The following is a 47,010-nucleotide window of genomic DNA, read 5'->3' as shown; positions in this document are numbered from 1 at the left end:
TGCTTGATCATCTCGTCGGTCTCCTGTTGCGAGCTCTAATCGCTCAGGTGACCGGCGCAAAACCGTTACAAGTCCATACAGGCTCCACCTTCTCAGGAGTTGGAGCCTCCGGCAAACCCGGCGCGGTTCAGTGAACCATCGCTACTTGAGCGGAGCGTCCCGATCTACTGAGCGGTCGATAGGATATCGATGCCCCTTCATGCAAAGGCTTTGCCATGCTGATGAACGAGTAGGGAGGCAGTGGCGTTTGTCGACGGCAACAGATTTCCCCAACCACATGGGTTTTTTCTTGCAGCCGGACATCAATGTCCGCTAACAGTTCAGGCATGCACATGGTTTTCGCTGCACCGCTCGTCTGGACGTCGGGAAATTGGTGGAGATCGGGAAACCGCCCGAAGCTGACTTAGGGGATAATTTCCTCGATTACAGGAGGCGAGAGCATGAAAAGCCAGGCGGCACAAACTTTGCCAAAGACGGGCCAGGCGTGCATCCACAATCGTACTGCCCGAGCATGGCGCTTCGCGTTGATCCGTGCGATCAAACCCTTGTTTACGGCGATCGTCCGTGCGGCCGATCGCTAAGTTGGTAATTCGGTGAGCGAGCGCCGTGGCGCCTCTTCTGAGATGTTACTTGGGGATCCGTCATGCGTGACAGGATCGGACTTCACGAATGCACTGCAAGCGGTGCTTCCCGCGCTACAGCGGCGTGCGCGATATCTCAGCAAGGATGCCGCCGCGGCTGAAGACCTTGTGCAAGATACGCTGGTTCGCGCGTGGGCGGCGTGGGACCGCTTCCAGCCGGGAACGAACTTCAAGGCATGGCTTTTTACCATCCTTCGCAACGTATTCCTGAATGATTTGCGTCGGCGACGCTTCCGCGGTGAGTGGAAGGATTTCTTCTTGCAAAGGCTCGCCATCGATACCGCGAGTCAGGAGACGGCTATTTTCCTTAAGGAATGCCGCGAAGCGATCGACCTCATGTCGCAGAAGTATCGTGAACCATTCCTCGCGATTGTGAGCGATGGAGCAAGCTATGAGGAAACCGCGCACTGCCTCGGGCTCCCGCTTGGAACGGTCAAGAGTCGTGTCTTCAGAGCGCGGGCTATCATTCTCAACCACCTGGCGAACGGCCACAAAACTGCCCCCGCTTCTGACGAATTAGGAGGGGGGCGGCTCGTTTATCGCGGCTTTGCGCATGAAGTTGAGCACTGCTTTCGCAGCGAAACGAGAGGTCAGTCATCCAGAGCGGAAGCTGCTTCATGATGTCCGCTGGGGGACAGGTCAAGCAGCAGCCGGCGGGTTTCAGGCTGTTCCATGATTCGCACGGGGTGGAGCTCATTCTTTGGGGAGACTGGACAGTCCTGACTCTTGGAAGGACCGCAGCTCGCCTCGGATCGGAAATCAAGGCGCATCAGCATCCTGTGCGGGTCGATGTCTCAAGCCTTGGCAAAGTGGACAGCGCGGGCGTCTTTGCAATCATCAAAGCCGTTGGCGACGAGAGCGCACTTCGCGACAGCGGGCGCGAAGATCTTCGCCGCTTGAGCGATTTGGTGAAAGGGTCTTCAGACACTACCCCAGTGGATACCCCTCGAATGTGGCTGCAGGGGTTATTCGTTCGCATCGGCCAGGCCGTCGTTGCCATCGGCGAAGAGGCCTACCGCACGATGGACTTCTCCGGGCGACTCATGGTTGCTCTTGGGCGCATCGCCCTTCATCCGCGTCGCTTGCGGCTGACCCCCTTGTTCGCCGTGATGGAAGAGGCAGGTATCAACGCCGTACCCATCGTCATGGTCATGACCTTCTTCATCGGTGCGGTAATCGCGCTGGTTGGCGCCAACCTCCTCACGACGCTCGGCGTTTCTGTGTTTACCGTGCAACTGGTGGGCGTTGCCGTGCTTCGCGAATTCGGTGTCGTTATTGCCGCAATCTTGCTCGCCGGTCGCTCAGCTTCCGCCTTTGCAGCCCAACTCGGCTCGATGCGGATGAACCAGGAGGTGGACGCCATGCAGGTAATGGGCGTCGACCGTTTCGAGGCGCTGGTGGTGCCGCGTGTCCTGGCAGCTCTATTGATGACTCCATTGCTGACCTTCTGCGCCGACATCGGGGGAATGTTGGGCGGCATGATCGTCAGTTGGGCGATGATCGATATCGATCCCACGTTTTTTATTCAGCGCACGCTTGAGACAGTGGACATCGATCATTTCTGGATCGGCATGAGCAAGGCGCCCTTTCTCGCGCTCGTGATCTCGGCAGCTGGCTGTCGTCATGGCCTTCTTGTGGGCGGCGATACTGAGAGTCTCGGTCGGCACGTCACCGCAGCTGTCGTTCAATCGATCTTCCTGATCATCATGTTCGACGCGATCTTCGCGCTGATCTTCATGGTGTTGGACCTTTGACCGAGGCGAACCCGACCATGGCACAGGAGGCGCCGCCGATCCTCGTGAGGGGGCTGCGCACCGCATTCGGGGCGAACGTCATCCATGACGGGCTGGATCTAGAGGTGCGAGCCGGCGAAATCCTTGGTGTCGTAGGTGGCTCGGGATCCGGCAAGTCAGTACTGCTCAACACGATCCTGGGCCTGAAGGGGCCTGACGGTGGAAGAGTGGAAATCTTCGGCTATGATGTGACCGATCCGGCTGGCCGTGCAGAAATCGAGCGACGGACGGGGGTCATGTTCCAGAGCGGCGCGCTGTTCTCCTCACTTACCATCCAGGAGAATGTCGAGGCCCCTTTTCTGGAGCACGCAGCACTTCCGATGGAGCTTGTCCGTGATCTCGCTGCATTGAAGATCAAGCTTGCAGGCCTGCCTGAGCATGCCGGCGCCCTACGGCCTTCAGAGCTGTCAGGCGGCATGCGGAAACGCGCCGGAATCGCGCGGGCGATCGCACTTGATCCCGAGCTCTTGTTCCTCGACGAACCTACAGCCGGACTCGATCCGATCGGAGCCAATGAGTTCGACGGCCTGGTTCGCGCGTTGCGCGACGCGCTCGGTTTCACGGTGTTCATCATTACACATGACCTCGATACACTTTACGCGATCTGCGACCGTGTTGCCGTGCTTGCCGAGAAAAAGGTGATTGCCGTCGCGCCGGTCGCCGAGCTCGAAAAGTCCGAGCACCCATGGATCAAAGAATATTTTCAAGGGCCTCGCGGACGAGCCGTCCAGGAGAAACACAGCTGATGGAACGTCATGCCCATTTCGCTCTGGTCGGCGTGATAGCGACCGCGATTCTGATCGCGGCCCTTGTATTCGTCGTGTGGCTTGGACGCGCCCAGTTCAATCAACACTATGATGAATACCGTATCGTCTTTCGCGGCCCGGTGCGCGGCCTTAGCCAGGGGGGCGAGGTTCAGTTCAATGGCATCAAGGTAGGTCAGATCCAGCGTATAGCGCTCGACCAGAGGGATCCGAACCGTGTGGTAACCGACGTTCAGCTGGACGGAGGAACGCCTGTTCGCGTTGATTCGCTCGCCTCCACCGAAACTCAGGGCATCTCCGGCGTCAGCGTCATCCAGATCAGCGCCGGTTCTGCCACGCGCGCGCTGCTGAAGGAGTCGTCTCGGAACAAGCGTCCTGTTATCCGCAGCAAGGCGAACGCGCTATCTTCGCTGCTGCAAGGTGGCGGGCAGATGATCGAAAATGCGACCGAAGCGCTAAGTCGGGTTAATCGGCTGCTGTCGGATCGGAACCTTGCCAATCTTACGGCGGCTGTCGAAGATGTCCGTGCGACTACCAGCGAAATCGCTGCGAACCGCGCGATGTTTGTCAACGCATCCTCGGCGATCGCAAAGCTCGATCGAGCGGCAACCGATATCCAGGGCGCGGCGGCAACCGTGCGCGACATTGCCGCTGGAGACGGCCGGAGGACGTTCGCTGACGTCTCGTCTGCGGCCAGGGATCTTAAGCTTGCGATCGGCGATGCTCGCGGAATGATTGCCAATCTCGAGGCCCAGAGCAGCGCTGTCGGATCGACAACGCTGCCGAATATCAACGCGACGATGCTGAGCCTCCAGGAAACAGCAGAGTCCCTCGACGCACTCATCCGTCAGGTGCGGCAGAACCCACGCGCGGCCCTCAGCAGGGGCAGCGGCAAGGAACTGGAGTTGCCAAGATGATCCTACGACCGCTCGCTGCGCTCGCCTTCCTTCTCACCCTCAGCGCCTGCGTCGGAGCGCTTTTGGGCGGCGGGAAACCTGACGATCTTTATCGTCTTGATGTCACCTCACTCGCGATCGACCCGCCGACGGGCCAACCTCATGCCGCGCGACGTCCAATCGTTCTCCTGCGGACACGCTTCGCTCCCGAAGTCGACGGCGATCGCCTGCTCACTACCCAGGGTCACAGAGCAATGTATATAAAAGACGCACGGTGGGTTACCTCGGCATCTGATCTGTTCACGCAGTCGTTGCGGGACGTATTCGCTGCGCGCGCGCCTGACATTCTGCTTGCCACGCCGCGCCAACCGGCTGGCGCGGACTATGCGCTCCAGCTGAACATCGAACGCTTCGAGGCTGTCTATGCGCCCGATGGCGCGAAGGATGCAGCGCCAACTGTCCGCATCGAGGGCGAGGTCAGGCTGATTCGCATCAGGGACGGTAAAGCGGCAGCAACCCAGGCGATCGCGACCTTGTCTCCGGCCGCGCAGAATCGGACTGGGGCGATCGTCCCCGCCTTCGGTGCTGCCGCTAGCGAGTATATGGTGAAGGTGGTCGACTGGTCCGCCTCATTGGCCGTTCAATCCGCTGGTTTTGAGCGCCGATAGAGCGCACGCGCCCGCGTGTGTGCGCCCACCAGCCCTGGGCGTGCCGGCGGCTCCAGCGCCCCGGCGGCTGTGGGCTGGACAGGGAGGTATCAAGCGGTGTCGAACGCGTTGTTCCTTGCCGTCACTGGGGCTGAGCCAGTCACTGCGCTCTCAAGCCGCCGCCAAGCGCGGTGTAGAGAGAAACGCCATTTTGCAATGCCGTCGCGCGAAGCTGAATGAGCTGCTGCTCTGCGGAAAACAGGTTTCGTTCGGCGTCGAGGACCTCAAGGTATATCGATATGCCGTTGTCATACCGGTCCCGGGCGGTCTGCGCGAGGCGACGATAGGCGGCTACGGCTTCTTCCTGCGCGCGTATCTGTTCGCGATAACGCTGACGGCCGACCAGAGCGTCCGAGACCTCGCGGAATGCATTCTGAACCGTGCGCTGGTAGGTGGCGACGAGTTCTTCCTGCCGCGCTCTCGCCTGGCCAAGTTGCGCTTCGCGTCGCCCCCCGTCAAAGATCGGCAGGTTGAGGAGGGCGCCAAATGTCCAGCTCTGCGCCGACCGTTTTAGTAAATCTCCAAGGTCCGGGGAAGCAAAGCCGTAATTTCCGGTAAGCGAAATCGTAGGGAAGAAGGCGGCGCGCGCGGCGCCTATATCGGCGTTGGCTGCGCGCAGCTCCTGTTCCGCTTGGAGAACGTCCGGCCGATTTATGAGGAGCAATGAGGGTAGCCCCGCATCGAGCGGCTCAAACTGGCCGGGATCTTCGATTCGCCGTCCGCGGGGCAATTCACCGGTCATCGGTCCGCCGATGAGGACCAGCAATGCATTTCGCTGCTGCTCCGTGGAGCGGCGCAAGTCCGCAAGTTCCGTCTTTGCCTGTGTTACAAGCACTGCCGCCTGATCATAATCCACGGAGGAGGTCACCCCAGCGTCGAGCCGCAGCCTGGCGATCTCGAGAGCCTCGCGCCGAGTGAGGACTGTACGCTCGGCAAGGGAGATTCCTTCCTCACCTGCCCGGATCGCGTAATATGAGGCGGCGACATCGCTTATCAACGACAGCCGGAACGCCCGCTCCGCCTCAACTGTTGCGAGATATCGTCCGCGCGCTGCCGCGCTGAGGTTGCGAACCCGACCCCAGAAATCGAGTTCGAAGGATGTGACGGCGACTTGCACATTGTACTGGCTTGCCGTGAAAGCGTCCGGGACTTCGGTATCGCCCTGATTGAGCGTGTCACCCAGACCTAACGATCCTATGGGCGTGCGCGTGCGCGTGCCCGAGGCGCCTACGCCGACCTGCGGTAGACGCTCTGAATTCTGGATCCGATATTGCGCGCGCGCTTGAGCGATGCGGGCGACAGAAGCCGCCAAATCCCGATTGTTCGCGAGCGCGGCGGCTATGTAGGCCTTTAGCTGCGCGTCTCCGAAGAAGCTCTGCCAGCCGATCTCTGTCGCTACTCGTGTACCACCGCTGGTGGCGACCGGATAGGCGTCATAGACCGGCGGCGCGGGCTGGCGGTAGGGCGGGGCCAGATTGCATCCGGAGAGAGTGGCGAGCCCGATGAGCGCAAAACTGAACTTACGCATGCGATGGAGCCTCGTTAGGCGAACCCGTGTTGTTCGCGATCTCGGCCTCGGCTTCTCGACGGTCCTCTTCCTCGTGATTGTTATTGCGCGCGAGCCATTTGCGCACGGCGTAGTAGAAGAGGGGGGTAAAGAAGATCCCGAAGGCCGTCGCGGTGATCATGCCGCCGACCACGCCTGTTCCGACTGCTCTCCGGCTCGCGGCGCCAGCGCCGCTCGCGATCACGAGCGGGACCATGCCCAGGATGAAGGCAAGGCTGGTCATGAGGATCGGCCTCAAGCGCTGGTGCGCGGCATTCGTCGTCGCCGCCCGCAGATCGCGTCCGTTCGCCTGATCTTCAAGCGCGAATTCGACGATCAAGATCGCATTCTTGGCGGCAAGGCCAATGATAGTGATCAGCCCGACGTTGAAATATACGTCGGCCGAGAACCCGCGAAGCATCGTGAAAAGCACCGCGCCGAGGATCCCGAACGGAACCACGAGCAAGACGGCGAGAGGGACCGGCCAACTTTCGTACAGCGCGGACAGGAGCAGGAACACGACGATCACGGAGAGCCCCAGGAGCAGCCCAATCTGGCCGCCCGCCTGCTTCTCCTCATAGGCAGTGCCCGTCCATTCATATGCGAGATTGCCCGTCAGCACCTTGTCTGCGATCCGTTCCATCTCGTCGAGTGCGGCGCCGCTCGATTGGTCCGGAGCTGCCTGCCCGGAAAGCGTCACGGAAGGATAGCCGTTGTATCGCTCCAGCTGTTGGGGACCGGCCGTCCAACGCGCGCTGGTAAAGGATGCGAATGGCACCATCCGATTTTCGTTGTTGCGCACCATGAGCCGGGCGATGTCCTCTGCCCGCATGCGCTGCGCGGCCTCCGCCTGAAGATACACGCGCAGAACATTGCCCTCGTAGACGAAGTCATTGGCGTAAGCCGAGCCGAAGGCGGTTGCGAGCGTCTGGTTGACGTCGCCGATTTGCAGGCCCAGCGCGCGTGCCTTGATCCTGTCGATATCGACATAGAGCTGTGGCGCCGGCGGCAACCCCTCGGGGCGCACGCCTCCGAAGATCTTGCTCTTGGATGCCTCGACGAGAATCTGCTGGCTGGCCTGTTGCAGCAGCGGGCCGCCCGTACCGCTGCGGTCCTCGATTTTCATCGAAAAGCCGGTGGCGTTACCAAGGGCCTGAATGGGAGGAGGGTCCAGGGAAAAAACCATCGCCTCCGGAATTCCGCCAAGAGCAACGTTCGCCCGCTGGACAAGGGCGCTGGCCGATTGATCGCCTCCCGGCCTGTCCTCCCAAGGTTTGAGATCGACAAAAGAGAGGGCGGCCGACTGGCCTTGCCCGAAGAAGCTGAAGCCGATCACCGACGCGACGTTGCGGACCTCCGGTTGCTTGTGCAGGTAGGCTTCGGCTTGGGCCACAGCCTCCTGGGTCCTGCCGATCGTCGCGCCCGGCGCCGCTGTGTAGGAGACGAAGGCATAGCCCTGGTCCTCGGTGGGAAGGAAGCCGCCCGGTAGCCGCATGAACAGCAGTATGGTGAGAACGCAGACGACGGCGAATACGGCGAGCCACCGCATGGGCGCAACCAGCATCCTGTCGACGCCGCGCACATATTTGGTGGTGGCTTTGCCGAACTTATCGTTGAACCAGGCGAAGAAGCGCTGAAGCAGTCCTTGTATGCCGCGCCTGCTCACGGTCGTTGTTTCGGTGTTGTGGCTGCCATGGTTCTTGAGCAGGGTCGCGCACAGCGCCGGCGTCAGCGTCAGCGCGAGCACAGCCGAGAAGAAGATCGAAATCGAAAGCGTAACGGAGAACTGCCGGTATATCCCGCCTGTAGAGCCCGGAAAGAAGGCCATCGGGATGAATACGGCGACAAGAACCAGCGTTATGCCGACGATGGCGCCGGTGATCTGGCCCATCGCCTTGACGGTCGCACGTCGGGCATTGAGGCCTTCTTCCCGCATGATCCGCTCTACATTCTCCACGACGACGATCGCGTCATCGACGAGGATGCCGATTGCCACCACCATCGCAAACAGCGACAATACGTTGATCGAGAAGCCGAACAGATAAAGGCCGAGGCACGCGCCCGCGAGCGCAACCGGCACGACCACGGCCGGTATCAGGGTTGCCCGCCAGTTCTGGAGGAAGATGAACATGACGAGGAATACCAGCACCATCGCCTCGATCAACGTGTGGACCACGCTGTCAACCGAGGCGGTGATGAAGGGTGTGACGTCGAACGGCACGGTCCAGCTGAGATCCTGGGGGAAACTGGCCTGGAGTTCCTTCATCCGAGCCCGGACGGCCTCGGCGGTTCCCAGCGCGTTCGCGCCGCTGGCGAGCTGGATCGCCATGCCGGCAGTTTCCTTGCCGTTCAACGTCAACCTGAACCCGTAATTTTCCTTGCCGAGTTCCACCCGTGCAATGTCGCCAAGCCTGACCGTAGATCCATCTGGGTTGGACCGGACGATGATCTGACGAAACTGCGTGGCCGTGGAGAACCGATTTTGCGTGACGATCTTGGCATAGAACTCGGCGCCCGAAGCTACCGGCTGTTCGCCAAGTCCACCGCCCGCTGTCTGGCTATTCTGCTCCTGAACCGCTGCGAGCGCTTCAGTAACCGAGATGCCGTAGCTGGCGAGCTTCCGCGGATCGAGCCAGACCCGCATGGCGTAGGGCGAGCCGAATAGTTGCACGTCGCCCACCCCTGGGACGCGACGGATTTCGTCGATGATGGTGTTGCTGGCGAAGTTGCCCATCTCCAGCGCGCTGGTGGATCCGCTCTTGGAGACCAGCGTGATCAGCATCAGGAAGCCCGATGAGGACTTCGTAACGGTCACGCCGAGCTGGCGGACTTCCTGCGGCAGGCGCGGCTCGACACGGCTGAGGCGGTCCTGCACCTGGGTCCGCGCGATATCGAGGTTCGTGCCAGGCCTGAATGTCACGGTAATCTGCGCAGTGCCATTCGATCGACTGACGGCGGACATGTAGAGGAAGTTCTCAACCCCGTTCATCTCCTTCTCGATGATCGAAGTCACGGTACGATCCAGCGTCTCGGCATCGGCCCCGCTATATGTCATCTGCAGGTTGAGCGAGGGCGGCGCGACGTCAGGATATTGCTCGATGGGCAAGCCGCGCAGCGCGATCACACCGAACAGCAGGATAAAAATGGCTATGACCCAGGCGAACACCGGATGGTAGACGAAGAAGCGATTCATCCTTCTACCCCCTGTCAGCGTGATGCCGGCGTCGATCCGGAGATCCGGGCCCGCTTCGCAGTCACCTTTTGCCCGGGTTGAACCTTCTGCCATCCTTCGACGATGACGCGCTCACCCGTCTTCAGGCCAGCACGGATGATCCAGTCCGTTCCCATCTGTCCGCCAAGCTCGACCGTACGTTTGGCAACGATCCCTTCCGAATTCACCGTCGAAACCGTCGCTTCTTCATTGCTGATCTGAACCGCGCGCGAGGGAACACGAATGCCGTTTCCGATCGTTCCGGCTTCAATGCGCCCCCGAACGAACTGCCCGGGCAGCAATGTTCGATTGGGATTGGGAAATTGGGCGCGGACGGCCTGGCTTCCGGTGGACGGCTCCACCGAAAGATCGGCAAAATTCAAGTGGCCGACGATCCCATAATCCTGCCCATTCTCCAGGATCAGTCTTACTTGGACGGCGGACAGGCTCGGGACCTTGAGCGCGCCCGATCGAATCTGCTGCTGGAAATCGAGAAGTTCGCTGCTGGATTGGGCGAAAGTGGCGTAGATCGGCGATAGCTGATTGACAGTCGTCATCATTGTCGCGGACGCGGCACTGACGAGCGCGCCCTCAGTGACCTCTGCCCGGCCCACTCTCCCGGAGATCGGCGCGCGAACGGTGGTATATTCAAGCTCCAGCCGAGCGCGATCGACCGCTGCCCGAGCATCGAGGACACTGGCTTCGGCCTGGCGCAGGTCCGACAAGGCGGCGTCATATTCCTGCGCGCTCACCGCTTTACGGCTTACCAGCGGGCCATATCGATTGACAACAGAGCTCGCGTTCATTCGGGCCGCCTGCGCTCTGTTGAGCGCGGCGGTTGCCTGTTGAAGTTGCGCGCGCTTGTCGCGAGGGTCGATCAGGAACAGTGCCGATCCCGCCTTTACATCGGTGCCTTCATTGTAAAGCCTTCGCTCGACGATCCCGTCTACGCGCGCGCGCACTTCGGCGGTACGAACCGCCTCGATCCGCCCCGGCAGCTCTATGATGTTTGCCACTCTTGTCGTTGTGACCGGAATGACGAGCACGGTCGGCGGCGGCGCTGCAGCGGTCTGTTGAGCAGATTGATCGCTGCCACAGGCGGATGTGAAGGCAAGCGCCGACGAGAGGAGCGCCAGCGTCCGGCAACGCCGAAGAGAGCAGAATGTCATGATTAGCTGCTCCCTCGGCAATTCAGGATGGATCGCTCTTGCCGCAATCGACACATCGTCATCATTATCATATGCTTAAGACGGCCCGCGACGCGCCTCTGCCCATAATCATAACCGAATCCCAGCTGGGAGTACGACGAGTCAGCTTCCGGGCAATCGTCCCCGGATGAAGTTTTTCCCTGTCTGAGACAGATGAGCATCTCAAAGGTTCCTGCCGGAGAGGTCGGCCCCTCCCGACAAGATGGATGCCTTTTCCCGATTTTATCACGCCGGCCGGGCTCCATCTGCTCATTTGCATTGCACTGCAGACTCCATTGGCAGTCAGGATGCGATTGGCATGCCCGCTGCACGGATTTATACCTGATCTAAAATTCCTATGCCGGACATCGGCGTCCGCTTCAACCCAAACTTGTAGAGGATGATTTATTGCGAAAAGATGCCCAGGAGCGGCGCGAGAGGCTCGTAATGGCGGCGACGGAACTCTTTACAGAGCGCGGGTACGAAGTGCCGCTTGAGGAAATCGCCGCTCGTGCCGGTCTGGGAAGAGGTACCCTGTACCGTAACTTCCGCGACCGGGCGGATCTGGCCGTCGCCGTGCTCGAGAAGCGGCTCGACGAAATCGCGGCCTTTGTTGACGAACATCGGGATGACCCAGGCGCCTTTTTCCCGTTCCTGAAAGATCTGGCGTTCGTTGCCTTCGTCCATACGCCGCTGCTTGAAGGCCTGGAGGCGGACCAGAGTGGCAAAGGCCCCGCGTCAGCCCTCCGGTCTCGGGCTGAACAAATCTTTGCGATCCCGCTCGACCTGGCCCAGCGGGCCCGGCTCGTCCGCGAAGACCTCACGGCAGGGGATCTGCTGTTAGCTGCCAATATGCTCGCAAGCGGTCATGGGCCAAGGGTCGATGATAGGGGAGCTGTGATCGATGCGGCGATGAAGCTTCTTACCGAGGGATTGAGGCCGCGAGAGTAAGGATTGCCGCCACCAAGTCGCGCGCACCGAAGCGGTTGCTCCGCCCTAGCTGTTAGTCCTGGCAGGTCCCGTCATAGGTGATTGGACGAGGGTAGGACTAGATGGGCGGCAGGGACACTTCAGCCGGAGCCATGGGTTTTGTACTTATAGGCATGATGAAGAGCAGGGCGAAAGTTCCAGCGACGGGCAAACATCTTCCTTTCAGTCGGTCTGCCCGCTCGACCTGGAAGCTCCCTCACTCCCGATGCTCGCCTTCTTCAGCGGCGCCACCGACGATGGAGACCGTAGGGGGCGCCAAATGCAGGCCCATCTCGGCGACAAGATCGAGAATGAGGATCGTCACCTCCTCCTGCACCTTGAGAAACTCGTCATTGTCGGCGGTCGTGACATAAGCGAAAACCTCGACCGGAAATCGATCGCTCCCGAGCCCAAGCAGGCGCACGCGCGGAGGGTCACGAAACTCAGTTTGGCTAGCAAGCAAGGCCCGCAGACGCTCAAGGAAGCTGCGGAGATCGGTGGGCGAGGTTCGATAATCGAGGTTGATGATCGGATGAAACCAGAATTGATGACGCCGCGCGAAGTTCTCGATCTGCTTCGCCGCCAGATCGCTGTTGGGAATAACGACCAAGGTGTTCTCCAAGGTGCGTATCCTGGTCGACCGGATGCCAATTTCCTCGACGGTTCCAAGCGTATCGCCAATCTTGCAAAACTCGCCCACGCGAACAGGTTGGTCCGACAGGATCGACATGCTTGCGACAAGATTTTCAACAACCTTCTGGGCGCCGAGGGCAAGAGCAAGGCCGCCGATCCCGAGCGCCGCAATTCCTGCTGTAACATCGTAGCCCAGCGTGTCGAGAATCGCGATGGCGCCAACTGCAACGATCACTACCTTTACTAGCCGTCCTATAAAGGCTGCGATCGAGGCCATCTGGCCGCGCCCCGCATTGTGCAGCCGATCACGAACGATGCCGTTCATCACGTCGACGATGCGCCAGGCGAGCCAGGCCGTCGCGACCCAGCCGACGATCTCGAGCAGGCGGCCGTAGCTCTCGCGCGCCACGATCGAGACTCCGATGCGGGATGCGATCGTTGTGGTCAGGATGCTCGTCAGAAGGAGGCGCGTCGGTGGCGCGAGGGTCGTGAGGAAGGATCGCGTTTCCCGCCGCCGCCATTTGCAAAATGCGGTGTCGAGATGGAGACCAAGACTGATTGCAGCCCAAGCGAGCAGATAGGCAGCACCCGTCAGCCCGACCAGCACAAGCCAGTGGCCAAGCGGTGCGCCAAGGAAGGTGATGTCGCGTAGGTGTTCGGGAAGCGATCGATCGATAAGTGTTTCCGCCTCGGCGCCGATTGCCTCGGGCACAGTGTCGAGCGTTTCGCGTGCGATCAGCCAGACAGCCCCTGGAGGCCGGTCGATACGCTCGAGGAGGATGTCCACCTGGCGATCATCCCATCCGAGCAGCCCTACCCGCTCCAGATCGGGATCGAGTCCGTCATTTAGCCGTCCCCGGGCCGCGTTGCTCTGCGCCGCGCGGGGAAAGAACTGGCCGCCGCGGGTCAGGAGGACTTCGAACTGCTTCGACAGTTCAGGACCGCGCCGCCTGCGCTGGGCGGAAGAATAGCGGCGCAAGTCCAGGTAGAGGCTGGCGCGCTCATAATCCTTCTGGCCAAGCGCGGTGACGAACCCGCGCACTGCGCCTTCGGGGGTCGTGCGGCCGTAAGGATCAACATATTCGTCCGACTTTTCCTGCACCTTGGTGGACGCCTGTGTTACCTGCGCGTGCGCTGAGGCGAGACAGACCAGTGCCGCAAGTACGATCACGACCGCGACGATGGCCTGCCGGGCGACTTTGAATGGGCTGAGCAGTGACATTTGGCGGCTCCGCTGTCCGCCGGAAGCCGCCGCCACTTTAATGCCAGTCTGCCTCACGCTCATGGATCTGACGCCGCCCGTCCTGGCTCCCCCATCAGCAGCCGGGCGCCACGCCCATAGGTGAACCATGCCCAGGACCAGTTGATGTAGACCGATAGCCGGCTGCGGAAGTCGACCATAAGCATCAGGTGGACCAGCGACCAGGCCAGCCAGGCGAGGAACCCCTTGAGCTTCAGTCCTGCTAGCACCGCGACGGCCCGCGAGCGGCCAATGACCGCCATAGTGCCGTAATCGCGATAACGGAACGCGCTTGGCTCGGCTCGTCCGGCGATCCGTGCCGCGAGAAGCCGGCCGACATAGGCGCCCTGCTGCTTGGCGACGGGCGCCAGGCCCGGCAGCGGGTGCCCGCTGCCCGAGTCGTAACTGGCGACGTCGCCGATCGCAAACACCTCCGGATGACCCGGCACCGAACAATCTGGCCTGACCTTGACCGCACCATTGCGCGCCGCTTCCACACCGAGCCACCGGGCCGCCGGCCGTGCCTGGGTGCCCGCGCACCACAGCACCGCGCCAGCGTCAATCCTATCGTCACCCACGGTGAGCCCGTTGGCGTCGATCTCTTGTACCGCCTTGCCGAGCCGCACTTCGACGCCCAGCGCCTCCAGAGCTTCATCGGCATATGCGGAAAGCGCGGGGTCGAAAGCCGCCAGCAACCGCCCGCCGGCCTCGCACAACACCACGCGCGCCTGACGCGGGTCGATGTAGGTGAAATCGCGCGCCAGCGTCGTGCGGGCGAGTTCGGCAATTGTGCCCGCCATTTCCACGCCCGTTGGCCCGCCGCCCACAATAGCGAAGGTCAGAAGCTTGCGGACCTCGGCCGGATCGTTCGACTGCTCGGCGCGCTCGAATGCGTCGAGCAGAGCTGCCCTGATCGCCAGCGCATCATCGAGCGACTTCAATACCCGGGCATGAGGCCGCCATGCGTCATTTCCGAAGAAGCTGTATGCAGCGCCGGTGGCGAGGATGAGATAGTCGTAGGCGAGCCGGCGCCCATCGGCCAGCAGCACCTCCCGCGCGGAAGCGTCCACGCCCGTTGCTTCGGCCATCAGCACGCGGACATTGGGACTCCCGCGCAGCAGGACCCGGTTGGCGGTGGCGATGTCGGCCGGTGACAGAGCCGCGGTCGCCACCTGGTAGAGCAACGGCTGGAACAGGTGGTGGTTGGTTCGATCGATCAGCGTCACGTCCGCCGCGCTGCCATGCAGCGCCTTGGCCGCGGCCAGGCCACCAAAGCCGGATCCGACAATGACAATCTTTGGTTTTCCCGTCGGCATCATGGCTCCCTCTTGCGGTGCAACTTCTGGGTGGAAGGCGTGATCGGCACCAAACAACAGCTCGCCGACATGGTTGCGCGCCAGCGCCTCTCAGAGACCGGTTGGGCGAGGAGCGCGGCAGTCTGCGTTGTCTGGGCAGTCATTCATTCGCATGCGTTCGCTGCCCGGAGCGACGGCTCAGCGAACTGCCGGCCGGACGTCGTCAGGAACATCGCCCACATGGTTTCGAATCCGTGCACCGGAACAATCCCGTAACTGCTCTATTAAACGTAACACCGCGTTATATTGTTTCGTGAACACATCTGCATTTCTGCTTGCCTGTGCTTGAAAGGTTGGACCAATGAGCCTGCAGAGACACTGCAGGAATGTTTCTGGGCTTGGCGATCGCTTCCAGCACCGCCCATGCAGGCCACTCGAAGTCGCAGCCTGAGCTGGTAATCAGCAAAGTCGCGGAGCCCGACGCATCGGGTGTCGCCTCTGTTGAACTCAGCCTGCTCAACGGAGGCTCGGAAAACGCGGCTACTGCTCTGCCGGCGCAAATAGCGGCAGAACTGACTTTGCATGGCCATACTACTGCCGTGTTTCTGGAGCGCGCGCCCGAAACGCCCAGAGCCCTGAATGTGACGTCTGGTGGTTTTGTCAAAGCACGTTTATTTCTTGCGGTTGCCAAGCGGGATCGAGGCGGGAGAGATGGTTCTGGCTGTTCCTGAATGGAAAGCTCAACGCGTCATATTCGTGGTGCGGGACTCTCCTGACGCGGGAGCTCTCTCTCAACAGGTTATTGTTCCTTCACCTCCATTCACTCGAACGGCGTAGATGTCCAACCTACACAAGAAGTAGATGTGCAACGTAGGCGAAGTGAAGGTCAGGGTTGATGGCTACAGGGCCAGGCAGTAATGGATCATCATAAAATTACCCGTGGTGAGTTCCCGGAACGGTTAATATTCGAGGCGACGTTAGGATACTATGCGCTCTTCGCCAGTTCACCAAGCTTGATCCGGGCTAACTCAAAGAGTTGACGTCGGTAGCGGTCCCCCTCGAGGAGAAGTGTCTTGAAGAAGTTTGTGGCATACTGGGTTGCTGGTGTTTTCGCCGGGATCGCCGGGCACGGCACTGGCTATTCAGAGCCACCCGACCAGTCGTTCGGCACTTGGCGAAATCCGAAAAACAGTGTTCACATTCGCGCGCATCCCTGCGGCAGTGAGATGTGCGGCACCGTCATTTGGGCAAACGCCAAGGCGCAGGCGGACGCCCGAAAGGGCGGCACCGAGAAGTTGATCGGGGCCCAACTGTTTCGAAACTTCCGCCAGGAGCGGCAGGGCGTCTGGCGAGGAAAGGTTCTGGTTCCGGACATCGGCAAGACCTTCACCGGAACGGTGACGATGGTGAATGCGACGACGGCCGAAGGAAAGGGTTGTCTGGTAGGCAAGATCGGCTGCAAGTCACAGACATGGACCCGAATTCCCGATTAGCGGCGGCACGCTTAATCGGTAGCCGCAGAGTGCTTCCGCACGGCGTTGGGTCGCCGAGCGCCCTTGGAAGCCGTGCCCAATAAGAGTTCCAAAGAGTGCTACCGACAATCCTCAAGCGCCTGCCGCAGGCAGGCTGCCGATGGCATGTCCTAGAGTGCTGCACCAGCTGGGCACCCCCATCAACGTATTGAGGGCGCCGATAACGATGTGACGAGAGCGTGGTGCGCCTCTTTGGCGGGCTGAATGGACCGTCTGCGTCTCTTCAGAGCCGGAATTAGCCTCCGCCGAACACAGCTATCCCATGGCCGCGCGGCGTTCATGAAAGATCAGGCGGTCGATGTTGTAGGCGAGGTTGGCGAGCGTGATCTTCGTCTCGGCACGCGCGATGCCGATGGTGCGAATAAACAATGCCATCTGGTCCTTCTGTCTGGCGAACACGTGCTCGATGCGAGCACGCACGGTGGACTTGGCGGCGTTGGCGCGTGCGGTGCGAGCCGGCATCGGCTTGCCCTTGGGCTTCTTTCGATGGACGCGGCTGACCCGGCCTATCGATTTGAGCCACGCCTCGTTGGAGCGGCTGCGATATGCCGTGTCCGCCCAGACATCGGAGGCGGTGTTGTCGTTGGTCACCACGTCGCGCAGCATGCGTCCATCGAAGCGCGCGCCGTCGGTGACCTTGCCGCGGCGGATGAAGCCATAGCGCCGGCAGATCGCAATGCTGCTTTTGTAGCCGAAGCTGGGGATGGCGATATCGATCCCCGGCCTGCCGCCAGGCAGTGGTCGTCCCTTGGCGAACTTCAGAGTCCAGCGCGCATCGGTGTCCTTCTGCGCGGCCTTGGCCGGCTGGTCCGACCAGATATCTGTCGCGCTCTTGCCCGCCTTGATCGCCTCCTTCTCAGCCGCAGTGTTGCGCTGCTTGGGGGCCGCCACCAGCGTGGCGTCGATGATCTGCCCTCCCATCGGCAGATAGCCGCGCTCTCGCAGCTGCCGGTCGAAGGCGGCGAACAGCGCGTCGAGCGCGTCGGCGCGGGTCAGTTTCTCGCGGAACAGCCGGATCGTGTTCTCGTCGGGCGTTGAAGCGCCCAGATCGAAGCCCAGGAACCGCAGCCAGCTCAGCCGGTCGCGGATCAGGAATTCCATGCGCGCGTCGCTGACGGTGTTCTGCGCCGCGAGGATCAGCACCTTGAACATCGCCAACGGATCATAGGGCGGCCGGCCGCCCCTGGTACCGTCACCGTAGGCCAGTGCTTCCTCCAGTGCCGGGCGGAACACCTCGAAGTCCACCACCCGGCCCATCGTCTCCAGCGGGTCGCCGCAATCCGACAACCGCTTCAGCTGATCCGATAGCCCGAACAATCCCGCCTGACGCATCCGCCGCCTCCTGCTGTCAGGTGCAGTGAATCATCTCCGATTGGATTGCGCCAGGGTTATTGGGGGTGCCCAGCTACCGCTGCAAGCGCGATGACAGGTAACATACCAATGAACGTAGCCAGCCCGAACGTCCATGAATTCATTGGCATCAGGGCACTTCCAGCAGTTACCAGAAAATGCGGCGCGCCTACAATCCGCAGTCCGATCACATAAAAGAGACCATGTTTGGCGAACTGTCGCTCAAACAGGTCCAAACGTTTTCCAAGCTTTCGCCGAACGCGATCCTTTGCAAGCCGCCTCGAAAAGAGAAAGAGCAGCTGACTTCCTGCAAGCGCCGAGCACCACCGTCGCTCCGGCCAGCCAAGGGCCAACCAGCGCGCCGGAGGACATCGCCATTGGGATCATAACGCCCGGAACACAAAACGCTATCAAGCCCATCGTCGCCATAAAGATCAGCGCAGCGACGACCAGTTGGCACTCAACGGGTTGAAGTAGATCTGCTAGCCAAGGCATTTCTGGACCTAATGCACCTGCTTGGACGTAAAAATGCAGCAAATCGTTCGTTACTCGAAATGAGTTCGGTTCCTGTTCTCAGCGAGTTCCGGACGTCTCTGGATCGAATGTATGATGGCCACTTAGAATTCCTCCAGGCCACCAAGCGGAGCCGTGTTTCGAATGTGAATTTATGCAGTTCAGCAACTATTATTCCGATCACCACCATCACGAATCGGTTCGAATTGGCAGCTCAATTACCGCTTCACCAAAAATGCCTCGGATCTGTTAGCGCACTCGTGGCTGAGTCTAAATGACCAGTGCTGTGACATTACCCGTTGAAGAACCGCGGGTATTATGATCCATCCGACGGAATTCCTTGGGCCTCGCCAAAGATCTGCCGATCCTTTCGATCCGGGCATCATGATTGGCACGCGCCTCGGACAAGCGCTTCTCCAGCTTGGCCCTGGCTTCGCCCGTCGCCCTTTCGACCTTCTCGCGAAGCCTTTCGAGTTTCGCTTCCGCTTCGCGTGTTTTTTCGCTGATCTTTTCGTTAAGCGCTTCGCGTCTCTTCCGGGCCTCATCTACCCTCGCTCCAAGCTTGGCTCTCGCGTCGCCGACAGCTTGATCGTACTCGGCCTCCAAGGCGGCGAGCTCAGCGTCCTCGGCTGCGATCTGCCGCTCGATTTGCGAATCGACGAAATCGGCGCGTGCGCGCCGGAACAAGGCACCGCCCAGCGTTTCGACGCGAGTATCAAGCGGAGTCCTCCAGTCTTCATCGATTTCCGCGACAACTGCCGTTTTGCCAGGCGAGAGCTGCCGAGAGACTTCCTCAACAAAGTCGCTTCCAACCCCGATCCGCTCAAGATCGTAAAGCGACCCCAAAAGCGACCCGGTCGTTGCCCCGACCATCAAACCGAGCGGGCCGCCCAATAGTCCCAGAAGGCTTCCGGTGGCCAATCCAAAAGCGGTGCCAAGCCCCGACTGATCATCGTCTGAACGTTTTGACGCTCCGGTTCCCATCCGTATCTTTTGCTAGGATGCCGCCCGCGTAGAGCGTGATGCTACCCTCCCGATCGAGTTCCTTGAGAGACCTGAGCCCCTCATAGGCTTTGGCCTCATCCTCGCAGACGATCACGATCATCTTTTCCATGAGTTTTGCCCTTTGTGAATCCCAGGAAGGCGTGTGCCGATCAGCGGAGCGCAATCCGCCAGATGCCGGCGGATATTAGCCAGCACCCGGTGAGTACGCCTATAATTGCCAGTGAATTCTCGGGCCAACCAGTAGCGATGAGACCAGCAAGCAGTATGGACAATAAGCCGTCGAACAGCACCCATCCCCAGCCCGGCAGGGGCCTAAGTTGAACTCCGAGTATAGTGCGAATTAGGCCGCCGGTGAACAGGAACGCGCCGACCATGAGCGCGATCGACGCTGCACCCGCGACGGGCTGGGCAAGGAGCAGCACACCCAGGATCAGAGTCACGATACCGGAGGCGAGCTTCCAGCTGAAACCTCGATAGCGGCGGGTCTGAAGCGCATAAGCAATTTCGAATACACCCGCGAGCAGCAGCAGCCAGCCAAGAGACAGCGTCGTCGCCAAGGCAGCAATTTCCGGCGTCAGAACGGCCAGAAAACCGGCTATGATGAGCAGCACGCCCCATGCGATCATCCAGCCCCGGCCGGTTGGTGAAGACATGCCGTCACCATGGCTGTGTAGTGCGGATGCATCGACCATCAAGACCGGTTCCCTTCAAGAATCTCGTGAGATTTCGCATCCAATGGCCAAGCCCTTGAGATTATCGGATGCGAGGCAGACAACGTCACATCGCGGCTTCTGTTCCCCGGCTTCGATTGCAACATGCATGTTGCCCATCACGGACTTGTTCGAGCCTTTCGCGCCGGTGATCTGCCATTCCGCAGCAGCATGGATGCGATTAAAGGGTTGGATCTTGAGAGGGCGTAGCCCGAATCTCAGTGTCTTCCATGTTCGAACCAACACGACGTTTCTGGTAAGCGCGTCTTCAGCAACTATTGGGCGATGAATATAGGAGATTGACTTGTTACAATGAAAATCGGTCCACGCGGGTTGTCGCTATCGGCTGGGACGAAGAAGCGAGGTGGCATCTCCACACCCTTCTGGATGCGGCAAAAACTTCGTTCAGATCCGACAGATAAGGTAAGAGGCGGCTGCTCTGCCTCGTTGTGCTTTCAATTGAGCGGTTGACCTGCTGCCCGTTTCCTGGACCGTTTTGAGCTGGAAAATTCCAGTTTAGGATTGAGGGTCAGGTGACGGAGGGATCGATGAAGAGATCGAAGTTCAGCGAGGCGCAGATCGCGTTCGTATTGAAGCAGGCGGAGGAAGGGACGACGATCGGCGAGGTGTGTCGGAAGGCGGGTATCAGCGACGCGACATTCTACGCGTGGCGCAAGAAGTACGCCGGACTGATGCCCTCGGAGATGCGGCGGTTGCGGCAGCTCGAAGATGAGAACGCGAAGCTGAAGCGGCTGGTCGCGGACCTGTCGCTGGACAAGGCGATGCTGCAGGATGTCGTCTCGCGAAAGCTCTGAGGCCTGATCGACGGCGCCAGCTCGTCGATGATGTTCGAACCACCTGGGCCGTCAGTATCAGACGGGCGTGCAGTGTGCTTCGGGCAGAACGATCGAGCTACCATTATCGTGGTTGCCGTGCAGATCAGGCCGACCTGAAAAAGCGGATGCGGGAGATCGCCGAGACGCGGGTGCGTTACGGCTATCGCCGCATCCATGTGCTGCTCCGGCGGGAGGGCTGGGACGTAAATGCCAAGCGGGTATACAGGCTTTACAAGGAGTTGGGGCTGCAGCTTCGACAAAAGCCACCGAGGCGCCGGGTGAAGGCGAAGCTGAGAGAAGGCCGCTGCGCGGCGTCTTGTTCGAATGAAGTATGGGCGATGGACTTCGTCCATGACCAGTTGGCTACGGGATCGAAGCTGCGCATCCTGACGGTGATCGACACGTATAGCCGGTTCTCACCGGCGGTGGTGCCGCGGTTCAGCTTCCGGGCACCGGACGTGATCGAAGTGCTCGACCGGGTCTGTGGTGAGGTTGGCTATCCCGCCTCGATCCGCGTTGACCAGGGCAGCGAGTTCGTCTCCCGAGACCTCGACCTGTGGGCGTACATGAAGGGCGTCGTGTTGGACTTCTCTCGGCCCGGCACGCCTACCGACAACGCGTTCATCGAATCGTTCAACGGCAAGTTCCGGGCGGAATGCCTGAACCAGCACTGGTTCATGAGCCTCGACGATGCGGTCGGAAAATGCGAGACTTGGCGTAGAGACTATAACGAGGTGCGGCCACATAGCGCGATCGGCAATAAGCCGCCGATATCGCTGGTGAACCGGTCAGCGGCACATGGCCCGCTCTGGCCGGCAGGAACTGGATGACGTCCAGCAGGGTGGTCCAAGAACGGGTAGCAGCTCAATAACGGTCGGTCTCTGGTTGCCGCTGGATGAAAGACGGGGGTCACGTCAGCGGACACTCGCCGCTGACCGCCTTATACCGCGCGGCGTGCGCCGGTCCATCTGGCATCGCTTGCAAGATCCGAGGCCCCGGCTGCCGAGCTTAACGCCTATGTCGAAATCATGATGCCCTGCGTCATTGGCCTTGGCCATCGCACATCGGTTGCGCCGTCGATCGGTGGCAAGGAAACAAGCCACCGCGTCACTTGCCTGATTATGCGTGTTTGGTCTCGCCCAGGCAAACTGACGTGAGGATTAGCACGGCACTCTCTGCGAGTTGAAGTCGGTCAGGAGCGGGAACCGGATCGCCAGCAGGGAACAGCGCTAGGGGCGAGAGTCTCATGGGGATGATCGTGGTTTGGCCGGGCAGCACTATCTCGCCTCACGGGAACTGGCGAACACAAGAATGCCAAGGGCTGTCGTTAGAGGAACTGGTATTTCAAGGCAGATCATTCTGCGATGGCGACGTCGGTGTGAGTGTTCGAAATTCCCGCGAAAATGCACGAGGTGTGTAATAGCGCAACGCAGGTCGCTTCTGATCTTACGCTTTTCGGCTGCAGACCAAGCTGATAGCAATGCCGATGTGCCGATACCCACTCGTTCCTCCAGAGCCTGTCTGCTCCTTGCGGTCCTCCTTCTGTCAGGCTGCGCGAGCTTCGCTCCAAAGCGGCTCTATGAGGATCAAATCGGCTATGCGCGCTCGTTGAGCGACAGCCAGAAGGCTCAGACCCTGGCCAACATCGTTCGCATCCGCTTCGGCGATTCACCAGTCTTCCTCAACACGACCCAGGTCATTTCCGGCTATTCGCTACAGAGAAGCCTGACGGGAACGCTCTCCTTGCTTCCGGCCAACAGCGATTCAACGTCACTGGCCGGCACGCCCGGCATCACCATGACGCAGACTCCTACGTTCACCTTTCAGCCGGTCACCGGAGAAGCCTTTGCGCAAAGCTTCATCCGTCCGCTCTCGCCAACCGATCTGCTGCCGCTGAGCCTTAGCGGCACACCAATCGACGTGCTGTTCCGTCTCGCCGTCCAGTCCGTGAACGGTCTCCAGAATAGCTCGATGCTGGATACGAGCAATCGTGCCGGTTCGCCCGGCTTCTACAGGCTGCTTATCAATCTACGTAGCCTCCAGATCGCTGGTCTTCTTGGGGTGCGGCTCGACGCGGGAAGCCAGCCGGCCGATAGCAACGCCAAGGTTGGCGGGCATCTGGTCCTAACCATTCCGGACAGCGACGATCCCGAGCTACAGGCCATAGTAGTGGCAACGCGGCGGATGCTCGGAATGGAGGAGAAGGCCCAGCAGGCCGAGGTTGTCTATGGCAGCGGGCGCCCGTCGCCGGGGCAGATCGCGATACTTACACGGCCGATCCTCGGCGTGCTTGGCCAGGTCGCGTCCGAGGTCCAGGTGTCGCCCGATGACATTAAACGCGGCCATACGGTTCCGACGGTCGAGGATACGAAAATCCTCAGGCGCCCCACCGTCATCATCCACAGCGGCGACAAGCCACCATCCGACAACTTCACGGTCAGCCAATATCGTGACCGCTGGTACTGGATCGATGCTGCCGACTTCGATAGCAAGCTGGCCTTCTCGGTCATGCAGACATTGCTGACGCTCGCCGAAACCACGACCCAGTCGAACACTGTGGTGACGATTCCAGCCCGCTGAATTGGTCGCTCAGCCGTGAAGCGGGAACTGCCCACTGCTTCCAGATCGGCAATGCTACGGATATTTCCTAGATGTTTTATCCCAGGTTTGATGGTGCATTGTTCAGCATCACCTGGAAGGAAGCGCTATGGGCCAAGTTCTCCATGGTAGCGCCACTACGACTGAGGCCGTCCGTCGATACAGCACAGTCAAGCGAGCCTGAGGACGCTGGCCAAGCGTTACTGGATCAACGAGTAAACCGTCCAAGTGGAAGAAGCGCGGATCGACAGCCGATCTGCCAACGGGTCCGAAGGTACCGAGATCAACCTCTTCGTCGATCGAAAAGGAGGCGGTCATCGTCGCCTTACAATATCGGGCGTCGCGATATGTGTCGATCAAGGCGTCCCACGCAATCGGTGAGTGAGTGTTACCCTCCGAAAGTGGAGGCCACACTTTTGGACGGTGTCTGGTGCGCCAACTCAAGGTTGGCGACGACATCCGCAAGTGAAGCTGTGCGAGCCAAGGCAAACCTGGTTCAACCCAGTCCGCGCAAAGCTCACGACGTAACGTCGGCAGCGGCTGCTTCTCGCGTATGGGTTGCCGCAATCATGACTCGCTTTCACCCACCGTTGAGAAATTACCCACACTTCGGGATTTCAGAAACGCCTAACGGTTGCCTCATGGCCCTGCTTTGCCGTCAGTTGCTCTCGCAGCTCGTGGGCGTGCGCTTCGTATTGAATCGCGAGCAGGCGATGTGCCGAGGCAGCCTCGGGAGTTGATGCGGCTTCGGACGCCGCTTTCTCTTGGCCTGCGCGTTCCTCATAGAAGCGCAGATCGTCTTCGCCAGCCGCGAACATGAAGCGATCAACGAACATGCCCATGTCTTACCCTAAAGCGGGCGGAATGTCACACGGGCTGTCGGATATAACGGACGGTCTAGCGCAATCGCTCTACTCTGTCGCACTGCGGGAGGCCCAGCAGGTCGTGGCAACGCTCAAGGAGCAGAGCCGGTTCGATGTGGTGTAACCCATCTTTCATAACAGGCGAACAGCCGGGTTCAACATGTCAAGCCACGCGCCGCTACGACTCAGTTTCCGACCTCCGCGTCCGCCATGTCGAGTAGCCGGCAATCCGCCGTTTCGGCCGCAACGGTTCCGAGATGAACAGTGTTCGATAAGGAGCCACCCGAACCGGTTCGCTCCACAGGGGCGCGTGATCCTGGCGTCAGAATTGCGGATCAAGACAGCGAGTGCCCGATGCCACGTGAGCCCAGGAGCGATACGTCGAAGGCGAGCAACTCGCCTTCGCGTCGTCATCAGGCTGCGAAGGTCTCCCGATCTTCAACGTCGCGAGCTGAAGCAGCTACCGCACGATTGCCAGCCCGACTCGCAGGCGCGTCATGCGGCGGTTATAGTCGAGCAGGTTCTCGCCATATCCGGTGAAGGCCTGGCCGATGAGGTAGAAATTCAGGTTTCCGCCGATCAGCCGATCGATCGGGTAGGATATGTCGGCATCGATCGCGCCTTTGCCAGATCCGAAATTGAACCGGGTATTGGTCGTGATCCGAAGTCCGTCGTCCTCACCGATCTCTGCGAACAGGCCCGTATTGCCGCGGTAACGCTTGATGTCCGGATTGTCGCTGAGGCTGCCGGCATAGAGCCAGAGACGCGGACCGACGCTGAGGCGGTAGCTCCCCAGGTCGACCGATGCGATCGGCTGCACATAGAGCGTGTTGAGGCTTCGGGACCCGGCACCTGATTGCCCGTTGGACTCATGCCGCAAGCCGCCCTGGCCGCCGAGCGAGACGCCGCTCCCGATGCCTATGGTTGGAGCGAGGTAGAACAGCTCGGGCATGAAGTCGATGTTGCGGAAAGGAGATGACTTGGCCCCAAGATCCCAGAACATGCGCTGGGTGTAGGCGAAGTGGATCCCCTGCTCCCAGGATTCTCGCCGATCCGGCGCGGCCGGCGGGCCGAAGACCTGATATTTGAAACTGATCTGCAGCCGGGCGTCGCTATTCGTGCCGGGACCATAGACGGCATAGATCGGCGCATAGGCGGAAAGATTGGGCAGGAAGGCATTGCCGGGCGCGACGTCCTCGGTCGCGAGGTGCGCCTGCGGGACAGACGTATCACGGCGAGGGGTCGCGGGACCGGCGCCTCGATCCGCCAGAGCCGGCGGCGGAGCGGACACACTCCCTCCTATTGCAAAAGCGACGCGCTGTGCGCTCCAGCCGGGCACCGCCAGCACTGCGTCGCCAGCGGTTGTGTCCGGCGGCACGTGCAGGGTGTAACGTGCCCTGGTGAAGCCACCGGCAGGAACACTCACGGTGGCCGGCGTCGGCGGCGCTCGCTCAAGGGTGATATTGCTGGTGCTGCCATCGACCGTCAGTTCGGCTCCGATCTGCGGCGGCATGGGCATGATTTCGGGGGCGGAGCCGCTGTTGAGCAGGCGAAGCTCGACGGAGGCGGCACCGGAGGCATCCGGCTCTGCCACGGTGCTGATCACAAGCTCGATCTGCGATGCTGTCGCGCCCGCTTCCGCTCGGGCCGATCCCGCCGCCAGCCCGAGGGCGATGCACACAACGCCACCATATCGCATCATCGGCCGAGCCCCTGCGCAGCATGGCACTTCGGGGATTCGCCACGCATGCCCTCGCGCGGATCGAGGCTGTACGCCGCCGCGAGCAGAGCATGAGAGCGACGGCGGTCCTCGGGGCTAGCGATGAGATCCTGCACCATTAGTTCGTCCGCGTCGCTGATCTCCAGCATCTCGTCAAGCGTGGCCTTGACCTGCTGTGGGTCGCCGGCGATGAATCGCGGCCAAACTCCATCGACGATGGCAGTCGGCTCGGCCCGTTGATTGTCGCGCATTTCCTGCATGGCCTCGCCCGCCGTCGGCACCGTGGCGGCAGCGCCAACCCGGCCGAGCCGGGCATAAAAGCCCTTGGCGGAAGAGACGAGCCGTTCGCCCTCTTCCGGGGTCTCGCCGACGCTCACATTGGCCGCCAGCATGGCGCGTGGAACGCCGGTGCCGAAGGGGGTGACGGCGAAGCGCTCGCGATAGGTGCGCAGTGCCGATGCGGCCATCATCGGATTGATGAATCCCGCAAAGGTATAGCCAATGCCCAGATGTGCGGCGAGATAGGCGCCGCCCGGGCTTGAACCGAGCAGCCAGGTTTCCGGCACAGTCGGCACCGAAGGGATCAGCGGCCGGTTCGCGAAGGGATGACCGTCTGGAAAGGCGTTATAGAGCCAGGCGAGAACTTCCGAGATTTGGGCAGAATGATCGTCCACCGGCTGCGACTTACGATCCCGCCGCAAGGCCAGATCGATCGACGGGCCCGAAGTCGCCCGCCCCATCCCCAGATCGATGCGGCCGGGATACATGGCCTCCAGCTGCTTGAACATCTCGGCCACCGTGAGCGGGCTGTAGTGGTTCATCAGCACCGCTCCGGACCCAACACGGATGCCCGTCGTTTGCGCGGCGGCCGCTGCGATCAAGAGTTCAGGGTGAGCCGACGCCCCTGACGACGCCATGTGATGCTCGGCAAACCAGATGCGGTGATATCCAAGGGCGTCGGCTTGCCTCGCTGTTTCCACCGCATCGTTGAAGGCATCGGTGGCTGTCGTTCCGGGTGCTATGGTGGCGAGATCGACGATCGAAAGCTTCATCGGAGCAATCCCTTCGATCTCAATGCGGCGGGGATCCGGCTGCGCACTCAGAAAGTGTAGGCAACGGACATGAAGCCACTCGGCTGCCAGCGGCGCTCGTTCAATGGACTATCCGCGGCATCGCCGAGCAGCCGGGTGACCCCGCCGGTCGCGCCAAGGCTCCAGTGTGCATCGAGACGGTAGCTGGCGGTAATGAGGCCGGATACGTCCTTGAAGCCGCTTCCGGCACGATAAAAGGGCAGGCCCGAGGCGGTAGCTTCGCCTCCGTCGATTCCGAAATAGCGGTTCATATGCTTACCGTTCGCCCAGCTCGTGCCGACCGTCGGGATGACCGTGATCCGGTCCAAGACGGGAAGCGCATAAGAGAGGCTGGCATCCGCCACCACGCCCCGGGTGCCCCCCGCCACGGCCTTCGTGGCGCCGACCGTGAAAGACAGCTTGTCGAGCTTGAGGTTCGCGAAGAGCCGGCCACCGGCAGTGGTCGAGACGCGCCGGACGCCGTCGGGGACATCGCGCCGCCTGTAGCCGCCGACCAGCGCCACGCTGGCCCCCGCCGTCAATGGACCGAGTTCGATGACGTTGACCCCGATGCCGTTCCGCAGGCTGACGAAAAACTGCCCGAATTGAGCGTCGATCACCGGGATCGGCAGGAAGCGATAGTCGTCGGAACCTTGATAATCAGGCACAACGCCGGCACCGACGCCAAGCGTCACATGATCGCCGGACTGCTCCCTGGCCGCTGCCGGAAATGCCAGCGCCGCCAACAGCAGAGCTGCACATGCGAGACGCGCTATACGGATGGATGAAGGCATGCACAGATACTCGCATCATTTCGGAAAAGGGGCGTGCCGCGCCCCTGAAAAGGGTAAGACGGATACATGGTGCCATACCAGGCCCTGCTCGCGAGCTTCCTGTTCAGCTCGAACAGCGCTGTCGGCATTGCCACGCGTCACATCTTGCAGGTCTCGGGCTCCTTGCCCGGCCTGGTGAGCTCTATGGTGGTCCCGTCGCCGGCCACCATCTGCTTGCCGTCGGTGAACGGCTCGCCTGGTGCGGGCGCCTTGAGCTGCGATATGGTGCCTTCGCTGCGCAGATTGATCGTCACGTCGTCCGAGAGGAAATCGATCGTGACGATGCTGTTGTCCTCGCAGCGATAGGGGTGGCTCGCTTTGATTGCCGGCGGCAGCGTCACCTGCACGTTTTCAGTCGCGTTGTTCTCCGCGCCGTCCGTGCCGGCGTCCTGTCCGCACCCTGTCAGTGCGACGGTAGTGGACGCCAGCAGGACAAGAAGAGCAGCTGTGGGGTTCCTGGGACGTTGAAATACCTTCATGAGCGCTGCGCTCCTTCATGGCCCGTAGGATCGGAAAACACTGATCTGCGCGCGAGGGCGGGCATAATCTGGGCGTGGGAGCGCAGCGCGCCGCTATGTATGATCCGCATCATTCAGAGCGCCTTCCATCTTGGCACTCGCGCGGCGCGGCAACACGCCGCTCTTGGCCCGTGCCTTGCGTCGTCGCCGGATCGGCAGGCCCTGCTCGCGTCGAGCCAATGGCCTGCCGCAGGTGCAGGATCGGCCTGTGACGGTCCGGGCTGGTCGTATCATGGCTCATTCGATCATCCTCCCGCCGCTCGTCCGTGCGAGCGCCTTGCCGGCCTTCGTCCTGGGCCGGACGAACGCAGCTCGGGAGCACTCTGAAAGGGTCCTGCCAGCCGACGCCTGTGACTCAGGGAGACACGCCACGCGGCTTCGGGGTGATCGGCTGGCAGGACGGCGGGCAAAGGCCATGCCGGAGGGGGCGATCCGGCGGACGCTATGCCAGCCAACTGGGGAATGCTGACAAGACAGTGGCAAGCGTTTGGGCGTGTAGATGAGGCGGGTCGTCCCCTGCGCCAAAGCGACGAATTATCTGTGCGCCGACTCGATGCTGGCGCGAGACAAGGCAAGAGGCCGGCTTCGTCCAAATCAGGTCCTTATAGCTGGAGTGAGCGCTCATTCCGGTTATGGTGTAGTGCATCAAGACAGCCTTGAGAACAAGGCAAAAAACGGCGAGGATCGACATATGGACCAAAAGCCACGACAAGAAGCTCCGCGGGAGAGGATCATCAAGGCGGCACGCAAGCTGTTCGACGCCAAAGGGTTTCACGCGACGACGACAGCCGAACTCGCCACCGAGGCGGCGGTCAGTATCGGCCAGATCTACCGACTGTTCGAGGGCAAGGACGATGTCGTCATTTCCCTTGTCGAGGAGAATACACAGGCCCGCATCACCGAGATGCACGCGATCTTCGGCGCGGTCGAACGGGGCGAGCACTCGGTGTTCGATGCCATCAAGGCGATTGCGAACATCTCCATCATCAAGAGCGATGGCGGGCTTTCCTTCGAAATTCTCGCGGAAGCCTGTCGCAACCCGCTCGTCGCAGAGCGACTGACTGCGCTTGTCGACTGCTATCGCGGTGGCGTCCGCCGTCTCGCCGCGCTCACCCGACCCGATGCAACGGCAGGTGAACTGGAGGCTTATGTCGAGATCATGATGGCGTGCTTCTTTGGCCTCGGTCATCGCACGCTGATCGCCCCGGCGACGGACGTGAATCAGATAAGCCATGAAACGGCATGTCTTCTGATGCGTGCTTTGGGTGCGCCGGATCAGCCGACCTCGCCTCCGGGCCAGCGGAAATTCAGCATCCGCGGGACGTCGGACGAGGTCGGAAAGAAAAGCGGCGCGGTCTCGGCAGGACAATCGGCGAACAATCGCTCTTCTGCCGCGAAGACGACCGCAACGCGCACGCGCAAAACCGCGAAGCGATGAAAGGGCGGCAATTATCGCCCGGTCACTCGCAGTCCGTAAGGAACGCCGTACAAGCGGTAGACTTGCTTGCCACAGCCGCGATTGTATCGCGGCTCGCCGCCCCTGCGACAGGACGCCCGTCGTTTGGCTCTAGGACTATGCACAGATGCCCTTTTTTGTGGGTGGCCAATACGCCGGTCCTCCATCGCGCTTTCGACAGCGATCTTTGCGTGAACGAAATGCCGACGAGTGATCCGGCGTCAGCGCCTGTCATCCTCGAACATGTGGCGAGCCATTCTACACGGAGCCTTGGCTGGTCAGATTTCTCGCTCTGCTCACCCCATAACGGCGTCCCACGAAGGGCAAAATCGGCGCGTGCGCGTTTCTGCTGAACCATCAACCGCACTGCGTGATCGGAGATTTGCCATGGCCGAAACTGACATCGCCACCGATGAAACCAACCGCCTTATCGCCTCTAACAAAGTTGAGGGAACTGCGGTCTACAATCAGCAGAACGAGAAGCTCGGATCGATTTACAACTTCATGGTGGATAAAAGATCCGGCCAGGTCGAATACGCCGTGCTCTCGTTCGGCGGTTTGTTTGGCCTTGGCTCCGACTATTATCCGCTGCCTTGGGACGTACTCACCTATGACACAGAACAGGGCGGCTATGTCGTCAATCTCGACAAGTCTGTCCTCGATAAGGCGCCGCGCTATAGCGCCGGCAATGAGCCGACATTTGACCGCGACTACGGCCGCGAGGTGTACGGCTATTATGGCGTGGGCTATCCGTACTGAGAAAGAGGGAGTGGGCGCAGACATAATGCGCCCGCTTCCATCAGCGCCACGGACAATAAGAAGCATACCGAGCGGCACCGGGCTCAGTTGCTTCGGCTCGTGTGCAACCAAGCCATTGATCGGCGACCACTAACCGAAAGCGGGCTGGAGGGATTCCCAACCTTTCCCCAGGCGCGGCGCTCGGCTTCCTCGTGGCTGGTACCACGCTTCTCATAACCTTCCTCGATATGCTCGGCCTCGCGCTTCTGCTTGCCGGTGTAGCTGGACTTGTCGCCGCGGGGCATGATCGCTCTCCTCGTGTTGCCCCTTCCTCGGGCTTAACTCGCAAGTGATCGATTGGTGTCCGCAAGTATCCTGATCGCTCGTCTCCGTTGGCGGTCAGGTCGCCGCCGGCCACCTCCTCATTGAGTCCCACGGTGTCGGCCCGAAAACGGGCATGCCGTGGCAGGACATCGCTTGTCTCGAACCAGGCGATGCGACTTTGCACCCAGATATGAAATCCTGGCACGACCTCCTCCGGGCGATCAAGCGTAGCGATCGTGAAATCGATCGTGTCGGGCTGGTGCGTGACGCGCATGCTCAGCGGCGTACCGCAGGCGCCGCAAAAGCCGCGTTCGCCGAAGCCCGAGGACTGACGAACCAATGGCTGGCCACTGGTGACCTGATAGTCCGCCACCGGGACGGTCGCGAACGCCATGACCGGCGCCCCGCTCGTGAGCTGACAGATGCGGCAGTGGCAATAGCCAGCATCAAACGGAGCCGACAGCAGCTCATAGCGGGTCGCACCGCAGGCGCAGCGGCCGGTCAGCGGGAGCGCGGATCGGGAAACGTCGTCGGTTGCCACGGGCCTGCTCCTACTCGTGCTAATGCTCGGCGAGCACGCCAGGCGCGCCACCAACGGGGTCCCGGGTGCGGATTGCGAGCGCGCGTATATGGCGTCGCATGTCGTCGGTGGGCGCTTTCCGACAGATGTCCCAATCCTGATCTTGCGGATAGGCGCCGACCACGAGGAAGTCATCGCTGACCTCGAGGCGGCGATGCCCAGTGCCGACGGGCAGCACGAGCGCATCGCCGGCCCTGACGGTGATCTCCCGGCCGTCGGGCCCGCCGAGCATCAGCGTTCCCGTACCCGCCGCAACGCCGAGCGCCTCATGGGCGGTAGAGTGATAATGGTGATAATCATAGATGGTATCGCGCCACTGCGGCGGCCAGCCATGGTCGGCGAACATCTTCTCGAACTGCTGCGCCGCCCTCTCGCCCTCGGCCTGAATCACGCCGCGATAGACCAGGACCGGCAGCCGCTCGTTGTCGGCACCCAGTCATTCTCATGCAAGATGAAGTGCTCGATCTCCATCATATGCTCTCCTGCGTTGCGCATCTTTCGGCGGCCGTCGGTCGGCAAGCGATCCAGTGCAGGTTGTCAGAGGCCGCCTGAGACACGCAAGCCGATGCTCAGAAGCATGCTTGAACCGCCGATGACTCCGCTCGGTCAGGCAACCGCCATTTTCCGACATTCCTCGACGGTCAATCCGGTCTTCTACTATCGGCGCCGCCATCTCATTTCCGAGTTGAGGCGAGGCGTCGTCTGATCGACGGAATTGCTGCTATGGCCAATACCGACAGCGTCGCTGCGGCAGCGAGTGTCGTCTTTGGGTGCGTCTGGGCTGCGGTCGTGACGCTGAAGGAACGCGCTGAATACCAGCCATACCGCTCCTTTCCCTCGGCTGGAACATCGCTAAGATTGTCCGGCTTCGGCTGATCGTGCTCGCGATCCGCCATGGCTTCCGGCGTGATCTTGCTGAAGGCACGGTCGGTCAGTCCGGGGAACAGCCAGGCAACGGCAGCGCCTATGATCGCCTCGTTGCCGACCGGGATCGACCGCTTGGGATGCTCCGCTGCGTACAGGATAGCATCTACCACCACCTCCGGCGTGTAGCGGGGGGGCGGTGCCTTTGTCGGAGTTCCGAAGGTTGTCTTTGCGTGGACGAAAAAGCCCGTGTCGATCGTGCTCGGCTTAATGAGCGTCACGCTGACGGGAAGCTTCTCCTGCATCAACTCGATGCGGAGGCCATCGGTGAATGCTTTTATCGCGAACTTCGTGGCTGTGTAGGGTGTAGCGAAAGGCGCCTGTACGTCGGACCCTACGGAGCCGAGATTGATAATGGCGCCCGCGGTGCCGCGCTCCCGAAAGTGACGCGCGGCGGCAAGCGAGCCGTAAACGACACCCCAGTAGTTCGTGTCGAACACGCGACGATGGTCTTCCGTTGGAATGTCCCTCAGGGGACCGATGAGGCCGACGCCGGCATTGTTCACCCAGGTGTCGAAGCCGCCGAAACGCTCCACGGCCTTGTCGGCAAGCTGCTGCACCGCATCCTCGGACGCCACGTCGATCGCCAGATATTCCGTCGTCCCGCCATTCCGGCGGATCTCGTCGCAGATCGTCGCCAGCGCCGCGTCGTCCCGCGCCGCCAGCAGTACGCGTGCACCGCGGGCCGCCGCCCGGCGCGCCGTGGCAAGCCCAATGCCGGAGCTGGCGCCCGTAACCACGACACATTGCTGTGCAAGTTCCTTCAATCGAACGCTCATTACTGATCCATTCTGTCATGGAATGACGATACGCGGCGTCGTTCGTCTAACTGGAACCGTTCAGCGGAAGGCGAGTTCCCTTGTGGCGCCTGGGCTCCGTCCGCGGGGACGAAAGCCTGCTTCCCTCGTCCACACCTCCCAAGGGACCTTCCGGAACTGCCATCTCTCGACGCCTGCTAGGCCGCCCCGGATTTCGCCAGCCGACGCGAGATGCTGGCGGCGCCAGCGAGGACGGCGGCATCCTCGATGAAGCCGGTAGGCGTTTGGCCGTAGCGCGGCATGGATGCCATCCTGGCACCCCAGCCAGGATAGGAGGCAAGGACGGCCGTCACGCCCCCGACGGCCGCACCGAGCCATCGCTGCCGGCGTGACGCGAGCGCCGCGCCCGCAACGGCGGAGGTGATGAAGCGCGCCGCAAGACCGATCGGGACGATCCGGTCGGGTGCACTCTTCTGCTTGTCGCCTGCCATCTCGGCGACAGCGAGGGCCAGCGCCCCGGCGGCGATGAGTGGATGTGCGACCATGCGGGGTGCGCCGTTATCGACCGGCAATTCGCCGCGCGCGGCAGCGATGGCAACAGTGGCCAGTGGCGTCATCGCGCGCTGGCCACCGACCAGACCCATCAGGAAGGAAGCGAGCATGTCGTTCTCCGAAGCTAATTCGGGGTTTCAACGCACGCGGAGCCGGACCGGGCCCGGTTGCTGTGGATCGCCTGCGACCCCGACCGCAACTCGGCGACAGCTGACCGAGAATGTCGGCAGGTTTCGGGTGCTAACCAAGGCTAACCGCTCGCCAGCTTCTTCGCTGAGCAATGGCTCTCGACTCCTGCGAGACGTTCAGGTCTTTGCCAGCGAGGACCGGAAACCGGATGCTGGATCGCCGCACTTGAGATTACAACACGAAATGATCCGTCGCGCGGATCAATCTATGTAGAATTCCAGGCTCTGTGAAAGCGTGCCCAGCACCTTCGATCAAATGAAACTCGGCATCCGGCCATTCCCTATGCAAGGCATACGCGTATTGGGCGGGGCACGGCATATCGTAGCGTCCGTGAACAATAACTCCTGGAATACCTCGCAGGCGCGCGGCGTCCGCAAGCAATTGTCCGTCTTCCAACCATGCTCCATTTGAGAAGTAATGATTCTCCAATCTGGCGAATGCCAAAGCGTAATGGCCGTCGCGGAATGGTGCTGAAAACTCGGGCTCGGGCAACAACATGATCGTCTCAACCTCCCAAATTGTCCAAGCCAGCGCGGCTTCGAGTTGGGCCGCCGGGTCATTGCCAGTGAGACGCTTACGGTAGCGGCCACCATCGTGGCGCTCATCCTCGGGGATTGGCGCCTGGAACAGCTCCCATTTGCCCGGGAACATCTGTGAGACGCCAAACTGATAGTACCAATCGATTTCTGCCTTCGTGAGCGTGTAGACGCCCCTCAGGATCAACTCGCTTACCCGTGCTCTTGGACGCTTACCTGTGACAGGATCTTAATGAGGTTGGGCATTGTATCTCAAAGCACATGATCACTCTTCTGCCGAGATCTCAACGATCGCACCAGGAACTCCGGCACGGCCGAGGCCGGTTTGGGCGGCCCGCCAGCTGAAGCGTCCGCTTGATAGATACGAAAAAGAGTGATTGTATCTATTGAACACCTTACGAGTCGCATTGTTCACGTCTGTCGTTCATGCGGTTTCAGGATGAAGGAAGAGCAGCTGCGATGAGAGTGTCACTCCATCAGGATCTGGATCAAGGATGCCGATCCAGGCATGTAACTCGACCGCGGCGCTGCATCGTAGTCGCCTTGCCTCCCGATGAGCGGTGACGGACTGCCATTGTCGTTCCTCGATCTCGTAAGGTCGAAGGATCGACAACTGGTCGCGACAGTGAAATCGGACGCTGCCCGATTATCATCCTTGGGCGTGGGTCCCGGTTTCGTGGATCTCGATGCGATTCCGACATCCTATCCAATGCTGGCCAATAGTCGGCTCGACGAGATCATCGCCGACTATTCCAAGAGACATGGCATAAGCCGGGAGTTCACCAGAGATATCCTGCGCCAGCACCAGAAGGCCCTGATCGCATCCGAGCTGCGCGACCTCGCAAGACGCTACCAGGTCTTGCTCAGCTTCACACTCGGAGGGCACAGGATCTTCCGCATCGCGCCCGGCCTCGCGAGCAGACTGCTCAATACCCAGGTTGATGTACCGAGTGCCGCGCTTCGGGCTCCCTTCGAGAGCATTCTGCTCTTGTTCGACGATCAGGCAACGATCGGCGCATTCAATCTCGGTCGACCGTTCCGCTCGGCATCCGCCAAGGGAACAGTCAGCGCCTTTGTTACCGAAGTCGATTCCCCGAAGGGGCGGCGCTTCACAGCCACTTCCTTCCACACGCGCGGGCTCCATCGCTATGGAACTTACAGCCGGTCGTTCGACTGTGAGCGCGGCACAGTTGAGGAGATGCTCGAGTGCAACTGGGATCAGCCCGCCGATCGAAGCTGCGCACCCGAGTATGGCCGGGATTTCCATCGCTTGCTGCTCAACTGCCTTCTCTACATGGGATCGCGGGCGGCCAGGGTCAGGACAGCGGCGGAGACGTCCGCCCGGACGCGCGGCGTGGCCTGGAGTGCATCGCATGTGGTAGTCGGAGACGGCTTATCGCCGCTTTCGAATAGCGCGAGCGGTCCGGCACGGGCCGGGACCCGAGGGAGCGCTACGAACCTGCTGCGTCGCCAGCTCGTGATCGGCCACTGGCGACAGCATGCCGTCGGTGCCGGACGCGCCGAACGTAAGCTGATCTGGATCGAACCTTATTGGCGAGGGCCGGAATTGGGCGATGCTGTAAACCGCGTGCGACTCGTCCGCTGAGCACTGCTGCCACCAATCGACAGATCGCGTTCAGACAGCTGTGAAGGTGAAGTGGCCTGACCAAGACGACAGAGGATAGTGCGCAAGGGAAAAGCTAAAGCGGGGGTGAACCGGCAACTATCTCTGCTTGCGGGCGATGATCCGACCTGAGGCTGTTGTACGCGAGCGCGCGCAAGAGCCGCTCCGCCGGTCCGATCGGACTGTGTTTCAGCCACCACACGCAGAACAGGGCCGTAGCAGTCCATATTCCAACTGAGACGATCATCAGCGAAACGAAATCGAAGGCACCGACATAGCCGAACCCATAGAAGAGGATCGAGGTGAGGATCGACTGCAGACAGTACGTCGTCAGCGCCATACGCCCGAGGGCCCGCACGGCATGTGCAGCGCCGAAGGCGCCCGATCGAAACAGGAGAACGATCAGCCCGATATAGCCGAGCGTAAGCGCAAGGCGGGCGGGCTCATAGAGGAATGACCGCAACAGCGAGGCAGTGAGGCTCAGCCGGTGGAGGTCGAGTTCGAATCCGGTCCGTGCCTGCCAAGCGAGATCTGCCGAGCGTAGCAACAGGCCGATGCCGCAGCCCCAGAGCAGCATACTGCGGTAGCGGCTCATTGACCCCGCACCTGTCAGTATCCCTGAGCGGTAGAGCGCCATCCCGACGAGCATGAAGCCAAGGCTTTCGGCCACGCCCCACCAGCTGTAGTTGCCTAAATGGCGAGCGGCCCATCCAGAGGCGCTCCAGCGCAGCAGACCGCCGATGCTGGTGCGCTGCCGGACTTCTTCGGCCAGGCTGTCATCAGATGGATACACAGCCGCTTGGGCCGCCCGCGCGGCATCGAGCGCCTGCTTCTCCTCGCTAGAGATCCACCGCCCCGCCGCTTGCGCCACTTCGGCGGAGTGAGCTCGTTGATAGGTGGTAACGCGTTCACCCGTGTCATAGGTTCGAAATGCGCTGAGGCCCAACATGATGAGCAGCGCCCAAAGCCATAGCGTTCTTGGACGCGCGGTCCGAAAGGCTAGGAGCGCCAGGCCAGCCACCCCATAGGTCCACAAGATCTCACCGGGCCACAGGAAGACTGCGAACTGCACAATACCGAGGAGAAGCAGCGCGAGGCAGCGTCTGGCCCAAACGTCGATTGGCACGATGTCCGGCCGCTCTCCTTCCGTGCGTCGGAGCATGATCAGCATGCCCGCGCCGAACAGAATGGTGAATAGCCCACGCATCGGCCCCTCAAGGAGCACATGCTGCAAAGACCATGTGATCCAGTCCGCGTTCCAACGCGCCGGATAGGTAAGCCCTTGCGTATCCCCCACCGTCCCCATGACGATGATATTCACAGGAAGGATGCCGCACACCGCGAGCCCCCGCAGGACGTCGAGCAGCTGAATCCGCGCTCCTTCGCGAATGGGCGCGAACGACTCAGTTGCTTCCGTGGTCAAGATTGACCGCCCGAGATGCTGCTGAGGCGTGCCTCGTCATCGCGAAGCGGACTACATACGTCGACCCAGGTCGCGCCGGTGATCGCCGCCATACACGAAGGGCTGATCCTGATCGCCGCATTGACTGTTCCCGCCGCCGGGAGGACTTCGTCCATGCTCTTCAGCGAAACATCACAGTAGACCCGCACAGCAGAGGGCAAGCCAAACGGACAAACGCCTCCGATTGGATGGCCCGTGGCCGCCTCCACCTCCTCACGGCGCAGCATTCGGATTTTAGCGCCGAATGCGTGTTTGGCCTTCTTGTTGTCGAGTTTGGCGTTGCCGCTCGTCACCAGGACGAACGGCGGGCCGCCTGCACTCAGAGACAGCGTCTTAGCAATCTGCGCAGGGCGGACGCCGTGGGCTTGAGCCGCCTCTGCAACGGTCGCCGTGATGGTGTCCATCTCGATGATCTCGATGTGAGGAGCTTTCCGCTCGAGGAATTTCCTGACTGCTTCGATGCTCATTGCGCTTCGTTCTCTTGCGTGCCGGGACGACTGCGATCGCGGAGACAGCCTAGTTTCGCCTCGATCATCGGCGTTGAGAGCACATGCACGTCAATCAAGCTGAGGTCGGCCAGGCGCCGCTCGTCCACTTGAGAGGTCGCGTCACTCACGAGCACCGCGCGAAAGTCGCGTTCACTGGCGTCGAAAAGCGTCGCCCGCGGGCAATTTGGGAGGTTGCATCCGCTAACAACGACAGTGGAGGCGCCCATGCTGCGCAGGAATCCCTCCAGCTGTGTGTCGAAGAATGCACTCCAACGCGGCTTGAACATCGCCCACTCTTGCGCCCCGAGCCGCTGAAGCTCGCCAGTTAGCAAGCGACCGGCATCAAGTTCAGGCTGTCGCTGAAGACAGAGCGCCGGCGTCAGCTGTGATCCAGATGTGCCAGGTGCTGCGATCGGGCCATTCTTCGCGATGTGGTCGCGTCGCCCTAATTCCGCATTGGAGCCGTCGACTTCGTACAGACGCACGACATGGATGATCGGCCGGGCCGCAGCGCGGAACGCATCCACCAAGCGAGCGCAGTTCGTTGTGATCTCAGAAGTTCCGCTCACATAGGCGTTCCCACCTTCAGAGGCGAAATCTTGTTGCATGTCGATCGTCAGGAGGACTGAGCCTGCCCACTCGGGTGCCGTCGCCGTGCTTTGCTCGGGCATGATTATTCGCCCCCGCCTTCACGTCTGGCGTTCCGGATCAGCATCTGATCTTACCCTCGATGAGGCGAACGGCAGACCCGCCGATTTGTGCGCTCTCGACCACCCCATTTGAAACGGTCGCCTTGATATGGATCGTGCTGGGGCGACCCATATCCTCTCCTTGTCGGACGCTCCATCCGCACTGGCCGTCGGCGATACCCTGAAGGTCCACGAGCAGTCCGGCCAGAGCTGCCGCTGCGCTTCCAGTTGCCGGATCCTCGGTGATTCCGATTCCGGGAGCGAACATTCGCCCGTGCACCTCCCGGCCACTTTCCCAATCGTCCATCGTGAATACGAAGATCGCCGGGGCCCACGCGCCTTTGAAGCTTTCCTCCCACCGCGCCGGGTCGAGCGACGCTTGGGATAGCAGCTCACGCGAGGCGACGGGCACGAACGCATAAGGAACGCCGGCGCTGAAGGCGGCTGGCGCGAAGGCGAGATCGCGCGCAGCAATGCGCAATGCGGCTGCCGCCGCCTGCGGAGAAGGCGCTGGTCCCTTCCGGGGCGGCTGGGGCGAGGTCACGAATGCTTCTAAACGTCCTTCTGCATCTTGACGCAAATCGATCAGAACCGCGCCGGCAGCAGTCTCAAGGACGCGGGGTGCTCGGTCGGCTGCGCCCGCCTCCTCCGCAAGGAAGATCGCTGCGCCGACCGTCGGGTGACCGGCGAACGGCAGCTCCACGCGAGGCGTGAAGATCCGTAGACGCGGTGAGGCATTCTCGTCGGGACGAATGATAAACACCGTCTCACTGAGATTGAGCTCGCCCGCGATCGCCTGCATCGTCGTTGCGTCGAGGTGGCCGGCGTTCGGGAAGATCGCCAGTGGATTGCCTCCGAAGGTGTGATCGGTGAACACGTCCAGCGTGACGAAGCTATGCTCAAGACGTTGCATCGCTGGCTCCATTTCCATCACCATCGGGCTTAGCGTCGATGCCGAGCGCAGTGCTCGCTCGCGCGATCCAGCTGCAGACGCCGGGGTATTCGGCCAGGCTGAAGCCACCTTCTGGGGCGAGCATCGTATAGGGCAGTAGGGACACGTCAGCGGCCGAGAGAGTCTCACCCACGAGCCAACGCTGGTCGGTCAGATGAGCCTCCATTCGGGCTAACGCGGCTGTGCCGCGCTCCATCAGACGCGGGTCGATTTCTGCATCCGCACGGTCGAGATAAAGTCGCTGAAAGCGCCGGACTGCCAAGTATGGTTCGTGACTATATTGTTCCCAGAACATCCACTCGAGCATCCGTGCCCGATCGAATGGGTCGCTCGGCACCAGCGGAGTTCCTTCACAGAAATACAGCACGATCGCATTGGACTGGGCGAGCCTCCGCCCATCCTCAAGAACCACTACTGGGACCTGCGATGCAGGATTGAGCGCGAGAAATTCGGGCGTGCGCGTCTCGCCTCTTAGGATATCTACTTGAGTCCATCGAAACGGACGGTGCAGATATTCGAGAATCCACTTCACCTTGAGGCAATTCCCCGAGCACTCGTCTCCGAAGACTTCGATCATGGCTGGCTCTCCTATGTCCAAAGTAACACGAGGACCGCCGACAAGACGGTCAGAACAGCCATTCCACGATTGAAAACTATAGCGCGTGAGGAATCTTTGAGCATGGCTTTCATGCCAGCGCCGAACCCGGTCCAGAGAGTGATGGACGGCAGGGAGATGAGGAGAAAAGTCGCTGTGACCAGAATGAGCCGCGGCCAATAGTCGGCTGCTGGTGCAACATAGATCGAGACGGCTGAGATCGTCATCATCCAAGCCTTTGGATTGACGAACTGGAACACCACGCCATGCCAGACCCGCAAGGGCGGCTGCTGTGCGCCTTCGCTCAAGCCACTTGCTGTCCAGAGCCGCCACGCGAGGTAGAGCAGATACAAGGCGCCCAGCACGCGTAAGGCCAGCTCGACTTGTGGCACGCTAATGATGAGCGCTCCTACACCGGCGCCGCTCACCAGGAACAGAATGCCAAGACCAAGCAAGGTGCCGAAAAGCGTCGGCAAGGACCGCCGAAACCCGTGCGCTACTCCCGAGGTGGTCAGAAGAAGATTGTTAGGCCCCGGCGTGATCGACATCGCGACCGAGAAGAGCGCAAGTGATGCGAAAGTCGACGACTCCATCACTGGGCTCGGGCTGCTTGCGTGATGGGGGAAGCCGAACCCGAAGCAGGCTCCCAGGGACTACAGACGGACATCAGCCTGCCTTTCCGACGCTGATCAGCGTCTGTTGACCGGCAGCACAGAGGCGTTGCTCATCACGGTCGTGATCGAAGACCTTAAGGGCGCAGACGGTGAGTGTTCTCCCGCTTTTCAGAACCTCGCCGGATGCGGTGAGAAAGGAGCCGCGCGCTGGCGCCAGTAAGTTGAGCTTGAATTCGACCGTCAGCACGTCGGCGCTGGCATCGAACATGCTGTAGGCAGCATATCCGCCGGCCACGTCGGCAATTGTTGCAATCACACCACCGTGGAAGAACCCGTTCTGCTGCGTAAGCTGGCCGCTGAAGGGAAGACGCATGACCACCCGCCCTCGCGCGACCTCTTGCAGCACAGCTCCGATCGCCGACATGAACGCCTGACGGTCAAAGCTCTCGCGTACCCGCGCCTCCGTTGCCAAATCCATCATTTGGGCCTCCACGTCATACCTAAACGCACCTTGATCAGGGCGTCAGATGAACGCCGCCGAGTCCAGTGAGTGATCAATAGATACAATCATAGTTGATTCAAGTGAGCAATGGTGACACGCTGCAGATCTCGGGTCGCGTCGGACAGCCGACGACCAACCGCCCGCGTGAGGATCGTTGCGTGTCAAAGGAATGCCGGCGCTTGCCGCACATAACAATGCAGAAGGGAAGACATCGAACGGCTGGTCCCGCTCGTTCACCAGCGTTCCGGCGCGAGGCCGCAGGATGATGCGCGCACCACAACACGGTAGCGAGGCTGCGCTCCGCAAGACGGCCTCACACTATCCAGAACCTTTCGCCAGTCGCATGGCGGGACGGCACAAGCGACCGCTTGGCGAGCTTTTCGGGCTGAAAAATTTTGGTGTGAACCTGACTACTCTTGAACCCGGCGCCGTCTCTTCGCTCCAGCACCGCCATAGCAGGCAGGATGAGTTCATCTACGTCCTTGAGGGGGAGCTGGTTCTGGTGAGCGGAAGCAGCGAGTGGGCGCTATCAGCCGGCATGTGCGCCGGCTTCGCGGCAGGGGGCGATAGCCACCACCTCGAGAACCGCTCGGATCGACACGCCGCCTATCTCGAAGTGGGCGACAGAACCGAGGGTGACGAGGCGACCTATCCGTTCGATGACCTTGCCGCTTCGCGGGAAGGCAACAGCTGGCGCTTCACGCACAAGAACGGCGATCCTTACTAGAGGTATGCGAATGCGAACACAGGTTGAGAGGGTGCGTGAGTTTCGTGCGATGCATCGACGGGGAGCCCCCTTTGTCATGCCGAACGTCTGGTCGCCCGGTACTGCGATCGCCATGGCGGAGGCAGGGTTCGGAGCAGTGGCCACTACTAGCGGGGGACTTGCGCTCGACCAAGGCCTCCGTGACGGAGAAGTCGGCCGGCTCGCTTCGATGGCGGTTGCGACGACGATCTGTGCGGCGGTCGATGTGCCGGTGTCCGCAGACCTTGAGAACGGCTTCCACGACGAGCCGTCCGAGTGCGGGCGGCTCATGGTCGCCGCCATCCGCGGCGGACTCGCCGGCGCCTCGATCGAGGACGCGACTGGCCGCGCCGATGCGCCAATCTACAATTTCGATCACGCGGTCGAGAGGGTCCGGCAGTCGGTCGCCGCGGCGCGCGCATCGGGCGATCTTGTCGTGACGGCGAGAGCCGAAAACTTCCTTCACGGGCGGGAGGACCTTGAGGACACGATTGCGCGCCTTAAGGCTTTCGAGGCTGCCGGGGCTGATGTGCTCTTCGCGCCAGGACTGCCTGACATCGCCGCCATTCGCAGGGTTTGTGAGGCGCTCTCCCGGCCGGTCAGCGTCATTGTCTATCCTGGCCAGAAGGACATCACCGCAAAGGCGGTTGCAGAGGCGGGCGCGGCCAGGATCAGCCTGGCCGGCTCTCTCGCGCGCCTTGCCCATCAGACGATCGTCGCGGCTGCCGGAGACGTGCGTTCCAACCTTGGAGGAAAAAAGGAGGCATGAGGCTCATCGGCATGCTGGATTCACCCTATGTGCGGCGGGTCGCTATCAGCCTGTCGGAGTTGGGCCATGACTTCGAGCACGAGGCGATTTCGGTGTTCTCAGGCTTCGGCGAGTTCGGACGGATCAATCCCGTGGTCAGAGCGCCGACCTTGGTCATGGATGATGACGCGGTGCTGATGGACTCGAGCATCATCATCGAGCAATTCGAAAGCTTCTCCCCCGTAGAGCGGAGCCTGTGGCCGCGTGACAAAGTCGGCCGGAGCAGGTGTGCGGCAGTTCTCGGGCTCGCTCTGGCAGCCTGCGACAAGGCAGTCCAGCTCGTCTACGAGAGGGAGCTGCGGCCCCCAAACAAGCAGCATGGGGCTTGGGCGGAGCGCGTGTCGCGCCAGGTGATGGCGGCTTGCAGGCTGCTTAACGAGCAGCCCGAGGAAAAGGACCTTTGGCTCGCTCGCGGCCGTCCAACGCAGGCGGGACTGACGCTGGGCGTCGCCTGCACCTTCATGCACCATCTTATCCCTGACGTTTGGGCGGAGGCGGGTCTTCCCAATCTTCGCCGGTTCCAGGAAGACGCCGAAGCGCTGCCAATCTTCCGGCGCTGGCCGCATTCCGGTGTCGAACCGGCGCAGCAGGATTCCCCTGAGCGATGATCCCGGTCGGCTTCATTGGGCTAGGCCTCATGGGGCAGCCAATGGCGGTTAATCTGGCGCTCTCCGGCGTGCCTCTCATCGTGTGGAACCGGACGCCGGCCAAGCTTGAGCCTGCCGTCTCAGGCGGGGCAGTAGCCGCCAGCAACGTGGAGGAGGTCTTCGCCAGGTGCGAGACGATCATACTCATGCTTGCGACGCCGGCCGCGATCGACTCCGTTCTCGGGCGCGGAACCCCTCGATTGCCGACGAGAGTGGCCGGCAAGCTGATCATCAACACCGGCACCACGTCACCCGAATATTCGAGCGGTCTCGCCTCTGAGATCTGCGCGGCAGGAGGGCGCTATGTTGAAGCGCCGGTCTCGGGCTCTAGGCAGCAGGCGCAGGACAGCCAGCTGGTGGCAATGGTCGCGGGCGAGCCAAAAGACATCGCCAGCGCCCGCGCGTGGTTGAAGGCAATCTGCCGTGAGACCTTCGACTGCGGTCCAGTCCCCGGCGGCCTCAAGATGAAGCTTGCCGTCAACCACTTCATGATCGTGATGGTCACCGGCCTCGTGGAAGCCTTCCATTTCGCGGATCGAGCTGGGATCGATTGCGCTGCGTTGCGCGAGGTTCTGGCGGCAAGTCCAATGGCGAGCAATGTCTCACAGGTGAAAGCAAGCAAGCTGGTGTCCGAGGATTGGCGGCCCCAAGCAACGATCGCCGACGTCCTCAAGAATGTCGATCTCATTGCGAATGCGACTGCCGCAGCCGGCGCGTCGTCACCACTCATGCGAACTTGCCGTGAGCTCTACCGGGAGGCCATCACACTGGATCGGGGCGGCCTGGACATGGTGGCGGTCACCGAGGCGTTCCATCGGCGGAGTGCCGCGCCGGATGCCGGATGATGCCATCGACATCTCTCGCTCGCCGGCATGCTCTTCAGGCGCATCCGCAATCGAGCCCATTTAATGCTGGGCTGCGTCATCATTTCCTGCGATGTAGTACAATTCCAAGAATTGTATTGCGAGGGACTTTGACCGGCACCGCCCCACAGAAAATCCAGCTACCGGATTTGCCCGGAGCCCTCCACGAGCGGCTCGCGATCGCGGTTGAGCGTCTCATCGGCGAGCGCCGCTATCATCCCGGGGATCGCCTACCGACCCATCGGGAGCTTGCCCAGAGGGCAGGCGTTTCGATCGGCACAGTCACCAAGGCGCTGGACCTGCTCAGCAATCGCGGCATCCTCCGGGGAGAGGTTGGCCGCGGCACCTTTGTCAACGACGTCCGCATCCCGCCCATCGAAGGCGGGATCATTGACCTCGCGATCAATGGGCCGCCGCAGGTGATCTCGGAAGACACCTTCAGGGCGGCAGGTGAGCGCGCACTGCGGCGTGCGCTTGCGCTCCCGCACGGAGGCTATGCCGATCAGCGAGGCACCGCGGAACAGCGAAGGACCCTGGCCGCCTGGCTACGACGATCGCGGCTGGACCTTGACGAGGATCAGCTGATCCTCACCGTCGGCGTGCAACATGGCGTCCATCTTGCTTTTCAGGATCTGCGGACGGATTCTCGTATCATCGCGACCGAGAGCGCGACCTATCCAGGCGCCCTCGCGGCGGCAAGGGCTCTGGATATGCGGATGGTGCCCGTTCGCCATGACAGCGATGGAATGATCCCGGACGATCTTGACCGAGTGCTTCGCGAGAGCGGCGCGCGGATCGTCTATCTGACGCCTGTGTGCCAGAATCCACTCGGTTTCGAAATCGGTGAGGACCGGCGCCGGGAGTTGGTGGTCGTCATCGAGAAGTACGACGCTTGGATCGTCGAGGACGACATCTATTCGGTCTATTCCACGAAAGGAGGAAAGACCTTCAAGGAAATGGCGCCCGAGCGAACGTATTATCTCAACAGCGTCTCCAAATGCCTGACGCCGCTGATCCGGGTGGGGATTATGGCCCCGCCGCTGGACCGCCGATCCGAGATCGCGAAGGCGCTAAGGGCAGAGGTGTGGGGCTCTGCGCCTTTTGGGGCGGAGATGGCCTGCGCGCTCCTTGACCTCGGTGCCGATGCCACCGCTGCCTCGATCCTGAGGGCGGAGGCCAAGGGCCGCATCCAGCTCGCGCGCCGCGTAGTCGGCCTCGACTCCATTCCTATGCCGGAGGGAGCGCCGCATCTGTGGCTTCCAATGGAACCCGTCCGTGCGGAAAAGCTCGCAAGACTGGCGGGCGAGCGCGGCGTCCGCCTGACACCGCCTGACGCGTCATTCGTCGGGGGGGACTGCGGCGGAGGCGTGAGGCTCTCGGTCATGGCGACCACCAACCGCGACGATCTGGAGAGGGCCCTTCGGATCGTTTCCGCCCTGCTCGACGAACCCGAGGAAATGATCGTTTGAGGCTTCATATGGACTCACATGTGCTTATCGTCACCGGCGGCGGGCGCGGTATTGGAGCGGAGATCGTCCGTTGCGCGGCGCGCGCAGGAATTGCGACCGCCTTCTCATATCGAGCGGACGACGCCGCAGCGCACGTCCTAGCGAAGAAAGTGACCGAGGCAGGCGGGACTGCTCTGCCCGTGCGTCAGGACATTGCCGATCCCGACGCGGCCCGCAGACTCATGGATACCGTCGAGGAGCGGCTCGGCCAAGTCTCTATGATCGTCAATAATGCCGGGGTGACAGGACCGATCGGCGCGTTTGTCGACAGCAGTGTCGAGACGCTGCGCCGCACGACCGAGGTCAATCTATTGGGCACGATGTGGCTGGCACAGGAGGCCTCAAGGCGCTGGCTGGCGCGGGGAACGAAGGGCCGCATGGTCAACATCTCCTCCATCGCGGCGACATTGGGCGCGCCCGGAGAATATGTTCACTACGCCGCCACTAAGGCGGGTGTTGAGGCGCTCACCATCGGTCTCGGCAAGGAACTGGCTCCGCGAGGCATTCGCATCAACGCCGTCTCGCCGGGCACAGTCCTAACCGACATCCATGCCGCCGCCGGCGAGCCGGATCGTCCCGCGCGCGTAGCCGCACGCATCCCCGTCGGGCGACCTGGCGAGCCGCACGAGATAGCAGCCGCCGTTCTTTGGCTGCTCTCGGACGAAGCCTCCTACGTCAACGCGACCGTGCTTCGCGTGTCGGGAGGGCTCTAGCCGAGTTGGTGTTGGGGTGTGCGCCCGAAGGAATCACGTACGAGGAGGGTCCTGACCAGCCGTGCCAGCAATTTCGTCCACATCGGGCTTTTGGACCCTCAGGAACAACGCGGCGGAGGTGGCGACCAGTCCACCGATGCCCAGCATAGCAAACGCCCAGCCCCACTGAGACGGTGGATGCCCAGTCATATTGGTGAGATCGAGCACCCAGCCGAACACGGCCGGCGACACCGCACTGGACTTGTAACGGTTTTGCGCCGGTCACCTGAGCGATTAGAGCTCGCAACAGGAGACCGACGAGATGATCAAGCAT

The 47,010-nt window shown here is 61.4% G+C and carries 47 protein-coding genes and 4 pseudogenes; 22 read left to right on the top strand and 29 right to left on the bottom strand.

The window, feature by feature from the left end; translation table 11 throughout:
- Window positions 1–440 precede the first annotated feature (440 nt).
- From QHC67_RS13005 to QHC67_RS12980, 6 genes are all read left to right on the top strand, one after another.
- Window positions 441–581 carry a hypothetical protein gene (locus QHC67_RS13005; RefSeq protein WP_319294950.1) on the top strand — a complete coding sequence of 47 codons (141 nt, stop codon included), beginning with the start codon at window positions 441–443 and terminating at the stop codon, window positions 579–581.
- Window positions 582–593: 12 nt separating this feature from the next.
- Complete coding sequence (locus tag QHC67_RS13000) at window positions 594–1,262, top strand: sigma-70 family RNA polymerase sigma factor (protein WP_319294949.1); 669 nt, start codon at window positions 594–596, stop codon at window positions 1,260–1,262.
- A 188-nt stretch (window positions 1,263–1,450) separates the two neighbouring features.
- Window positions 1,451–2,395, top strand: a complete 945-nt coding sequence (locus tag QHC67_RS12995) for an ABC transporter permease (protein WP_319294947.1) — start codon at window positions 1,451–1,453, stop codon at window positions 2,393–2,395.
- A 17-nt stretch (window positions 2,396–2,412) separates the two neighbouring features.
- Window positions 2,413–3,180, top strand: a complete 768-nt coding sequence (locus QHC67_RS12990) for an ABC transporter ATP-binding protein (RefSeq protein WP_319294945.1) — start codon at window positions 2,413–2,415, stop codon at window positions 3,178–3,180.
- A complete protein-coding gene (locus QHC67_RS12985; protein WP_319294943.1) occupies window positions 3,180–4,115 on the top strand; it encodes an MlaD family protein in 936 nt (311 codons plus the stop codon). The genes QHC67_RS12990 and QHC67_RS12985 overlap by 1 nt, the downstream gene beginning before the upstream one ends.
- The gene (locus QHC67_RS12980) at window positions 4,112–4,762 is read left to right on the top strand and encodes an ABC-type transport auxiliary lipoprotein family protein (protein ID WP_319294941.1); all 651 of its coding nucleotides are present in this window, start codon (window positions 4,112–4,114) and stop codon (window positions 4,760–4,762) included. The genes QHC67_RS12985 and QHC67_RS12980 overlap by 4 nt, the downstream gene beginning before the upstream one ends.
- A gap of 139 nt (window positions 4,763–4,901) precedes the next feature.
- Here QHC67_RS12980 and QHC67_RS12975 read toward each other — a convergent pair whose 3' ends face one another.
- From QHC67_RS12975 to QHC67_RS12965, 3 genes are read right to left on the bottom strand one after another with little or no spacing between them, the layout of a single operon-like run.
- On the bottom strand, window positions 4,902–6,329 hold the full coding sequence (locus QHC67_RS12975) for an efflux transporter outer membrane subunit (protein WP_319294939.1): 1,428 nt from the start codon (window positions 6,327–6,329) through the stop codon (window positions 4,902–4,904).
- Window positions 6,322–9,540 carry a multidrug efflux RND transporter permease subunit gene (locus QHC67_RS12970; protein ID WP_319294937.1) on the bottom strand — a complete coding sequence of 1,073 codons (3,219 nt, stop codon included), beginning with the start codon at window positions 9,538–9,540 and terminating at the stop codon, window positions 6,322–6,324. The genes QHC67_RS12975 and QHC67_RS12970 overlap by 8 nt, the downstream gene beginning before the upstream one ends.
- Before the next feature lie 14 nt (window positions 9,541–9,554).
- Window positions 9,555–10,727: an efflux RND transporter periplasmic adaptor subunit gene (locus QHC67_RS12965; RefSeq protein WP_319294935.1), complete on the bottom strand. Its 1,173-nt coding sequence runs from the start codon at window positions 10,725–10,727 to the stop codon at window positions 9,555–9,557.
- A 426-nt stretch (window positions 10,728–11,153) separates the two neighbouring features.
- Between QHC67_RS12965 and QHC67_RS12960 the strand changes: the two genes are divergently transcribed.
- Window positions 11,154–11,696, top strand: coding sequence for a helix-turn-helix domain-containing protein (locus QHC67_RS12960; RefSeq protein WP_319294933.1), 543 nt, complete (start codon window positions 11,154–11,156; stop codon window positions 11,694–11,696).
- A gap of 235 nt (window positions 11,697–11,931) precedes the next feature.
- On the opposite strand, the gene QHC67_RS12955 is transcribed toward QHC67_RS12960, so the two are convergent.
- Together QHC67_RS12955 and QHC67_RS12950 are read right to left on the bottom strand one after the other, a co-directional pair.
- Window positions 11,932–13,569: a mechanosensitive ion channel family protein gene (locus tag QHC67_RS12955; protein WP_319294932.1), complete on the bottom strand. Its 1,638-nt coding sequence runs from the start codon at window positions 13,567–13,569 to the stop codon at window positions 11,932–11,934.
- Between the two features lie 59 nt (window positions 13,570–13,628).
- On the bottom strand, window positions 13,629–14,906 hold the full coding sequence (locus QHC67_RS12950; RefSeq protein ID WP_319294930.1) for an NAD(P)/FAD-dependent oxidoreductase: 1,278 nt from the start codon (window positions 14,904–14,906) through the stop codon (window positions 13,629–13,631).
- A gap of 374 nt (window positions 14,907–15,280) precedes the next feature.
- Here QHC67_RS12950 and QHC67_RS12945 point away from each other — a divergent pair, with 374 nt between their 5' ends.
- Together QHC67_RS12945 and QHC67_RS12940 are read left to right on the top strand one after the other, a co-directional pair.
- A complete protein-coding gene (locus tag QHC67_RS12945; RefSeq protein ID WP_319294928.1) occupies window positions 15,281–15,613 on the top strand; it encodes a hypothetical protein in 333 nt (110 codons plus the stop codon).
- Window positions 15,614–15,955: 342 nt separating this feature from the next.
- Window positions 15,956–16,375, top strand: coding sequence for a DUF2147 domain-containing protein (locus QHC67_RS12940; protein WP_319294926.1), 420 nt, complete (start codon window positions 15,956–15,958; stop codon window positions 16,373–16,375).
- Window positions 16,376–16,669: 294 nt separating this feature from the next.
- On the opposite strand, the gene QHC67_RS12935 is transcribed toward QHC67_RS12940, so the two are convergent.
- The 5 genes from QHC67_RS12935 to QHC67_RS12920 all read right to left on the bottom strand — a co-directional run bounded on the left by QHC67_RS12935 (window position 16,670) and on the right by QHC67_RS12920 (window position 19,974).
- Window positions 16,670–17,746, bottom strand: a complete 1,077-nt coding sequence (locus tag QHC67_RS12935) for an IS5 family transposase (RefSeq protein WP_319294924.1) — start codon at window positions 17,744–17,746, stop codon at window positions 16,670–16,672.
- A 56-nt stretch (window positions 17,747–17,802) separates the two neighbouring features.
- Window positions 17,803–18,117, bottom strand: coding sequence for a TVP38/TMEM64 family protein (locus QHC67_RS19225; RefSeq protein WP_413818539.1), 315 nt, complete (start codon window positions 18,115–18,117; stop codon window positions 17,803–17,805).
- Window positions 18,118–18,547: 430 nt separating this feature from the next.
- A complete protein-coding gene (locus tag QHC67_RS12930; protein ID WP_319294922.1) occupies window positions 18,548–19,198 on the bottom strand; it encodes a DUF1269 domain-containing protein in 651 nt (216 codons plus the stop codon).
- 28 nt (window positions 19,199–19,226) lie between these two features.
- Window positions 19,227–19,391, bottom strand: a complete 165-nt coding sequence (locus QHC67_RS12925) for a hypothetical protein (RefSeq protein WP_319294920.1) — start codon at window positions 19,389–19,391, stop codon at window positions 19,227–19,229.
- A 40-nt stretch (window positions 19,392–19,431) separates the two neighbouring features.
- Window positions 19,432–19,974, bottom strand: coding sequence for an HdeD family acid-resistance protein (locus QHC67_RS12920; RefSeq protein WP_319294918.1), 543 nt, complete (start codon window positions 19,972–19,974; stop codon window positions 19,432–19,434).
- Between the two features lie 566 nt (window positions 19,975–20,540).
- Here QHC67_RS12920 and QHC67_RS12915 point away from each other — a divergent pair.
- The 3 genes and pseudogenes from QHC67_RS12915 to QHC67_RS12905 form a co-directional block, all read left to right on the top strand.
- Window positions 20,541–21,658, top strand: a protein-coding gene (locus QHC67_RS12915) for an IS3 family transposase (RefSeq protein ID WP_413818538.1) whose coding sequence is annotated in 2 segments (ribosomal slippage) — window positions 20,541–20,793 and window positions 20,793–21,658 — 1,119 coding nt in all. Because the reading frame shifts where the segments join, the coding sequence is not laid out codon by codon here.
- A gap of 778 nt (window positions 21,659–22,436) precedes the next feature.
- On the top strand, window positions 22,437–23,408 hold the full coding sequence (locus QHC67_RS12910) for a hypothetical protein (protein WP_319294914.1): 972 nt from the start codon (window positions 22,437–22,439) through the stop codon (window positions 23,406–23,408).
- A 127-nt stretch (window positions 23,409–23,535) separates the two neighbouring features.
- A pseudogene (locus QHC67_RS12905) lies at window positions 23,536–23,757 on the top strand (IS481 family transposase); the annotation flags it as partial.
- A 286-nt stretch (window positions 23,758–24,043) separates the two neighbouring features.
- Here the strand turns inward: QHC67_RS12905 and QHC67_RS12900 are convergent.
- The gene (locus QHC67_RS12900; RefSeq protein ID WP_319294912.1) at window positions 24,044–24,268 is read right to left on the bottom strand and encodes a hypothetical protein; all 225 of its coding nucleotides are present in this window, start codon (window positions 24,266–24,268) and stop codon (window positions 24,044–24,046) included.
- Between QHC67_RS12900 and QHC67_RS12895 the strand changes: the two genes are divergently transcribed.
- The gene (locus tag QHC67_RS12895; protein WP_319294910.1) at window positions 24,267–24,413 is read left to right on the top strand and encodes a hypothetical protein; all 147 of its coding nucleotides are present in this window, start codon (window positions 24,267–24,269) and stop codon (window positions 24,411–24,413) included. The two genes, QHC67_RS12900 and QHC67_RS12895, sit on opposite strands and share 2 nt — an antisense overlap.
- A 336-nt stretch (window positions 24,414–24,749) precedes the next feature.
- Here QHC67_RS12895 and QHC67_RS12890 read toward each other — a convergent pair whose 3' ends face one another.
- From QHC67_RS12890 to QHC67_RS12870, 5 genes are all read right to left on the bottom strand, one after another.
- Window positions 24,750–25,991 (bottom strand): phospholipase A, encoded by a 1,242-nt coding sequence (locus tag QHC67_RS12890; protein ID WP_319294908.1) that lies wholly within the window; start codon window positions 25,989–25,991, stop codon window positions 24,750–24,752.
- Complete coding sequence (locus QHC67_RS12885; RefSeq protein WP_319294906.1) at window positions 25,988–27,061, bottom strand: MsnO8 family LLM class oxidoreductase; 1,074 nt, start codon at window positions 27,059–27,061, stop codon at window positions 25,988–25,990. Before QHC67_RS12885 ends, QHC67_RS12890 begins: the two co-directional genes overlap by 4 nt.
- Window positions 27,062–27,108: 47 nt before the next feature.
- Window positions 27,109–27,873: a MipA/OmpV family protein gene (locus QHC67_RS12880; protein WP_319294904.1), complete on the bottom strand. Its 765-nt coding sequence runs from the start codon at window positions 27,871–27,873 to the stop codon at window positions 27,109–27,111.
- 137 nt (window positions 27,874–28,010) lie between these two features.
- A complete protein-coding gene (locus QHC67_RS12875) occupies window positions 28,011–28,391 on the bottom strand; it encodes a hypothetical protein (RefSeq protein ID WP_319294902.1) in 381 nt (126 codons plus the stop codon).
- Window positions 28,392–28,500: 109 nt separating this feature from the next.
- Entirely contained in the window at window positions 28,501–28,671 is a 171-nt protein-coding gene (locus tag QHC67_RS12870) for a hypothetical protein (protein WP_319294900.1), read from the bottom strand.
- Between the two features lie 450 nt (window positions 28,672–29,121).
- Here QHC67_RS12870 and QHC67_RS12865 point away from each other — a divergent pair, with 450 nt between their 5' ends.
- Together QHC67_RS12865 and QHC67_RS12860 are read left to right on the top strand one after the other, a co-directional pair.
- Complete coding sequence (locus tag QHC67_RS12865; protein WP_319294898.1) at window positions 29,122–29,868, top strand: helix-turn-helix domain-containing protein; 747 nt, start codon at window positions 29,122–29,124, stop codon at window positions 29,866–29,868.
- A gap of 405 nt (window positions 29,869–30,273) precedes the next feature.
- The gene (locus QHC67_RS12860) at window positions 30,274–30,645 is read left to right on the top strand and encodes a PRC-barrel domain-containing protein (RefSeq protein ID WP_319294896.1); all 372 of its coding nucleotides are present in this window, start codon (window positions 30,274–30,276) and stop codon (window positions 30,643–30,645) included.
- 125 nt (window positions 30,646–30,770) lie between these two features.
- On the opposite strand, the pseudogene QHC67_RS12855 reads toward QHC67_RS12860, so the two are convergent.
- The 6 genes and pseudogenes from QHC67_RS12855 to QHC67_RS12830 all read right to left on the bottom strand — a co-directional run.
- A pseudogene (locus tag QHC67_RS12855) lies at window positions 30,771–30,929 on the bottom strand (plasmid stabilization protein); the annotation flags it as partial.
- Window positions 30,930–31,135: 206 nt separating this feature from the next.
- A pseudogene (locus tag QHC67_RS12850) lies at window positions 31,136–31,489 on the bottom strand (GFA family protein); the annotation flags it as partial.
- Window positions 31,490–31,508: 19 nt separating this feature from the next.
- On the bottom strand, window positions 31,509–31,919 hold the full coding sequence (locus QHC67_RS12845) for a cupin domain-containing protein (RefSeq protein ID WP_319294895.1): 411 nt from the start codon (window positions 31,917–31,919) through the stop codon (window positions 31,509–31,511).
- Window positions 31,920–32,202: 283 nt separating this feature from the next.
- Window positions 32,203–33,231 carry an SDR family oxidoreductase gene (locus QHC67_RS12840; RefSeq protein ID WP_319294894.1) on the bottom strand — a complete coding sequence of 343 codons (1,029 nt, stop codon included), beginning with the start codon at window positions 33,229–33,231 and terminating at the stop codon, window positions 32,203–32,205.
- A gap of 176 nt (window positions 33,232–33,407) precedes the next feature.
- Window positions 33,408–33,872 (bottom strand): DUF4126 domain-containing protein, encoded by a 465-nt coding sequence (locus QHC67_RS12835; RefSeq protein WP_319294892.1) that lies wholly within the window; start codon window positions 33,870–33,872, stop codon window positions 33,408–33,410.
- 250 nt (window positions 33,873–34,122) lie between these two features.
- Window positions 34,123–34,686: pseudogene (locus tag QHC67_RS12830) on the bottom strand (prolyl aminopeptidase); the annotation flags it as partial.
- Between the two features lie 354 nt (window positions 34,687–35,040).
- On the opposite strand from QHC67_RS12830, the gene QHC67_RS12825 reads away from it, so the two are divergent.
- Window positions 35,041–36,093: a hypothetical protein gene (locus QHC67_RS12825; RefSeq protein ID WP_319294890.1), complete on the top strand. Its 1,053-nt coding sequence runs from the start codon at window positions 35,041–35,043 to the stop codon at window positions 36,091–36,093.
- Between the two features lie 94 nt (window positions 36,094–36,187).
- On the opposite strand, the gene QHC67_RS12820 is transcribed toward QHC67_RS12825, so the two are convergent.
- From QHC67_RS12820 to QHC67_RS12790, 7 genes are all read right to left on the bottom strand, one after another.
- A complete protein-coding gene (locus tag QHC67_RS12820; RefSeq protein WP_319294888.1) occupies window positions 36,188–37,534 on the bottom strand; it encodes a DUF418 domain-containing protein in 1,347 nt (448 codons plus the stop codon).
- Window positions 37,531–38,040 (bottom strand): YbaK/EbsC family protein, encoded by a 510-nt coding sequence (locus QHC67_RS12815; protein ID WP_319294886.1) that lies wholly within the window; start codon window positions 38,038–38,040, stop codon window positions 37,531–37,533. Before QHC67_RS12815 ends, QHC67_RS12820 begins: the two co-directional genes overlap by 4 nt.
- The gene (locus QHC67_RS12810; protein WP_319294883.1) at window positions 38,037–38,732 is read right to left on the bottom strand and encodes a cysteine hydrolase; all 696 of its coding nucleotides are present in this window, start codon (window positions 38,730–38,732) and stop codon (window positions 38,037–38,039) included. The genes QHC67_RS12815 and QHC67_RS12810 overlap by 4 nt, the downstream gene beginning before the upstream one ends.
- A gap of 37 nt (window positions 38,733–38,769) precedes the next feature.
- A complete protein-coding gene (locus QHC67_RS12805; protein WP_319294881.1) occupies window positions 38,770–39,663 on the bottom strand; it encodes a PhzF family phenazine biosynthesis protein in 894 nt (297 codons plus the stop codon).
- Window positions 39,650–40,279 carry a glutathione S-transferase family protein gene (locus QHC67_RS12800; RefSeq protein WP_319294879.1) on the bottom strand — a complete coding sequence of 210 codons (630 nt, stop codon included), beginning with the start codon at window positions 40,277–40,279 and terminating at the stop codon, window positions 39,650–39,652. The genes QHC67_RS12805 and QHC67_RS12800 overlap by 14 nt, the downstream gene beginning before the upstream one ends.
- 11 nt (window positions 40,280–40,290) lie before the next feature.
- Window positions 40,291–40,890, bottom strand: coding sequence for a LysE family translocator (locus QHC67_RS12795; protein ID WP_319294952.1), 600 nt, complete (start codon window positions 40,888–40,890; stop codon window positions 40,291–40,293).
- A gap of 73 nt (window positions 40,891–40,963) precedes the next feature.
- Window positions 40,964–41,392, bottom strand: a complete 429-nt coding sequence (locus tag QHC67_RS12790; protein ID WP_319294877.1) for a PaaI family thioesterase — start codon at window positions 41,390–41,392, stop codon at window positions 40,964–40,966.
- Between the two features lie 283 nt (window positions 41,393–41,675).
- Between QHC67_RS12790 and QHC67_RS12785 the strand changes: the two genes are divergently transcribed.
- The 6 genes from QHC67_RS12785 to QHC67_RS12760 all read left to right on the top strand — a co-directional run bounded on the left by QHC67_RS12785 (window position 41,676) and on the right by QHC67_RS12760 (window position 46,697).
- Window positions 41,676–42,140: a cupin domain-containing protein gene (locus QHC67_RS12785; protein WP_319294875.1), complete on the top strand. Its 465-nt coding sequence runs from the start codon at window positions 41,676–41,678 to the stop codon at window positions 42,138–42,140.
- Entirely contained in the window at window positions 42,073–42,927 is an 855-nt protein-coding gene (locus QHC67_RS12780) for an isocitrate lyase/phosphoenolpyruvate mutase family protein (protein WP_319294873.1), read from the top strand. Before QHC67_RS12785 ends, QHC67_RS12780 begins: the two co-directional genes overlap by 68 nt.
- Entirely contained in the window at window positions 42,924–43,574 is a 651-nt protein-coding gene (locus tag QHC67_RS12775) for a glutathione S-transferase family protein (protein WP_319294871.1), read from the top strand. Before QHC67_RS12780 ends, QHC67_RS12775 begins: the two co-directional genes overlap by 4 nt.
- A complete protein-coding gene (locus QHC67_RS12770) occupies window positions 43,571–44,458 on the top strand; it encodes an NAD(P)-dependent oxidoreductase (protein ID WP_319294869.1) in 888 nt (295 codons plus the stop codon). Before QHC67_RS12775 ends, QHC67_RS12770 begins: the two co-directional genes overlap by 4 nt.
- 128 nt (window positions 44,459–44,586) lie before the next feature.
- Window positions 44,587–45,945, top strand: coding sequence for a PLP-dependent aminotransferase family protein (locus QHC67_RS12765; RefSeq protein ID WP_319294867.1), 1,359 nt, complete (start codon window positions 44,587–44,589; stop codon window positions 45,943–45,945).
- A gap of 8 nt (window positions 45,946–45,953) precedes the next feature.
- On the top strand, window positions 45,954–46,697 hold the full coding sequence (locus QHC67_RS12760) for an SDR family NAD(P)-dependent oxidoreductase (RefSeq protein WP_319294865.1): 744 nt from the start codon (window positions 45,954–45,956) through the stop codon (window positions 46,695–46,697).
- The last annotated feature ends 313 nt before the right edge of the window (window positions 46,698–47,010 follow it).

It is taken from the genome of Sphingobium sp., from assembly GCF_033795625.1.
GTDB lineage: Bacteria > Pseudomonadota > Alphaproteobacteria > Sphingomonadales > Sphingomonadaceae > Sphingobium.
The sequence above is the reverse complement of the archived record's forward strand: the minus strand, read 5'-3'. Positions and strand labels throughout refer to the sequence as shown.

Bases quoted from the DNA above. Each gene is read 5' to 3' on its own strand.
- QHC67_RS13005 (WP_319294950.1), top strand. From the start codon at position 441: ATGAAAAGCCAGGCGGCACAAACTTTGCCAAAGACGGGCCAGGCGTGC.
- QHC67_RS12990 (WP_319294945.1), top strand. From the start codon at position 2,413: ATGGCACAGGAGGCGCCGCCGATCCTCGTGAGGGGGCTGCGCACCGCA.
- QHC67_RS12985 (WP_319294943.1), top strand. From the start codon at position 3,180: ATGGAACGTCATGCCCATTTCGCTCTGGTCGGCGTGATAGCGACCGCG.
- QHC67_RS12980 (WP_319294941.1), top strand. From the start codon at position 4,112: ATGATCCTACGACCGCTCGCTGCGCTCGCCTTCCTTCTCACCCTCAGC.
- QHC67_RS12975 (WP_319294939.1), bottom strand. From the start codon at position 6,329: ATGCGTAAGTTCAGTTTTGCGCTCATCGGGCTCGCCACTCTCTCCGGA.
- QHC67_RS12970 (WP_319294937.1), bottom strand. From the start codon at position 9,540: ATGAATCGCTTCTTCGTCTACCATCCGGTGTTCGCCTGGGTCATAGCC.
- QHC67_RS12965 (WP_319294935.1), bottom strand. From the start codon at position 10,727: ATGACATTCTGCTCTCTTCGGCGTTGCCGGACGCTGGCGCTCCTCTCG.
- QHC67_RS12955 (WP_319294932.1), bottom strand. From the start codon at position 13,569: ATGTCACTGCTCAGCCCATTCAAAGTCGCCCGGCAGGCCATCGTCGCG.
- QHC67_RS12950 (WP_319294930.1), bottom strand. From the start codon at position 14,906: ATGATGCCGACGGGAAAACCAAAGATTGTCATTGTCGGATCCGGCTTT.
- QHC67_RS12935 (WP_319294924.1), bottom strand. From the start codon at position 17,746: ATGCGTCAGGCGGGATTGTTCGGGCTATCGGATCAGCTGAAGCGGTTG.
- QHC67_RS12925 (WP_319294920.1), bottom strand. From the start codon at position 19,391: ATGGAAAAGATGATCGTGATCGTCTGCGAGGATGAGGCCAAAGCCTAT.
- QHC67_RS12920 (WP_319294918.1), bottom strand. From the start codon at position 19,974: ATGGTCGATGCATCCGCACTACACAGCCATGGTGACGGCATGTCTTCA.
- QHC67_RS12895 (WP_319294910.1), top strand. From the start codon at position 24,267: ATGTCTTACCCTAAAGCGGGCGGAATGTCACACGGGCTGTCGGATATA.
- QHC67_RS12900 (WP_319294912.1), bottom strand. From the start codon at position 24,268: ATGGGCATGTTCGTTGATCGCTTCATGTTCGCGGCTGGCGAAGACGAT.
- QHC67_RS12890 (WP_319294908.1), bottom strand. From the start codon at position 25,991: ATGATGCGATATGGTGGCGTTGTGTGCATCGCCCTCGGGCTGGCGGCG.
- QHC67_RS12885 (WP_319294906.1), bottom strand. From the start codon at position 27,061: ATGAAGCTTTCGATCGTCGATCTCGCCACCATAGCACCCGGAACGACA.
- QHC67_RS12880 (WP_319294904.1), bottom strand. From the start codon at position 27,873: ATGCCTTCATCCATCCGTATAGCGCGTCTCGCATGTGCAGCTCTGCTG.
- QHC67_RS12875 (WP_319294902.1), bottom strand. From the start codon at position 28,391: ATGAAGGTATTTCAACGTCCCAGGAACCCCACAGCTGCTCTTCTTGTC.
- QHC67_RS12870 (WP_319294900.1), bottom strand. From the start codon at position 28,671: ATGAGCCATGATACGACCAGCCCGGACCGTCACAGGCCGATCCTGCAC.
- QHC67_RS12865 (WP_319294898.1), top strand. From the start codon at position 29,122: ATGGACCAAAAGCCACGACAAGAAGCTCCGCGGGAGAGGATCATCAAG.
- QHC67_RS12860 (WP_319294896.1), top strand. From the start codon at position 30,274: ATGGCCGAAACTGACATCGCCACCGATGAAACCAACCGCCTTATCGCC.
- QHC67_RS12840 (WP_319294894.1), bottom strand. From the start codon at position 33,231: ATGAGCGTTCGATTGAAGGAACTTGCACAGCAATGTGTCGTGGTTACG.
- QHC67_RS12835 (WP_319294892.1), bottom strand. From the start codon at position 33,872: ATGCTCGCTTCCTTCCTGATGGGTCTGGTCGGTGGCCAGCGCGCGATG.
- QHC67_RS12825 (WP_319294890.1), top strand. From the start codon at position 35,041: ATGAGCGGTGACGGACTGCCATTGTCGTTCCTCGATCTCGTAAGGTCG.
- QHC67_RS12815 (WP_319294886.1), bottom strand. From the start codon at position 38,040: ATGAGCATCGAAGCAGTCAGGAAATTCCTCGAGCGGAAAGCTCCTCAC.
- QHC67_RS12810 (WP_319294883.1), bottom strand. From the start codon at position 38,732: ATGCCCGAGCAAAGCACGGCGACGGCACCCGAGTGGGCAGGCTCAGTC.
- QHC67_RS12805 (WP_319294881.1), bottom strand. From the start codon at position 39,663: ATGCAACGTCTTGAGCATAGCTTCGTCACGCTGGACGTGTTCACCGAT.
- QHC67_RS12800 (WP_319294879.1), bottom strand. From the start codon at position 40,279: ATGATCGAAGTCTTCGGAGACGAGTGCTCGGGGAATTGCCTCAAGGTG.
- QHC67_RS12795 (WP_319294952.1), bottom strand. From the start codon at position 40,890: ATGGAGTCGTCGACTTTCGCATCACTTGCGCTCTTCTCGGTCGCGATG.
- QHC67_RS12790 (WP_319294877.1), bottom strand. From the start codon at position 41,392: ATGATGGATTTGGCAACGGAGGCGCGGGTACGCGAGAGCTTTGACCGT.
- QHC67_RS12785 (WP_319294875.1), top strand. From the start codon at position 41,676: ATGATGCGCGCACCACAACACGGTAGCGAGGCTGCGCTCCGCAAGACG.
- QHC67_RS12780 (WP_319294873.1), top strand. From the start codon at position 42,073: ATGACCTTGCCGCTTCGCGGGAAGGCAACAGCTGGCGCTTCACGCACA.
- QHC67_RS12775 (WP_319294871.1), top strand. From the start codon at position 42,924: ATGAGGCTCATCGGCATGCTGGATTCACCCTATGTGCGGCGGGTCGCT.
- QHC67_RS12770 (WP_319294869.1), top strand. From the start codon at position 43,571: ATGATCCCGGTCGGCTTCATTGGGCTAGGCCTCATGGGGCAGCCAATG.
- QHC67_RS12760 (WP_319294865.1), top strand. From the start codon at position 45,954: ATGGACTCACATGTGCTTATCGTCACCGGCGGCGGGCGCGGTATTGGA.